We start from the raw sequence: 55,827 nt of genomic DNA, 5'->3' as shown, positions 1-55,827 counted from the left end.
GGAAGCCCTCCGCGTCGACCTGCAGGCCCTGCTCGGCCGCGATCTCCAGGGTCAGGTCGATCGGGAAGCCGTACGTGTCGTGCAGCTGGAACGCCTTGTCGCCGGAGATCGACGCCTGCCCAGCCGACTTGGTCTCCGCGATCGCGGTGTCCAGGATCGTGGTGCCGGCGCGCAACGTAGCGAGGAAGGCGTCCTCCTCGGCGTACGCGTACTGGGAGATCCGGCCGAACTCCTCGGCCAGCTCCGGGTACGACGGGGCCATGCAGTCCCGGGCCACCGGCAGCAGCTCGGGCAGCGCCCGGTCCTGGTAGCCGAGGAGGCGGACCGCCCGGATCGCCCGGCGCATGATCCGGCGCAGCACGTAGCCGCGGCCCTCGTTCGACGGGGTCACCCCGTCGCCGATCAGCATCAGCGCGGTGCGCACGTGGTCGGCGATCACCCGCAGCCGCACGTCGTCCGGGTGCGACTGGTTGGCCGCGTGGCCGGAGTGCGCGCCGTAACGCTTGCCGGTCAGCTCGGCGGCCTTGTCCAGGATCGGCCGGACCTCGTCGATCTCGTAGAGGTTGTCGACGCCCTGGAGGAGGGAGGCCATCCGCTCCAGGCCCATGCCGGTGTCGATGTTCTTCGCCGGCAGTTCGCCGAGGATCGGGAAGTCCTCCTTGCCGACGCCCGGGCCCCGCTCGAACTGCATGAAGACGAGGTTCCAGAACTCCAGGTAGCGGTCCTCGTCGACCTCCGGGCCGCCCTCCCGGCCGTACTCCGGGCCGCGGTCGTAGTAGAGCTCGGAGCACGGGCCGCACGGGCCGGGGATGCCCATCGACCAGAAGTTGTCCGCCTTGCCGCGCCGCACGATCCGCGCGTCCGGCACGCCGGTGCGCCGCCAGATGTCGTACGCCTCGTCGTCGTCGAGGTAGACCGTGGCCCAGATCCGCTCCGGGTCCAGCCCGAAACCGCCCGCCTCGACCGGCTTGGTGGCCAGGTCCCAGGCGAGCGGGATCGCCCCCTCCTTGAAGTAGTCGCCGAAGGAGAAGTTGCCGTTCATCTGGAAGAACGTGCCGTGCCGGCTGGTCTTGCCGACCTCGTCGATGTCCGGCGTACGGATGCACTTCTGCACGCTGGTGGCGCGCGGGTACGGCGGGGTCTGCTGCCCGAGGAAGTAGGGCACGAACTGCACCATGCCCGCGTTGATGAACAGCAGGTTCGGGTCGCTGATGGCGGGCAGCGGAGCGGACGGCACCACGGCGTGACCGTTCGCCTCGAAGTGGGCGAGGTACCGCCGCTTGATCTCCGCCGTCTTCATCGCTGGTGCTCCTCCGGGAAAATCTCTCGATCGCCGATGCGCGGGTCCTCCCGCAGCTCGGCGAACTGGTCGTCGTACGCCTCGCCGCGGGCGAAGGCTTCGTGGATCTCCTGCTCGCGCTCGGCCATGCCGGCCCGGACGTCGTCCACGAAACTCCGGACCGACTCGACGAGGCCGCCGGCGGACTCGGACAGCCCGCTGGCGATGCCCGCCGGCGTGTACGCCTGCGCGGTGCGGGTGGCCTTGCGTACCACCAGCACGCCCACGGCCAGCCCGATGCCGAGCCAGAACAACCGCCTCATGGTCACATCCTCCCGCTCGGCCGGATCACCGGTTGGTGCGCTTCTCGGCGCGGCGCCGCTGCTTGATGATGTCGCGGGCCTCGCGCTCGTCCTCCGCGTGCCGGCGGGCGGCGGCGGCCTTGCGCACGCCGTAGCCGAACGCGGCCACCTTGACCAGCGGGTTCGCGGCGGCGGCGGAGACCACGGCGGCGAGGTTGGCCACGTTGGCGGTCACGTTCTGCGCGTGTGTGGTCATGGTGTCCACCTTGGCGAGCTGGAGGTTGACCCCGTCGAGGGAGGTCTGCACCTGCTCCAGGGCGGTGTTGACGTTCTTCACCGTGGTGTTGACGTCCCCGAGCAGGGGGGTGGTGCGGTCGTTCAGCTCGGTGATCATGCGGGTCGTCGCGTCCACGGTGTGCCGCAGCCGCAGGATCGGCACCGCCAGCACGAGCACCAGCATCAGGAACGCGCCGGCCGCGATCAGCGCAGCGATCTCTCCACCACTCACGCCCATGTCCTCCTCAAGCAGTGTCCCGGGGCCCGACGCCCCGGAACGCGCGACCGTCCTACCCACTTCGCCCCATGCCGACCCGTCGGGGTCAACGGGCGCACGCGGGCCCGCCAGCCCCAGACCCTACCGTCCGTGACGGAACGCGGCTCACGACGGTGAGGGTGTCAGCTCGCCGAGAGGATCGTCGGTGAGGGTCGGGTACGGATCCTCACCGGTGAGTGACGGATCAGTGCTCGGCTGTGGTCCGGTCCGCTCGTCGTCGATCGCGTTGCGGACCTTCACCGACACCAACGACCCGGTGCACTCTCCCGCTGCGGGCGAGGGCGCGGGAGACGGCGCGGGTTCGCCGTCGACCGGAGGCGGCACGCAGGTGGGGTCGCGTACCCAGAGGTCCAGGGTGAGCTCGTCCCGACGCCAGCAGGTGTAGCTGCCGTTGACCTTCTGCTCCGGGCAGCGACCGACCTTCCAGCGCCGCCAGCCGTCGCCGGCCAGGGCCCGCTCGTAGACCTGGGCGGTCTCCTTCCAGGCCTTGTCCGACTCGACGGTCCGCTCCCGCAACCGGCAGTCCTGCAGGCACCACCGGCTGCCGCTGACGTTGTCCACGGTCTTCGTCGCCGCCCAGGACGGCACGTCGAGCTGGTCGAGGGTGTCGAAGACCGGGTCGTGGCTGAGCGTGCGCAGCCCGAAGTAGAGCGGGACGGCGCCCAGCAGCACCAGGCTGACCAGGGCCAGGATGCCCATCCGCAGCCGCCGCCGCTCGCGCATCTGCCGGCGCAGCTCGGACCGGGCGCCGCGCAGGCCGCCGACCGTATCGGTTTCCTCCGCCGGCCCGGCTTCGGCCCGGCGCAACGCCGGCCCGTCGGCCGTGCCGGGTCGCGGCCCGGCCGGCTCCCCGGGCGGTACGACCGCGGCCGCCCGGGCCACCGCCGGCCCGCCGGCTCCCGCCGGGGGTACGGCGGCGGGGCCGCCCGGACCCGGTCGGGTCACCTCCGGCCCGGGCGGGGTGGCCCGCCCGGCCGGTCGCTCGTCCGGCCCGCCGGGACGGGCCACCGCGGCGGCCGCCCTCGCCACCGCCGGTCCACCGGCACGCGGCCCGGGCTCGCCACCCGGCTGCGGAGCGCGCCCGTCGTCGCCCGGGGTACGCGGCGGGACGGCGCCCTCCGGAGCCGGCCGGGCCGCGCCGCGGGCCGGTCCGCCGGCACGCGGGTCGGCACCGGCCGGCCCGGCGCCACGGGGGTCGCCGCCCGGTCCGCCGCCGCGTGAGCCGGCGCCGCGGCGGTCGGTGCCGCGCGGGTCACCGGGCGCCGGGGCACCGCCGCGCGGGCCGCTGTCGGCCGGGGCCGGCCCACCGGGGCGTGCGGCGCCGCGGGCGGGACCGGACCGGTCGGCCTGCACCGGCGGCACGGCGGCCGCGGCCGCACGCCCGGTCGGTGCCCGGTCAGGTCCGCCGGGCACGGTCGGCCGGCCGGCGGTCGGCTCCCCCACCGGGGAGCCGGTGGGCCGGGCGACCGCCGGCATGGCGGGATCGGTGTGCGAGGTGCGTCCGGCCTGGCGGAGCCAGTCGGCCGGCCGTACCGGACGCTGCGGGCGGGATTCGTCGGCGTCCTCCCGGGCCCGGCGCGGGCCCGGCGCGGTCCCGGCGGACCGGCCTGCGTCCGGCGCCGCCGCCGGCCGGTCGGCGGACGGTCCCGGCTCCTCGGCCGTGCGCCGGCCGGCGCGGGTCGGCGCGTCGCCCGGCGCCGCCCCGCGGCCCGCCGGCGGCACGGCGTCGTCGGCGGCTCTCCGCCGGCCGGCGCGCGTCGTGGCCTCGTCGGCTGCCGCGCGACCGGGCGACGCCACGCCGTCGGGCGCCGCCCGACGGACGGGCGGCACGGCGTCGTCAGCGGCGGCCCGGCGACCGGGCGGCACGACCTCGTCGACAGCCGCCCGACGACCGGGCGGCACAACCTCGTCGGCGGCGGCGCCCCGGCGACCGGTGGAGGTAGGTGCCGCACCGGAGGCGGCCCGGCGACCGGTCGGCGCCTCCGGCGCGACGCGGCGCCCGGCGGACGGGGCGTCGACGCCGGACGCGCCGGCCGGGACGCCCGGCACGGACGGAGCGTTGCCGCTGCGCGGCACGATCACCGGCTGCTCGGCTTCGTCGGCACGGCGGCGACCACCCGCCCGCCCGCCGACCGGAGCGTCGGGCCGGCCGTCGCCGGGCTCGGCGGCCCGCCGGCCGGCACCGGAGACGGGACGGATCCCGGGCTCCGTACCGTCCGGAAGGGACCGCCGGCCGGCACCGGAGACCGGCTGCACGCCGGTGTCGACGCCACCGGGAACGCCGCGGCGACCCCCACCCGATACCGGCCGGACCGCCGGGTCGACGCCGCCCTGGTTCGGACCGGAGGCCGGTCCACCGGACTCGTGTCGACCGCGCGGGGTGGGCGGGACGGGGCCGCGCGGCCCTTCCGGTGGCACGTTCGGGCCGGACGGCCGGCCGGCGGCGGGGGCCTGACCGGGCCGGGCCCGGCCCGGGCCACCCCGGGCGGGCTCTGGCGCCGGCCCGGCGGACGGCACCGGACCGCCACGGGGACCGGGAGGCGGCGTCACCCGGCCGGGCTGGCCGGCGGGGCCGCCCGGTCGGCCGGGGACCGGCGGAGCCGGTGGCACCTGACCGGTCGGCGCGTCCGCGCCACGGCGGGGTGGCTCGGCGACCTGCCGGGGGCCGGGCGAGCCCGGCCAGGGCCCGTCGACCGGCCGCCGCCGGCCGGTGGCCGGGTCGGGGCCGTCGGGGCGGACCGGGGGCGTGGCCGGGCCGTCGAGCGGGCCACGGCGCGGCGGACCGTCCGGACCGGGACGGCCGGTGGGCGGCGGCGCCGCTGCGGGGCGGGGCCCGCGCGGCGGCTCGGGAGCGCCGGGACGGGGCCCGGGACCGGCGGGCGGCGGTCCGCCCCGTACGGGCGGCACCGCACCGGGCGCGTCACCGCCCGGGCCGAGTTCGCCCCGCTGCTGCTTCGCCGTCCGCAGGTCGTCGATCCAGCCGAACTCCTCGCCGGCGGTCGCCTCGTCCGGCTCGGCGTCGGCCTTGCCCCGGCCCCAGCGTCGGCCCTTGGCACGAGGGTCGCGCCGCTCCTCGGGGCCTTCCTCGGGACGCTCCGGACCACGCGCCATCACTGCTGACCCTCCCCGACGGCGTCGCTGCCGCCCTCGTTCGCCCCGTCGACCTGCTCCGGACCCGCCGGACGACCGCCGTTCACGGCGGCCGGCACGCCGGCCTCCGCGCGCGCCACCGGCGCCGGCAGGCCGCGCACGATCCGGCGCAGCAGCGGCAGTCGGCCCGCCACCGCCCGCTCCGCACCGTGGCCGGTGGGCCGGTAGTAGTCGGTCCCCACGAGATCGTCCGGAGCGTACTGCTGGGTGACCACTCCGCGGTGGTCGTCGTGCGGGTACCGGTAACCGGCACCGTGGCCCAGGCCCCGGGCGCCGGCGTAGTGGGCGTCCCGCAGCCCACGTGGCACCGGGCCACCCCGGCCGGCGCGTACGTCGGCGATGGCCGCGCCGATCGCGGTGGTGGCCGAGTTGGACTTCGGGGCGGTGGCCAGGTGGATCACCGCCTGGGCCAGGTTGAGCTGCGCCTCGGGCAGGCCCACGTACTCGACGGCGTGCGCGGCGGCGGTGGCGACGGTCAGCGCGGTGGGATCGGCCATGCCGACGTCCTCGCTGGCGAAGATGACCATGCGCCGGGCGATGAACCGGGCGTCCTCGCCGGCCACCAGCATCCGGGCCAGCCAGTGCAGCGCCGCGTCCACGTCCGAGCCGCGCATGCTCTTGATGAACGCGCTGGTCACGTCGTAGTGAGCGTCGCCGTCGCGGTCGTACCGGACGGCGGCGACGTCGACCGCCTGCTCGGCGGTGGCCAGGTCGATCCGGCCGGCGCCCAGCGCGGTGGCGGTCGCGGCCGCCGCCTCCAGGGCGGTCAGCGCCTTGCGGACGTCGCCGCCGGCGAGGCGGACCAGATGGTCCTCCGCCCCGGGCTCCAGGGCGAGCGCGCCGCCCAACCCGCGCTCGTCGCCGATCGCGCGGCGCAGCAGGCCGCGTACGGCGTCGTCGTCCAGCGGCTGGAGGGTGAGCAGCACGCAGCGGGACAGCAGCGGCGAGATGACCGAGAAGTACGGATTCTCGGTGGTCGCCGCGAGCAGCGTGACCGTCCGGTCCTCGACCGCGGCGAGCAGCGAGTCCTGCTGGGTCTTGCTGAACCGGTGCACCTCGTCGATGAAGAGCACGGTCTGCGCGCCGCCGGCCCGGCGCTGCCGCCGGGCGGTGTCGATCACCGCCCGGACGTCCTTCACTCCGGCGGTCAGCGCGGACATGGCGACGAAGCGGCGGTCGGTGGCCCGGGCGACGAGGTGGGCGATGGTGGTCTTGCCGCTGCCGGGCGGCCCCCAGAGGATCACCGACATCGGCGCGGCGCCCTCGACCAGCTGGCGCAGCGGGGCGCCCGGGGCGAGCAGGTGATCCTGCCCGACCAGCTCGTCGATGCTGGCCGGCCGCATCCGGACGGGCAGCGGCGAGTCGGCCCCGACGGCGGTGAACGCGTCGACGCCGGAACCCGCGGGGGCGCTGGGCGCTCCGGCGGGTTCGCCGAGGGTGAAGAGGGCGTCGGACTCCATCACGAGAACAGTACCGGGCGCGGCCGACGACGCTGGAATCGCGCCGTGGGCCGCGCCCGGTGATCCGTTCCGGTCAGCCGCGCCCCGGCCGCCGACCCCGGTACCAGCGGCCCCCGCCACCACCGCGCGGGCCGGCACCGACCCCGGCCAGGTAGAGGGAGAGCAGCAGGAAGCCGATGAGCATGAGGGTGTGCGTGTTGAAGAGATCGGGCGCGCCGAGGTTGGTGTTCAGGAAGTCGAGCAGCAGCGCGAAGCCGAACACGATGGCCGCGAGAATGGCGAGCATCTTCGTTCCTCCGGTGGGGGGTCCCAGTAGGTCGGCGACGGATGTACCCAATCGGTCTGCTCGTCAATCTCCACCCTGGACCCCGGCCACCTGGCGCTACCGGTCGGTGGCGAGAATCGCGTACCGCACCGAGTCCCACCAGCGCCCGCGGACCAGGAGATGGTCCCGGCTGACGCCCTCCGGTCGCATCCCGACCTTCTCCAGCACCCGCCGGGAGGCGACGTGGTCGGGCCGGGTGGTGGCCTCCACCCGGTGCAGCCCCACCTGCTCGAACGCCAGCCGCAGCAGCAGGCCGGCGACCTCGGTGCCGAAGCCCCGGCCCCAGTGGTCGGCGCCGAGCACGTAGCCGATCTCCCCGCGTCCGTGTTGCGCGCTCTCCACGGTCAGCGTGCCCATCCCGATCAGCCGGTCCCCCGCCACGGCGGCCAGCCGGTACGCCGGCCGCGGCTCGCCGCCGGCCTCCTGCCGCCAGGCCGCGACGGCGTCCCGCACCTCGTCCGGCGAGGGCGGGTGCTCGTCCAGCACACGCTCGAAGACGCGTGGGTCGGCCAGCAGCGCGTGCAGCGGCGCGACCTCGGCGTCGTCCAGTTCCCGCAGGACGCAGTGGGGGCCGGCGAGACGCACCGGCCGGACGGAGCGGACGGAGGTCACGGATTCTCCTCTCGTAGGCTGGCGGCATGATCACTGCCGACCAGGTGCTGGTGGGTCGGGACACCCTGCTCGCCGCCGCCGGCCATCACCCGTACGCCCGGCACGCGCTCTGGCGGGACCAGGAGGCGCGGGGGTGGCGGCGCGACGGCGCGGTGGGCTGGCTGCTCCCGCCGGCGCAGGGGCCCGCCGGTGGGGCGCTCGGGCCGGCCGGGCCGGCGCTGGAGGTCTTCGCCGGCCTCGTCGCGGACGGGACGCTGCACGCCGGCCAGTGGCTGCACCTGCCCCGGATCTCGGCGGACGAGGTGGCCGAGCGGTTCACCGTTGCCCGGCTCGACGAGTGGGACTTCCTCTGGACCACGACGGCCCCGCCGGAGCAGTCCGGGGAGGAGCGGGTGGTCCGCCTCACCGAGGCCGACCACCCGGCGCTCGACGCGCTCATCGAGAGCTCCTTCCCCACCACGACCTCCCGCCCGGGCGATTCGCGCATCGTCGACTGGTACGGCATCCGGGACGGGGACCGCCTGGTCGCCTGCGGGGCCGACCGCAGCCGGGGCGACATCGGCTTCCTCGCCGGCCTCACCGTGGCGGCCGACCGGCGGGGCCGGGGCCTGGGCGCGGCGCTGACCGCCGGGATGACCCAGGCCCTGCTCGGCCGGTACGACCATGTGGCGCTCGGCGTCTACACCGACAACGTCAGCGCCATCCGGCTCTACCGCCGCCTCGGCTACACCGGCACCGAGCCCCGCAGCTCCGTCCACCTCGGCTGACCGCCCCGCCACCGCCCGCCAGCCGGGCCGACGCCCGTATCCCGGGTGTGAGTCGTTCGCGTCATCAAGTTCGTGCGTCCGGCCAGCCTTGTCCACCCCGGCGTCCGGCTGGCCGGCTGGCATCCATCAGGCGGACCGGGTGGCGGCACCGGCCGGGTCCGATGTCGGGACGGCCACCGGCGCGGGGCCGGCGAGGCTGCCGTCGGGACCGGTCGCCGCGACCGGACTCGCCCCGGACGGCACCGCTTCGGCCGCCGCCGGCGCACTCTCCCCGGGCGTGGCCGGCCCACCGGCGCCGGCCGCGGCGGCCCGGCTCGCCCGCCAGGCGGGCAGGTAGAGCGGGGCGCCCAGGGCGAGCACCACCGCGCCGACCAGCATGGCGAGGCTGACGCTGGTCCGGTCCGCCAGCGCGGTCAGCACGACCCCGCCGAGCGCCCCGGCCGGCTGGGCCATCATCGAGTTCATCGAGAGCACGCTGGTCCGGTACGGCCCGTCGACCTGGCGGTGCAGCAGCCCCATGTGCAGCGGGTTCGACGCGCCGTGCACGGTGTAGCAGGCCAGGTAGGCGACGAGCACCCCGACCGGGCCGGCGAGCAGGCCCATGCCGACGACCGTCACGCCCTGCAGGATCCGCATCAGCGCGGCGGCGGGCGCGGCCCCGAGCCGGCGCAGCAGGAACGGGGTGAGCGCGGCGCCGGCGGCATTGGCCAGCCAGGCCGCCGAGCCGGCCGGCCCGAGCAGAGCCGCGGCGCGGTCGGCGTTGCCGACCACTTCGGAGAGCCGGATCGGCAGCAGCGATTCGAAGGTGACCATGCCGAAGCCCCAGAACAGCTCGACCGCGACCAGCGCCAGCAGCACCCGGGAGCGGCGGAGCAGGCCGACCGCCTGACCCACCATCCGTGGCGCCTCGACCACCGAGGCGCGCAACGCGGGCAGGCCCTTGGCCGACCGGTGTTCGACCAGCATCACCAGCAGGGCCCCGATCGAGACCGCCTGGAGGGCGATGGCGACCAGCACCGGCAGGGTCAGCGCACTCACCGGGCCGACCGGGCCCAGCGCGACCAGCCCGCCGCTGAGCAGCGCGCCGGCGCCGATGGCGAGGCCGATGACGGTGCCGGCCCAGCCCAGGCCGCGTTCGTACTCGGCCTTGGGGTCGGCGGCCAGGGTGGCGTCGACGTACCAGGACTCCAGCGGGCCGCTGTCCAGCGCCCGGTAGACCCCCTGCAACGCCCAGGAGAGAAAAAAGAGCCAGAAGGTGTCGGCCAGCGCGAAGATGGCCAGCGAGGCCAGGCAGATCATCCAGGCGGCGACGAGGACCGGCTTGCGGCCGAGCGCGTCCGCGAAGCCGCCGGTAGGCAGCTCCAGCGCGAGGACGATCAGGCCCTGCGCGGTGCCGACCAGGCCGATCTGGGTGAGCGTCAGGCCGCGCTCCTGCATCAGCAGGATCATCACCGGGATCATCAGGCCGGCGGGGAGCCAGCGCAGGGCGTAGAGGGTGAGGTAGCGGAACCGGACCTGGCGTACGGACAGGGCGCTCACCGGAACTCCTTCGACAGCGGGTAGGCGGCGAGCCAGAGCTGCACCTGCTCGGCGCCGGGCTCGGCCGGGTCGGCCTCGTTGCGGTAGCGCTCGAGGAGCTGCCACAGCTCGGCCTTGAGCGCCTCCAGCCGGGCCGGCGGGATGCTCATGAAGATGTCGCCCATGCCGAAGGCGTCCCGCCAGGCCGGCGGCCACTCGTGTTGTACGGCGAACCACTGCTCGGCATGCTCGGCGAGGTGGCGCACCTGGTCGCTCTGGATCCACTCGATGGCGGCGCGGGCGTCCGGGTCGTCGTCGAAGTCGCTGGGCTCCCAGTTGGTGACGTCGTGCGCGGACCGCCAGAACCGCTGCCGGCCGGTGCCCCGATCCGGGTCCTCGGCGACCAGGCCGACCTCGGCGAGCTGGCGCAGGTGGTAACTGGTCGCCCCGGTGTTGGTGCCGAGCAGTTCGGCGAGGCGGGTGGCGGTCGACGACCCCTTGACCCGCAGCGCGCCGAGCAGGCGCATCCGCAGCGGGTGTGCCAGCACCCGCACCTGCCGGTGGTCGAGCCGGACGGCCCGTGGCGCGGGATGCACCCCTTCGTTCTCCATGCCTTGCACAATATCTGTGCACACTTTCTATGCACAAGAGTTGTGCATAGAAAGTGTGCATGATCCGACAGGTGGGCCGACGAGCGTCAGGCGAGAAGTTCGGTGACCCCGCGCAGCCGGGTGCGGAGCAGGCCGGCGGCACGGGAGGAGTCGAGGCGCACCTCGGCGGGGCGGTGCAGGCCGGCCGCCGCGCTGGTGGTGGTCTTCAGGCTGCCCGGGTCGAGGCCGTGACGCCGCGCCACGAGAAGTCCCATCTCCGCGCGGCTCACCCCGTCCGGTCCGGCCACGTTGAGCAGGCCGGCGTAGTCGGAGGGGACCAGTTCCAGCACGGCGGCGGCCAGGTCCGTCACGTCCACCGGGCACCGCACCTCGTCGGTGAAGAGGGACGCCCGGCCGGCCAGCGCGTCCCGGCAGAGCTGGATCTGCTTGCTCCCCTCCCCCACGATCAGCGAGGTGCGCACCAGCACCGCCGCCGGGTCGACCGCCCGCACCGCGGTCTCAGCCGCCGCCTTCGCCGCCCCGTACGGGAAGATCGGGCTGGGCACGTCGTCGTCGAGGTACGGCTCCGGGCGCCCGGCGTGCAGGGCGTCGCTGGACAGGTGCACCAGCCGCGCCCCCACCTCGGCGGACGCGTACGCGACGTGAGCCGCCCCGTCCGCGGTGACCGTCCAGTCGTCGTACCGGTAGGGGGTGCTGATGACGGCGTCGGGGCGTACCTCGGTCAGCAGCGCGCGCACGGCGGCGCGGTCGGTGACGTCGAGCCGGCGGGCCGCGACGCCCGGGACCGCGACGGCGGCCGAGTGGTACGTGCCGACCACCGGGTACCCGGCGGCGACCGCCTGCCGGCACACCTCGGCGCCGAGGAAGCCGCTGGCGCCCACCACGAGCAGTGTCATCTCGTACCTCCAGTCATGGAGAAGGCCCGCGTCATTCTTGACGCGGGCCTTCCATAAACCGATCAGGTCGGGTCGGCCACCGGGGCGGCCGGGCCGGCGGTGCCGGCGTGCGGGCCGGTCGGCGCCTTCGGCTTCGCGTCGATGCCGGCCTCGGCGCGCTGCTGCGCGGTGATCGGCGTCGGCGCGCCGGTCAGCGGGTCGAAACCGCCCCGGGTCTTCGGGAAGGCGATGACCTCGCGGATCGAGTCCGCGCCGGCGAGCAGCATGCAGACCCGGTCCCAGCCGAACGCGATGCCGCCGTGCGGCGGGGCGCCGTACTTGAACGCCTCCAGCAGGAAGCCGAACTTGTCCTGCGCCTCCTCGGCGGTGATGCCGAGCAGGTCGAAGACCCGCTGTTGCACGTCGCCGCGGTGGATACGGATCGAGCCGCCACCGATCTCGTTGCCGTTGCAGACGATGTCGTACGCGTAGGCCAGGGCCCGGTCCGGGGCCTCCTCGAACCGGTCCACCCACTCGGCGTTGGGCGAGGTGAATGGGTGGTGCACGGCGGTCCAGCCGCCCTCGTCCGTCTTCTCGAACATCGGCGCGTCGACCACCCAGCAGAACGCCCAGGCGCTCTCGTCGACCAGGTTGGCCCGCTTGGCGATCTCGATCCGGGCCGCGCCGAGCAGCTCCTGCGCCTCCCGGGTCTCGGCGCTGGCGGCGAAGAAGATGGCGTCGCCCGGCTTGGCGCCGACCGCGTCGGCCAGCCCGGCCAGGTGCGTCGCGGAGAGGTTCTTGGCCACCGGGCCGCGCGCCTCGCCGGTCTCCGCGTCGAGCACCACGTACGCCAGGCCGCGCGCGCCGCGCGCCTTGGCCCAGTCCTGCCAGCCGTCCAGCTCCTTGCGGGTCTGGCTCGCGCCGCCCGGCATGACCACCGCGCCCACGTAGCCGCCCGCGTCGATCGCGCCGGCGAAGACCCGGAACTCGGTGCCGCGCAGGTAGTCGGTCAGCTCGGTCAGCTCGACGCCGTAGCGCAGGTCCGGCTTGTCCGAGCCGTACCGGGACATCGCGTCGTGCCAGGTGATCCGCGGGATCGGCCGGGGGATCTCGTAGCCGGCCAGGTCGGACCAGAGCGCCGACACGATCGCCTCACCGAGATCGATCACGTCGTCCTCGGTGACGAACGACATCTCGATGTCGAGCTGGGTGAACTCCGGCTGCCGGTCGGCGCGGAAGTCCTCGTCCCGGTAGCAGCGGGCGATCTGGTAGTACCGCTCCATGCCGCCGACCATGAGCAGCTGCTTGAACAGCTGCGGCGACTGCGGCAGCGCGTACCAGCTGCCCGGCTGGAGCCGGACCGGGACCAGGAAGTCCCGGGCGCCCTCCGGGGTGGAGCGGGTCAGCGTCGGGGTCTCGATCTCCAGGAAGTCCCGCTCGTGCAGCACCGTGCGGGCGAGCTGGCTGGCCCGCGAGCGCAGCCGCATCGCCTTCGCCGGGCCGCTGCGGCGCAGGTCCAGGTAGCGGTACTTGAGCCGGATGTCGTCGCCGGCCTCGATCTGGTCGTCGACCGGCAGCGGCAACGGAGCCGCCTCGGAGAGCACCTCCAGCGCGCTGGCGGTCACCTCGACCTCGCCGGTCGGCAGGTCCGGGTTCTCGTTGCCCTCCGGGCGGCGGGTCACCTCGCCGGTGACCTTCACGCAGAACTCGTTGCGCAGCGCGTGCGCGTCCTCCTCGCGGAAGACGACCTGCACCACGCCGGAGGCGTCGCGCAGGTCGACGAAGATGACACCACCGTGGTCGCGCCGGCGGGCCACCCACCCGGCGAGCGTCACCGTCGAGCCGGCGTCCGCCGCGCGCAGGCTTCCGGCATTGTGGGTACGGATCACGGCTTGCGTCTCCTCATCGCTGAACGGGCTGCCCCCGCATTCTGTCAGCTTGGCGGAGCGCGCCCCGCGCCACCCGGCAACCCGGTCACCCGGGCGACCGACCCGGCTCAGGCGTCGGGGATGTCCCAGCCGGTCACCTGGATAGTGGCCGCGCCGTCGTTGGCCACGCCGACCACCTCGATCAGCGCCATCCGCCACGGCCTGCCGTGCGCCTTGGCGTCGGCGTAGTCGGTGGTGACGCAGATCGCCTTGCCCTTGATGACCGGAACCAGCTGATTCTCACCGATCAACGCGGTACGGATCTTGTCGGCGCACTCCTGCGGCTTCATGCCCGCGGTGGCCGCGTCGGTGCCCTTGACCCCGTCCGCCAGGCGCAGCGTCGAGGGGTCGTTGCCGCAGCCCACGGTGAACCGGATGTCCGCCCCGGCCTCGTCGTTCTGCGTCCGGGGCTCGTCCAGGTCGGCGTACTGGGAGTAGTCGCAGGCCGCCTTGAGGACCAGCGTCTGCTTCTCGTACCGGGGCCGGTAGACCGTCCGCTCGTTGAGTGCGGGCGCCTCCCCGGGCGACTGGGGCGTGTCGTCGGGGACGGTGCTCTCCGTCTCGGTGGGTGCGCTGGTGGTCGGCTGCCCGCCACCCGGCCCACCGGTCGTCGGCGTGCCGGCCGCCGCGGGCCGCAGCGCGATCTCCTTCGCGTCCTTCGCCTGGTCGATGGCCCGCCAGGCGAAGATCGCCGAACCGAACGCCAGCAGCAGGGCGAGCCCGGCGACGCCCAGGGCGAGCAGGGTCAGCCCCTGCCCGGCCGGACGGGCGGACGCGGCGGGCCGACCGGGGACGCCACCCGCGGGCGGGGGCGTGGCGGGCCGGCCGGGGGCGCCGGGCGGAGCCGCGCCACCGGCGGCGGGCGGGTTCGGTCCCGGAAAGGTCGGCTGGGCGTCGTTCGGCCCGCGGGGCTCGCTCATGGGCGGTTCTCCTGAACAGGTGACGGTCGGACGAACTGCGGTTATCGCAGGATCAAGGAACGTGCGCTGTCGCCAAGCGGACAGCAGGGGTACGCGGAGTCGCTTGTGGACCGACGTGATGATAGAAACACGGACGCAATCGCGTCGACCACAGACAACCGGGGAGAGACGTGGCGACCGTCGACAAGGAGCAGTCCGTCGAGGCCGGTCGGGCCGAGGGTCGTGACGGCCCGAACTGGGTCGTGTGGATCACCACGGTCACCGCGGTGCTCAGCGTCCTCCTCGGCGGGGGTGCCCTGCTGCGGGACTACTTCGGCTGGGAGAAGACCGACTCGGACGCCGGCCCGACCCCGGCCGGCGTGACCGGCGCGCCGAGCCCGGGTGGCGCGACCGCACCGACGACCGGGACGTCCACCGCCGCTCCCCCGACCTCCGGGCCGGCCACCGTGCACGTGGACAGCCTGAAGCCGAAGGCCGGCGAGGCCAACAAGGCCCCACTGCCCCGGGCGCTCGAGGGTCAGGCCGGTCTGGACCGGGCGATCGCCGTCCGCTGCCCGGAGAACGTGGCTCAGGACAAGCAGCGCGAGGTGACCTACGAGCTGCGGCGCCGCTACCAGGACCTCACCCTCGGGGTGCGGGCGTACTCGCCGGACGACCCGCAGGACACGGTACGGGTCACCGTGTACGTCGCCGTCAAGCAACCGGACGACAGCGTGGACCGGCTGGAGCGCGGGTTCGCGGACGCCCACCAGGGCGCGCCGGCCAACCTCTCCGCCGACGTCTCCGGTGCCGACGACCTCATCCTGTCCGTGGAGTGCCAGTCGCCGACCTCCATCGCGGTGCTCACCGACGCCCGGATCACGCCGGCCTGACCCCCGACCGGCCGGACGGCGGTTACCGTGGCCGGATGCGAGCCGTACCGGTCTGGGCCGTGGTCACGGCGGCGGCCGCGCCCGTCCTGCTGGTGACCGGCTGGACCGTGGCGGGCGCCCGGCAACCGGCCGGGTACGACCCGGTCCGGGACACCCTCAGCGAGCTGGCCGGCCCGGCCGCCACCGACCCGTGGATCATGACCGGCTGCCTGGTCCTGCTCGGCTGCTGCTACCTCGCCACCGCCGCCGTGCTGCACGCCGCCGGGCTGCCGGCCCGGTTCCTGCTCGGCGTGGGCGGGGCGGCCACCGTAGCGCTGATCGCCTTCCCCCGGCCGCAGGTCGGTGGCTCGATGGCGCACGGCACCGTGGCGACGGTCGCCGTGCTCGCGTTGGTGTTGTGGCCGGCCGGGGCGGCCCTGCGGCTGCCTCCGGCGGCGGTCCGGGCGGAGCCGCCGTGGGCGTTCCGGCGGCCGGTGGCGCTGACCGCGACGGCGCTGCTGCTGGCGCTCTTCGGCTGGTTCGTGGTGGAGGTGACCGGCGGGTCCCGGACCGGGCTGGCGGAGCGGGTGACGGCGGTGGCGGTCGCCCTCTGGCCCCTGCTCGCGGTGCTCTCCGCCCGCCGGGCGCACCAGCAGTGGTTCGCCGCCGACGCAGCTCCGCCCCGCCCACCCGACCGGCCGGCACAGCCGGGCGGCCCGCCGGTCACTCCCGGCCGGCCGGCGGCCGGCGGTTGACCCGCACTCGCGGCACCCCGCCGACACGCGGAGCGGGCCGCCGGTCGCCCGGCGGCCCGCTCGCGGGGTCGATCAGTAGACGCTGACGCCGTAGACGCTCAGCGGCTCGGTCACCGGCTGGAAGTAGGTGGTGCCGCCGGTGGTGCAGTTGCCGCTGCCGCCGGAGGTGAGGCCCAGGGCGGTGCTGCCGGCGAAGAGCGAGCCACCGCTGTCGCCACCCTCGGCGCAGACGTTGGTCTTGATCAGGCCGTAGACGCTGCCCTCGGCGTAGTTCACGGTCGCGTTGGTGGCCGAGACGCTGCCGCTGCGCAGGCCGGTGGTGCTGCCGGACCGCTTGACGGCCTGGCCGACGTACGCGTTGCCGGCCGTGGTGATGTCCTGGTAGGTGCCGTTGTAGAGGTAGACGTTGCCCGGCTGCGAGGCGATGCTGTAGCGCACGATGCCGTAGTCGTTGCCCGGGAAGCTGGTGCCGGCCCGGGTGCCGAGCAGCGAGGTCTGGCTGGAGTTCGAGTACCAGTACGAGCCCAGGTTGGTGCAGTGCCCGGCGGTGAGGAAGTAGTAGACGCCGGAGCCGCTGCGCACGTTGAAGCCGAGCGAGCAGCGGTAGCCGCTGCTGTAGATGGCCTGGCCGCCGGAGATCCGGGTGGTCAGCGTGCCGGCCTCGGCCTCGATCCGGACGGCGCCGCCGGTGCGGGCGGCGGCGGCCTCGACCCGCGCCAGCTTGGCGCCGGTGACCGTGCTGTCGACGGAGATCACCACCTGGTTGGTGGCCGGGTCGGTCCACCAGGCGGTGCCGGCGATCTTGGCGGACCGCTCCAGCTCGGCGGTGGCGGCGCGGAGCTGGTCGGCGCCGCGGGTGACGATCTTCGCGGTCGCGCCGGCGGCGCGCACCTGGCGGGCGGCCGCGGCGTCGGTCACCGCGACGATCATCTTGCCGCTGGCGTCGGCGTACGTGCCGGCGGCGCGGTCACCGAGCTGGGCGGCGAGGGCGGCGGCGGCGTCGGGGGATGCGGGCGAGGCAGGGGCCGCCTGGGCGGGTGCGCCGAGGAGCGAGCCGGTGACCAGGGTGCCGGCCACAGCGATGGCAGCAGCGCGGCGCAGCGAGGACCTCGTGGGTCGCATGTAACAACCTCCGGATGGGGGTGACGGGCGCCGTCACAGGGACGCGCCCGGGGACAACCCGGCCGACCTGGGGAAACCGGCCGAGTGACCAAAGTATTCACATATTTAAGATCGTAAGCAAGACGTCCGTTTGCCCGAATTCGCCCCGCCGCCCCCGGTAACCGCGGCGCAACATTGTGGACACAGAGCAGCGTCTATACGATCTGGCCACCGCAGTCACGCCGGCACCCGTGATCCGGAGGCCACCATGACCCTCACCCGCCGCGCGCTGGCGGCCCTCGCCAGCGCCACCGCCCTCGTCCTGCTCGCCGCCAGCCCCGCCGTCGCCGCCGCCACCCCACCCCCCAACTCGATGGCCAGCATGGGTGACTCGATCACCCGCGGTTTCAACGCCTGCGGCTGGTATTCCGACTGCACCTCGCGCTCGTTCAGCACCGGCGACTACTCCAGTGTGAACAGCCACTACCTGCGGATCCGCGCGGTCAACCCGAACATTCAGGGCCGCAACTACAACGACGCCAGGACCGGGGCCAAGTCCGCCGACATGTACGGCCAGGCGGGCAGCGCGGTCAGCCAGGGCGTCGAGTACGTCACCATGCTGATCGGCGCCAACGACGCCTGCACCAGCTCCGAGTCCACCATGACCCCGGTGACCACCTTCCGGGCGAACGTCGACAGCGCGCTCAACCGGATCAAGGCCGGCCTGCCCAACGCCCGGGTGGCCGTGATCAGCATCCCGGACATCTACCGCCTCTGGTACGTGGGCAAGGACAGCGGCAGCGCCCGCTCGGCCTGGTCGCTCTTCGGCATCTGCCAGTCCATGCTGGCGAACCCGACGTCCACCAGCCAGACCGACGTGGACCGGCGGGCCCGGGTCCGGCAGCGGGTGATCGACTTCAACACCCAGCTCGCCCAGGCCTGCACCGCGTACGGCGCGAACTGCGACTTCGACGACAACGCCGTGTTCAACTACCCGTTCGTGCTGAGCCAGGTCTCCACCTGGGACTACTTCCACCCCAACACCAGCGGACAGGCGGTGCTCGCCAGCGTCTCGTACGCCAACGGCTTCGGCTGGTAGCCCCTCCCCCGCCCGGCGCGCGGACCCTCGGGCGGTCCGCGCGCCGGACCGCGCCCTCAGACCCGGCGCCGGGCGCCCGGCCCCGGCCGGGGCAGCACGTCACGCGGGTCGGTCACCTCGTGCCCCTGCGCGCAGCGCAGCGCGACCCGGACCTCGGCGCCGCAGTCACGGTGGCTGACGGCGAGGGGTGCGCCGTCCGGGTCGGCCAGGTAGCGGTCGCCCCAGCCGAGCACCGCCACCAGCACCGGCCACAGGTCGAGCCCCTTGTCGGTCAGTCGGTACTCGTGCCGCACCCGGCTGCCCGGCTCCCGGTAGGGCTCCCGCCGCAGCACCCCCTGCTCGACCAGCATGGCGAGCCGGTTGGTGAGCACCTGGCGCGGGATGCCGGTGCGCACCCGCATGTCGTCGAAGCGGCGTATGCCGTTGAAGACCTCCCGGAGCACGACCAGGGTCCACCGCTCGCCGAGGATCTCCATGGCGCGGGCGATGGTGCAGTTCTCCACCGACCAGTCCAGTGCCGCAGGTCTCATGCCAACCAGGCTAGGTCTGATTGACAGACTCAGCAACGCGCTGCGAGGCTGAGTCCATGACGCAGACGCAGGACCGCAGCCGCACGTTCTCCTGGAGCGACCCGGTCGCCGGGGCCGCGCACGTCGGCCGCCGCAGCGGGCTGGAGCTGCTGCGCGCGATGATCGCCGGCGAGCTGGCCGCGCCGCCGGTGATGCACCTGATCGACATGGCCCGGATGGAGGCGGACGAGGGTCGCGTCGCCGTCGAGCTGGTGCCGCAGGAGTTCCACTACAACCCGCTCGGCACCGTGCACGGCGGGATCATCTCCACGCTGCTGGACACCGCCGCCGGCTGCGCGGTGCACACCACCCTGCCGGTCGGCGTCGGCTACACCTCGCTGGACCTGAACGTGAAGTTCCTCCGCCCGGTCACCGTGGCCAGCGGCACCCTGCGCTGCGAGGGCACGGTCCTCCAGCGCGGCCGCCGCACCGCCCTCGCCGAGGCCCGCCTGACGGACACCAGGGCCCGCCTCATCGCCCACGCCACCTCCACCTGCCTCCTCTTCCCCCTGGACCAGCCCGCCTGATCCCCCTCACCCCCGCGGACGGGGGCGAGGGGCGGGTCAGCGGGCGGCGGCGAGGCGGGCGGCGCGGGCGGCGCGCTTCTCCTCGAAGCGCGCGGCCTGGGTTTCCAGGGTGTCCAGGTGGGCGGCGATCTGGTCGCGGGCGGCCTCGCCGTCGGCGTCCAGGCCGGTCGCGTCGAAGATGTTCCACTGGCGCAGCACGGGTACGACCACCTCGTCACGGTGCTGGCGCAGGTCGTAGATGCCGGCCAGGGCGATCGCCACGGACTTGCGGGCGAAGCCCTCGATGCCGACCCCGGGCATCTGGAACTCGGCCAGCACGTCGGCCACCGCGCGCATCGCCTGGCTCGGGGCCAGCTCGAAGGCCGCGCCGAGCAGGTTGCGGTAGAAGACCATGTGCAGGTTCTCGTCGGCCGCCACCCGGGCCAGCAGCGCCTCGCAGACCGGGTCGCCGGCGGCCCGACCGGTGTTGCGGTGCGAGATCCGGGTGGCCAGCTCCTGGAACGAGACGTACGCCAGCGAGTGCAGCACCTCGTCGTCGTGGGCGTTGACGTACCCGTTCGACATGTGCACCATCCGGGCCCGCTCCAGCGCCACCGGGTCCACCGCCCGGGTCACCGTCAGGTAGTCGCGGATGGCGGTGCCGTGCCGCCCCTCCTCGGCCGTCCACCGGTGCACCCAGGTCCCCCACGTCCCGTCCCGGCCGAAGAGGGTGGCGATCTCGTGGTGGTACGAGGGCAGGTTGTCCTCGGTCAGCAGGTTGACGATCAGCGCGGTCCGGGCCACGTCGGGCAGCCGGCTGTCCGCCTCCGACCAGGCTTCGCCGCCGAGCGGGCCGTCGAAGGTGCGCCCCTCGCTCCACGGCACGTACTCGTGCGGGAACCACTCCTTGGCGACCGACAGGTGCCGGTCGAGGTTCTTCCCGACGACGGGTTCGAGCTCGTGGAGCAGGGCGGTCTGGCTGAGCACGGTCACGACGATCTCCCTACGGCAGCGTAAGTTACGCCACCGTAAGTCGAATCGTCCTCAGGCGCCAGTCTGAGCCGGCCCGACCAGCGGCTTCAGGTCCGCCCGGGGCGGGGTCCACTCGCCTGCCGCGGCCGCCACCTGCTCGCCGGAGCGGATGTCCTTCACCTCGTCGCCCTCGGCGCCGGGGAACCAGACGTACGGGATGCCGCGCCGCTCGGCGTACCGGATCTGCTTGCCGAACTTGGCCGCGCTCGGCGACACCTCGGTGGGGATGCCCCGGGAGCGCAGCGCCTCGGCGACCTTGTTGCTGGCCGCCCGCTCCTCCTCGGTGGTCACCGCGACCAGCACGCAGGTCGGCACGTCCCGGGAGACCGCGAGCGCGCCCGAGCCGAAGAGCAGGCCGAGCAGCCGGGTCACCCCGATCGAGATGCCCACGCCCGGGAAGCGGACGTTGCCGGAGCTGGCCAGGTTGTCGTAGCGGCCGCCGGAGCAGATCGAGCCGAACCGCTCGTACCCGATCAGTTGCGTCTCGTAGACGGTGCCGGTGTAGTAGTCCAGGCCGCGGGCGATGCGCAGGTCGGCGACGCAGAGGCCGGGCGAGTGCGCGGCGGCGGTCTCCACCACCGCGACCAGCTCGGCGATGCCCTCGTCCAGCAGCGGGTCGCTCACCCCGAGGGCGCGCACCGCGTCGGCGAACGAGGCGTCCGGCGCGGAGATCTCGGCCAGCGCCAGGCACGCCTTGGCCTGTGCCTCGCTCGCCCCGGCGGTCTCCGCGAGCAGCTCGGCCACCTTCGCCGGGCCGATCTTGTCGAGCTTGTCGACCGCGCGCAGCGCCGCCTCCGGGTCGGTGAGCCCGATGCCCCGGTAGAAGCCCTCGCAGATCTTCCGGTTGTTGACCTGGATCCGCACCGGCGGGATCGGCAGCGAGCGCAGCGCGTCGCCGATGACCAGCGGCATCTCGGCCTCGTAGTGGGCCGGCAGGGTGTCCCGGTCGACGATGTCGATGTCGGCCTGGAGGAACTCCCGGTAGCGACCCTCCTGCGGGCGCTCCCCCCGCCACACCTTCTGGATCTGGTAGCGGCGGAACGGGAACTGCAGCTTGCCGGCGTTCTCCAGCACGTACCGGGCGAACGGCACGGTCAGGTCGAAGTGCAGGCCGAGCGCGTCGTCGCCGGCCGGACCGTCGGTGTCGGCCTGGAGGCGGCGCAGCACGTAGACCTCCTTGGAGGTCTCCCCCTTGCGCAACAACTGGTCGAGCGGCTCGACCGAGCGGGTTTCGAGGGGCGCGAAGCCGTACAGCTCGAAGGTATTGCGAATGCGATCGAGCACGAACTGCTCGATCATCCGCTGCGACGGGTTCCACTCGGGAAAGCCAGAAATGGGAGTGGGCTTGCTCATGATGCTCCTTCAGAGCCCGCGCTGCCGGCGCGGGAAGGTCGAAAGCGGCGCTACAGGCCGCGGGTGGGCGCAGCCGGGCGCGCGCCGCCGGTCCCCGCCACCTCGAGGAGGTACGGGTTGGTCGCGCGCTCGCGGCCGACGGTGGTCGCGGGGCCGTGGCCGGGCAGGACGACGGTGTCGTCGGCCAGCGGGAGGACCTTCTCCCGCAGGCTGGACAGCATCCGGGGCATGCTGCCGCCCGGCAGGTCGGTGCGGCCGATCGAGCCGGCGAAGAGCACGTCACCGGAGAGGCAGATCTGCTCGGCCTCCCAGGGCGAGCCGGCGCCGGGCATCCGGAACAGCACCGACCCGCCGGTATGGCCGGGGGCATGGTCGACGGTGATCTCCAGGCCGGCGAGGCTCAGCGTGGCACCGTCGGTCAGCTCGGCCACGTCGTCCGGCTCGGTGTACGGCAGCCGCCCGCCGAAGAGCTGGGTGAGGTCCATGGAGAGCGCCTTGCCGGGGTCGGCCAGCAGCTCGCGGTCCTCCGGGTGGACGTACGCGGGGATGCCGCGCGCGCCGCAGACCGGGGCCACGGAGAAGGTGTGGTCGAGGTGGCCGTGGGTGAGCAGCACGGCGGCCGGGTGCAGGCGGTGCTCGGCGAGCACGGCGTCGAGCCGGTCGAGGACCCCGATTCCGGGGTCGACCACCACGCACTGCTCCCCCGGCGCGGTCGCCACCACGTAGCAGTTGGTGCCGAAGGCGTCCGCGGGAAAGCCGGCCACGAGCACGTCCGCTCCCCTTCCGTTGCAGTCGTCGTCCCGTTCAGCAGCCTAGTCGCACCGGCCACCGCTTTCCGCCGGCCCACTGGTCGCGGCAGCCCCGCCAGCCACAGTGACAACGCCCGATACATCGAGGCCGGACCTCGGACACCACTTTCCCAGCCGGTAGCCGTACACTCTGGCGGGCGTGTGGCGTGGCGCACCTGCCCACGACCGGGCGGACGGCGCCCGGGCGTCGGCGAGGACCAGGGTAGAGGAAGGGGAGCACGGGTGGCTTCCAGCAGGGACCGGCAGCGCAAACTGGCGCGGGCCAAGCTCGACCGGCAGCTCGCCCGGCGGGCGGCGGCCGCCAAGCGACGCCGGCAGATCCAGGCCGGTGTCGGCGCCGCGGTGGTGCTCGCGCTGATCGTCGTCGGTTCGGCCTGGGCGCTCGGCGCGTTCGACTCGAAGCCGGAGAAGAAGGCCGCCGAGGACGTCTGCCTCTGGACTCCGCAGGACGCCAGCGCCAACACCAACCTCAAGGACGTCGGCACCCCGGCCACCACCGGCCTGCCGACCTCGGGCAGCCGGGCGATGACGGTCACCACCAACCAGGGCGCCCCGATCACCGCCGAGCTGGACGTCGCCTCGGCGCCGTGCGCGGCGGCCAGCATCTCGTACCTGGCCGGCAAGTCGTTCTACGACAACACCAAGTGCCACGAGATCACCACCGAGGGCGCGCTGCGCTGCGGCGACCCGAGCGGCAGCGGCATCGGCGGGCCGACGTACTCGTTCTACGACGAGAACGTCCCCACCGCGGCGCCGAGCCCGTCCGCCTCGCCGGCCCCGGGCCAGGCCCCGGCGTACCCGAAGGGCACGATCGCGATGATCGCGAACCCGCCCGGCGCCAACAGCAGCCAGTTCCTGATCTTCTTCAAGGACTTCAACCCCGCCCAGCCGAAGTACCCGGTGATCGGCAAGGTCACCGGCGGGCTGGACGTGCTGGCGAAAATCGGTGCCCTCCCGACCGTGGACAATGGGAGCGGAGCCAAGGTCAAGCCGAAGACGGACGTGGTGATCCAGAGCCTCACCGTCGGCGAGGTGAACGCGGCCCCGGCCGCCACCAGCGCGCCGGCGGCCAGCCCGAGCGCCGGCTGACCCGGCCCGTCCGCCCCCTGAACAGCAGCGGCAGCGCCGCACCCGAGAACACCGGAGGAGTGACCGTGACGTCCACGAGAGAGCGGCAGCGCGCGGCGGCGCGGGCCCGACTCGAGCGGGAGATGGCCGAGCGCGCCACCAAGGCCCGCAAGCGCCGGCAGACCCAGGCCATCGTCGGGGCCGCGGCCGTGCTGGTGCTCGTGGTGGCCGGCACGGTCTGGCTGGTCACCTCGCTCGGCGGTGACGACAAGAAGGCGGACACCGCCAACACGGCCGGCTACTCCCAGTGCACCTACACCGAGGTGCCGAAGGAGGCCCGGTCCAAGCAGATCAAGGACGTCGGCGTGCCCCCGAACCAGCAGGACAACAAGGGCACCCAGACCATGACGATCGACACCAACCTGGGTCCGATCACCGCCTCGGTCAACCGGGGCGAGGTGCCCTGCACCGCGGGCAGCTTCACCTACCTGGCCAGCAAGGGCTTCTTCGACAACACCAAGTGCCACCGGCTGGTCACCGAGGGCATCAAGGTGCTCCAGTGCGGTGACCCGAGCGCGACCGGCAAGGGCTGGCGGGAGACCGACGGCACCGGCGGGCCGAGCTACAACATGTCCGAGGAGAACCTGCCGACCGACAAGCGGCCGCCGTACCCGGACGGCGTCATCGCGATGGCCAACTCCGGCCAGCAGGGCAGCACCGGCAGCCAGTTCTTCATCGTCTACGGCGACTCGCAGCTCGACCCGAACTACACCGTGGTGGGCACCGTCACCGGCGGCATGGACCTGGTGAAGCAGGTCGCGGCAGCCGGTGACGACGGCGCCTTCGCCAAGCAGGCCGGTGGCGGTCACCCGAAGAAGGAGATCGTCATCAACAAGCTGTCGATGAGCGCCATCCAGGGCGGCTGACCCACCCCGCAGCACGCGGAAAAGCGCCCGCCGGCTGAGCCGGCGGGCGCTTTTCCGTGCGTTGGAGGGTTGTCAGGCGCCCGAGGTGACCCGGTACGCGTCGAAGACCCCGTCGACCTTGCGGACCGCGGCCAGCAGGTGCCCCAGGTGCTTCGGGTCGGCCATCTCGAAGCTGAACCGGCTCACCGCCACCCGGTCGCGGGTGGTGGTGACGGTCGCGGAGAGGATGTTGACCCGCTCGTCGGAGAGCACCCGGGTGACATCGGCCAGCAGCTTGTGCCGGTCGAGCGCCTCCACCTGGATGGCGACCAGGAAGGTGGAGGCGGAGGTGAGCTTCCAGCTCACCTCGACCACCCGCTCGCTCTGCGCCCGCAGGTCCTCGGCGTTGGCGCAGTCGTCCCGGTGCACGCTCACCCCGCCGGAGCGGGTGACGAAGCCGAAGACGGCGTCCGGCGGCACCGGCGTGCAGCACCGGGCCAGCTTGATCCAGACGTCGCTGACCCCGCGCACGACCACGCCCGGGTCGCTGCTGTTCTGCCGGCTGCGCGGCGGCCGGGTGGCGACGGCGGTCTCGGCGATGTCCTCCGCCGCGCCCTCCTCGCCGCCGTACGCGGCCATCAGCTTCTGCACCACCGACTGCGCCGAGACCTGACTGTCGCCGACCGCCGCGTAGAGCGAGGCCACGTCGGCCAGGTGCAGGTCCCGGGCGATCGCCATCAGCGCGTCCGAGGTGAGCATCCGCTGCAACGGCATGCCCTGCTTGCGCATCGCCTTGACGATCGAGTCCTTGCCGGCCTCGATCGCCTCCTCGCGCCGCTCCTTGTTGAAGTACTGGCGGATCTTGGTGCGGGCGCGCGGGCTCTTGACGAACCCCAGCCAGTCCTGCGTCGGGCCGGCCGTCTCGGACTTCGAGGTGAAGATCTCGATCACGTCGCCGTTGGAGAGCGTCGACTCCAGCGGCACCAGCTTGCCGTTGACCCGCGCCCCGATGCACTTGTGCCCGACCTCGGTGTGCACCGCGTACGCGAAGTCCACCGGCGTCGACCCGGTCGGCAGCGGGATGACGTCACCCTTCGGGGTGAAGACGTACACCTCCTGGCTGGACAGGTCGAACCGGAGCGCGTCGAGGAACTCGCTCGGGTCGGCCGCCTCGCGCTGCCAGTCGAGCAGCTGGCGCAGCCAGGTCATCTCGTCGATGTGCGCCGGCGGGCCGACGACCGGGGTGCCCTTGTGCTCCTTGTACTTCCAGTGCGCGGCGATGCCGAACTCGGCGGTGCGGTGCATCGCGTAGGTGCGGATCTGCATCTCCACCGGCTTGCCGGTGGGCCCGATGACCGTCGTGTGCAACGACTGGTACATGTTGAACTTGGGCATGGCGATGTAGTCCTTGAACCGGCCCGGCACCGGCTGCCAGTTGGCGTGGATGACGCCCAGCGCCGCGTAGCAGTCCCGCACCGTGTCGACCAGGATCCGCACCCCGACCAGGTCGTAGATGTCGTTGAAGTCGCGCCCCCGCACGATCATCTTCTGGTAGATCGAGTAGAGGTGCTTCGGCCGCCCGGTGGTCTCCGCCTTGATCTTGGCGGCCTTCAGGTCGGTCGACACCTTCTGGGTCACCTGGCGCAGCAGCGCCTCCCGCTGCGGCTGGTGCTCCCCGATCAGGCGGTTGATCTCCTCGTACCGCTTCGGGAACAGGGTGCCGAAGGCGAGGTCCTCCAGCTCCCACTTGATGGTGTTCATACCGAGGCGGTGGGCGAGCGGAGCCAGGATCTCCAGCGTCTCCTTGGCCTTCTGCTCCTGCTTGGGGCGGGGCAGGAAGGTCAGCGTACGCATGTTGTGCAGCCGGTCGGCCAGCTTGATCACCAGGACCCGCGGGTCCTTGGCCATGGCCACGACCATCTTGCGGATCGTCTCCGCCTTGGCGGCGTCGCCGAGCTTGACCTTGTCGAGCTTGGTCACGCCGTCGACCAGCAGGGCCACCTCGCCGCCGAAGTCGGCCCGCATCTGGTCGAGGGTGTACTCGGTGTCCTCGATCGTGTCGTGCAGCAGCGCGGCGACCAGGGTGGTGGTGTCCATCCCGAGGTTGGCGAGGATGGTCGCCACGGCGAGCGGGTGGGTGATGTACGGGTCACCGGACTTGCGGTACTGACCCGAGTGCCAGCGCGCGGCGGTGTCGAAGGCGCGCTGGAGCAGCCGGGCGTCGGCCTTGGGGTGGTTCTCCCGGTGGGTGGCGATCAGCGGCTCGAGGACCTCGCTCACCTGCGAGGTCTGCCACGGCGCGTTGAACCGGGCCAGCCGGGCCCGCACCCGCCGGCCGGTAGGCGCGTTGGAGAGGGCGAACCCGCCGCTGGGCGAGGGGTCGCCCGCGGCCTCGGCCGGGAACGGCACCACGACCGCGCCGCCGTCCGCTTGCGGGTCGGGCCCGCCGCCGGAGGCGCCGGTCACCCGGGCCGGCGGGTTGCCGCTCCGCTCGGTCACCGAGCCGTCCGCGTCGCCTGTCGGGTGCACCGTGCCCTCCACCGGAGGGACGACATCGTGGGACACCGGCCTCCTCACCGCTCGCCGGGGATGCGCCGGCCGTCCGGCCGACGTCCTGTTCAACCGGCCGAGGGGCCGGCGTTGTTCCGCGTCGACCGCCCCGGGCCGACGTGGTCCGCTCCGGCCACCGGGGACCTCGCGGTCCCGGCGGCCCCGCACCGGCCGTGCGGCCGGCCGTCGCGCCGCCGGACGGTCACCCGTCCGGTCAGCAAAGGGCAATGCTACCCGCACGCACGGTACGTCGCCGCTCCGCCGGACGGACCGCGCCGGGTCGGCCCGACGGGCCGAGATGTCAAACGGTCAGCAGGGCATGGACCGGACGGGGGGCGAGCCGCTCACGCCCCTTGAGGAAGCCCAGCTCCAGCAGCACGGTGAAGCCGGCCACCGTGCCGCCGGCCCGCTCGACCAGGTCGAGGGTGGCCTCGGCGGTGCCGCCGGTGGCCAGCACGTCATCCACCACGAGGACCCGGTGGCCGGCGGTGAACGCGTCCTGGTGCACCTCCAGGGTCGCCTCGCCGTACTCCAACGCGTAGGAGGCGGAGTGGGTGGCCCGGGGCAGCTTGCCCGCCTTCCGGATCGGCACCACGCCGACTCCGGTGGCGTACGCGATGGCCGCGGCCAGCACGAAGCCCCGCGCCTCGATGCCGGCCACCGCGTCGAACGAGGCACGCCCGTGGTAGGCGATGATCCCGTCGATCACCTCGCGGAAGACGTCGCCGTCGGCGAAGAGCGGCATCAGGTCCTTGAACATGACCCCGGGCTTGGGGAAGTCCGGCACGTCCAGCACCCGGCTGGCAACCAGCTGGGCGACCTCGGGGCCGCTGTCCCCCCGTACCCCGGTGGTGTGGGTCTCCGTCACGGTGCGTCCCATGTCCCTTCGAACGACGACGGCGTCCGCCATGCTGCTCGCACAGCATGGCGGACGCCGTCCGGTCGATTTCTACCGGGTCTCCCCCGGCCCGGTCAGCGGCGCTTCGCACCGCCCGGCCGGTTGCCCCCGCCGCCGCTGGGGCGACCACCCCGGGCGCCGGTGGGACGCTTGCCGGCCGGCCGCGCGCCCACCTTCGGCGCGACGCCGGCGAGGGCCGCCGCCTCCGGGTCGATGGTCTCGTCGGCGGTCGGGGCGGCCTTCGGCGCGCCCTTCGGGGCGATCTCGCCGCGGGCGATGGCGCCGCGCCGGCCCAGCACCCGCTTGTTGTGGGCGCTGATCCGCGGGTCCCGGTTCTTCAGCAGCACCAGCAGCGGGGTGGCCAGCAGGATCGAGGTCAGGAACGCGACGGCCATACCGACGAACAGCACCAGACCGAGGTCCTTCAGCGTGCCGGCGCCGAGCAGGCCCGCCCCGATGAACAGCAGACCACCGACCGGCAGCAGGGCGACCACGGAGGTGTTCAGCGACCGCATGAGGCTCTGGTTGAGCGCCAGGTTGGCGGCCTCTCCGTAGGTCATGTTGTTGTTCGCGGTGATGCCCCGGGTGTTCTCCTGGACCTTGTCGAAGACCACCACCACGTCGTAGAGCGCGAAGCCCAGGATGGTGAGGAAGCCGATGATCGTCGACGGGGTGACCTCGAAGCCGACCAGCGAGTAGATGCCGGCGGTGAGGACCAGGTTGGTGAGCAGCGAGGCGATCGAGGCGACCGCCATCCGCCACTCGAAGCGCAGCACCAGGTAGATCGCCACCACCGCGATGAAGATCAGCAGACCGAGCAGCGCCCGCGAGGTGACCTGGCTGCCCCAGGCCTCGGAGACCTGGCTGCCGCTGATCTGGTCCGGCTGGATGCCGAACTCCTGGGCCATCTTGGTCTTGACCGCGTTGGCCTGGTCCGCGCTGAGCTGCGTGGTACGCAGCTCGTAGTACTGACCGCTGGTGCTGCCGACCTTCTGCGCGGTGACCACCTGGGCGCCGCCGCCGTCGGAGCTCAGCGCGGCGTTGACCTTGTCCTCGGCCTGCGCCATCGTGCCGACGCTGGCCGGCACCTGGAACGAGTTGCCGCCGGCGAACTCGATGCCGAGGCTGAAGCCCCGGATCGCGAAGCTGAGCACGGCGATCAGCACCAGCACACCGGCGACGCTGAACCACAGCTTGCGCTTGCCGACGATGTTGAGATCGGCCTCGCCCCGGTAGAGCCGGGCGGCCAGACCAGTCTTAGCCATCTCAGGCCTCCTTGACGCGCGGGTTGCGGGCGGTGGCCTGCTCGGCCGACCGGGCCGGCAGGGCCCGGCCGAGACCGCTGACCCGCGGGGACAGGAACGCCCGGGTCCGGGCGAACATCGTCATGATCGGGTGACGGAAGAGGAAGACGACGAGCAGGTCCAGGACGGTCGCCAGACCGAGCGCGAAGGCGAAGCCCTTCACCGCGCCGACCGAGACGATGTAGAGCACCACGGCGGACATCAGGGTGATCGCGTTCGCCGAGATGATCGTCCGGCGGGCCCGGACCCACGCCCGCGGCACCGCGCTGCGCGGGCTCCGCCCCTCGCGGATCTCGTCCTTGAGCCGCTCGAAGTAGATGACGAACGAGTCCGCCGCCACACCGAGCGAGACGATCATGCCGGCGATGCCGGCGAGGGTGAGGGTGAAGCCGATCGACCGGCCGAGCACCACCAGCGCGCCGAAGACCAGCAGGCCGGACAGCACCAGGCTGAGGAAGATGACCGAGCCGAGCAGCCGGTAGTAGAAGAACGAGTAGATGATGACCAGCAGCATGCCGATGCCGGCCGCGAGCAGGCCCGCCTGGAGGTGGCTGGAGCCCAGCGTCGCGGTGACGTTCTGCTGCTCCTGCGGCACGAAGGTGACCGGCAGCGCGCCGTAGCGGAGCTGGCTGGCCAGCGCGTTCGCGCTCTTGTTGTTGAAGCTGCCGGTGATCTGCGAGTCACCGGTCAGGACGCCCTGGATCTCCGGGGAGGAGACGATCTCGTTGTCCAGGACCACCGCGACGCGGCACTTGCCGTCCTGGCCGAGCGCGGTCTGGTCGCAGGCCTGACCCTCGTTGTTGAACGCCTCGCGGGTCAGCTCGGTCCACCTCTCCTGGCCCTTGCCGGTGAACTTCAGGCTGACCACCCACTGGCTGGTCTGGTCGAGCACAGCGTTGGCGTTGCTGACGTCGGTGCCGAGCACCTTCGCCACGTCGAGCAGGTACTTGGCGCCGGACTCGCAGGCCACCGCCCGCTGCTTCTCGTCCTTGATCGACGCCGCCGGCCGCTTGTCGAGCTGGGCGCAGCTGATCGTCGGCACGTTGAACTGCATGTCGACCGGCAGCGCCGAGATCTCCTGCGGGGAGAGGGTGCTGAACGGCTTGAGCTTCTCGGCCAGCGACGGGTCCATGGTGAGGTCGGCCGGGGCCTGCAGCCCGGAGGCGGCCGCCCAGGCGGCCGGGCCGACCTTCTGCTCGACGGCCTTGCGCTGCTGCTCGACGCTCTGCGGCACCGGCTCGGCGCTGGCGCTCGGGGCCGGCGCTGCGCTGGCCGAGGCCGACGGCGTCGGCGCGGCGGCGCTGGCGCTCGGCGTGGGCGCCATGCCGCCCTGGCCGCCCGCGCTCGGCGACGCGGTCGCCTTCGCGCCGGTGCTGGCCTTCGGCGAGGCGCTGCCGGACGGCTTCGGCGTCGCGCTGCCGGACGGGGCCGGGGTGGCGCTGGCGCTCGGGCTCGGGGCCGGGGCGGCGACCGCGCCGCTGCCGTCGGTGGCCTTGAGGACCTTGCGGAAGCGCAGCTCGGCGGCGCTGCCGACGTTGGTCAGGTCCCGGTTCTCACCGGGCAGGGAGATGACGATGTTGCGGTTGCCCTCGGTGACCACCTCGGCCTCGGCCACGCCGTACGCGTTGACCCGACTCTCGATGATCTGGCGCGCCTCCTCGAGGTTGGCGGCCGTCGGAGGCTTGCCGTCCAGGCTGTTGGTGGCCTCGAGCGTCAGCCGGGTGCCGCCGATCAGGTCCAGGCCGAGCCGGGGCTCCAGCCGGTCCTTCCAGCCACCGCTGGCGCCGCCCGAGAAGAACACCAAGAGATAGAGGACGACGAAGATGAGCCCGAGCACGGCGAGCTGCCGTCCGGGGCGCATCTGTCCCTGAGGTGGTGCCACGGCTGTCTTGTCTCCCTGTACGGTCGCGCCGCTGGGCAGCGGCGACGAAGTCGGGCCGGGGGTGTCCGCCCGACTGCTCTGGCGGGTCGACGTCACCGGCCGACACGCCTCCCGGCCCACGACGCGGCGGCGTCGGGCGGGAGGTACGCGTGTCGGCGTCGGACGCCGACCCAACTATCCACTTGTATCGGTGAATCCGCTGCCCCGTCCGGGGCCGGCGGTCACTCCTTGACCGGCTCGGCTTCCTCGGTGATCGTCTCGGCCTCCGGGGCCTCGGCCCGGTTGACCACCCGGGCGATGGCCGGGCGGGCGTACCGGGTCTGCACGCCCGGGGCCACCTCGAGCAGGACGGTCTCGTCCTCGATGTCGGTGACCGTGCCGTAGAGCCCGCCGATGGTGACCACCTCGTCGCCCGGGGCGATCGCGGACTGCATCTGCTCGGCCTCGCGGCGACGCTTCTGCTGGGGGCGGATCATCATGAAGTACATGACGCCGAAGAGCAGAGCGATCATGAGGATCGGCGTCAGACCGCCCGCTCCCCCGCCACTCGCTGCTGCGTAAAGCACGGTTGTCGACCTTCCCATTGGCCCCCGACCGACCCCGAGGGGCACCGGAGCGGAGGCGGATTCTCACGTCCTGTACAGACCGCGGCGAAGTCTAGTCCCTGCTCCTGGGAAGACCGAATGCGGCACAGATCACGTTCGGATCACGGCTGATCGGTCTGCACCGAGAACAGATCGGGCGCTGGAGGGGCATCCGTGCCAAATGTACCATTCGGCGGCGTACGCCCCAGGTGGTGCCAGGCGGCCTCGGTGGCGACCCGACCCCGGGGCGTACGGGCGAGCAGGCCGGCGCGCACCAGGAAGGGCTCGCAGACCTCCTCCACCGTGTCCGGCTGCTCCCCCACCGCCACGGCGAGGGTGGAGAGCCCGACCGGTCCGCCCCGGAACGAGTCGACCAGCGCGGTGAGCACCGCCCGGTCCAGCCGGTCCAGCCCGAGCGCGTCGACGTCGTACACGGTGAGGGCGGCCCGGGCGGTCTCCAGGGTGACCACCCCGTCGGCCCGGACCTCGGCGAAGTCCCGCACCCGGCGCAGCAGGCGGTTGGCGATGCGCGGCGTGCCCCGGGACCGGCCGGCGATCTCCACCGCGCCCTCCTCGGTGATCGGCACCCCGAGGATCCGGGCGGACCGCTTCAGCAGCGCCTCCAGGTCGGCCGGGGCGTAGAAGTCGAGGTGGGCGACGAAGCCGAACCGGTCCCGCATCGGGCCGGTGAGCAGCCCGGACCGGGTGGTCGCGCCGACCAGGGTGAACGGCTCGACGTCGAGCGGGATGGCGGTGGCGCCCGGCCCCTTGCCGACCACCACGTCGACCCGGAAGTCCTCCATCGCGCTGTAGAGCAGCTCCTCGGCCGGCTTGGCGATCCGGTGGATCTCGTCGATGAACAGGACGTCGCCCTCGGTGAGGCTGGTCAGGATGGCGGCCAGGTCGCCGGAGCGCTCGATCGCCGGGCCGCTGGTCACCCGGATCCCCGAGCCCAGCTCGGCCGCCACGATGTTGGCCAGGGTGGTCTTACCCAAGCCAGGCGGCCCCGAGAGAAGAATGTGGTCGGGCGGGGAGCCGCGCCGCAGCGCGCCCTGGAGCAGCAGGTCGAGCTGGTCGCGGACCCGGTGCTGGGCGATGAACTCCTCCAGGCGCTTCGGCCGGACGCTGGCCTCCGCGTCCCGTTCCGCGTCGCTGACGTACGCCGAGACGAGGTTGTCGCCCGTCATCGGGTCCGGCCCAGGAGGCGGATGGCCTGCTTGAGCAGGACCGGCACGGGCGGGACCTCGCCGTCGACGGTCTCCGCGACCGCGGCCACCGCCTGCTCGGCCTGGCCGGCCGTCCAGCCCAGCCCGACCAGGGCCTGCCGGACCTGCTCGGGCCAGGCGCCGGCGGTGACCCCGGCGGCGCCGTCCGCGCCGACCGGCACCGGACCGATCCGGTCGCGCAGTTCGAGGACGAGGCGCTCGGCGCCCTTCTTGCCGATGCCGGGCACCCGGGTCAGCGCGGCGGTGTCGGCGTTGGCGATGGCCTTGCGGACCGCGTCGGGGGTGTGCACGGCGAGCACCGCCTGGGCCAGCCGGGGGCCCACCCCGCTGGCGGTCTGGAGCAGCTCGAACAGCTGCTTGGCGTCGTCGTCGGCGAAGCCGTAGAGGGTGAGCGAGTCCTCCCGGACCACCAGGCTGGTGGCCAGCCGGGCGGGCTGGCCGATCCGCAGCTCGGCGAGGGTGCCGGGGGCGCACTGCACCGCCAGGCCGATGCCGCCCACTTCCACCACCGCGTGGTCCGGACCGGTCGCGGTCACCGTGCCGCGCACGCTGGCGATCATCGCGCTCCTCCTCGTCGTGCCCGCTCGGCCGCGATGGCCAGCTTGGACCGGGTGCCGCCGCGCCACACGTGACAGATGGCCAGCGCCAGGGCGTCGGCGGCGTCGGCGGGCCGGGGCGGCTCGGGCAGCCGCAGCAGCCGGGTGACCATGGTCGTCATCTGCGCCTTGTCGGCCTGACCGGAACCGGTCACCGCCGCCTTGACCTCGCTCGGCGTGTACGTCTGCACGGGCAGGCCGGCGCGCGCCCCGGCGAGCACGGCGATCCCGCTGGCCTGGGCGGTGCCCATCACGGTGCGGACGTTGTGCTGGGTGAACACCCGCTCCACGGCGACCGCGTCCGGTCGGTGCTCGGCGACCAGGTCGGTGAGTGAGCGGTCCAGGTGCAGCAGGCGCAGCGGCAGCTCGTCGGCCGGGTCGGTGTAGACGACGTAGTAGGCGACCAGCGTGCAGGGCCGCCCGGGCACGCCCTCGACCACGCCGACCCCGCACCGGGTCAGCCCCGGGTCGACGCCCAGCACCCGCACGCCGCCTCCTCCCCCAGCCGCCAGCAGTACGTGTGTTCGACACCCTACTGGTCACCGGTGGCGCTTGCCCGACCGGACACGCCGGGGCACGAGGGAGGGGCCACGCGCCACACACTGAAGCGGTCGAGTATGTGTCGTCGCCCCATGTGCCGCGGGCCACACAGCTCGTAGCTTTGTGCGCCATGACGGCAGAACCCGTGGCGGTCCCCCACGTCGTACGCGTCGACCTCTCCGGTCGTAGCGCACTGGTGACCGGTGGTGGCAGCGGTATCGGACGGGCCTGTGCCCTGCGCCTGGCGGCCGCCGGCGCGGCGGTCCTGGTGGTCGACCGGAACGTGGAGGCGGCCAAGGCGGTGGCCGCCGAGACGGGGGGTCGGGCCGAGGGGATCGACCTGGCCGACCCGGCCGCGGTGGACCGGCTCGACGTCGACGTGGACATCATCGTCAACAACGCCGGCCTGCAGCACGTCGCGCCCGTCCAGGACTTCCCGCCGGACCGCTTCGAGTACATCCAGCGGGTGATGGTGGAGGCGCCGTTCCTGTTCATCCGCCGCGCGCTGCCGCACATGTACGCCAACGGCTGGGGCCGGATCGTCAACATCTCCTCGGTGCACGGGCTGCGCGCCTCGCCGTACAAGGCGGCGTACGTCTCGGCGAAGCACGCCCTGGAGGGCCTGTCGAAGGTGGTCGCGCTGGAGGGCGCCGCGCACGGGGTGACGGCCAACTGCATCAACCCGGCGTACGTGCGCACCGCGCTGGTGGAGAGCCAGATCGCCGACCAGGCGGCCACCCACGGCATCGGCGAGGACGAGGTGGTCGAGAAGATCATGCTGGCCCGGGCGGCCATCAAGCGGCTGATCGAGCCGGAGGAGGTGGCGGAGCTGGTGGCGTACCTCTGCTCGTCGCCGGCCGCGTTCATCACCGGCGCCTCGATCGCCCTCGACGGGGGCTGGACGGCCAACTAGTGGCCGCGCGCACAATGTCGGTCATGTCGTCCCCGGTCGAGTTCCTGGAGCTGCTGGCCCGCGAGGCCGCCGCGGTCGAGTTCGAGGGCCCGCTGGTGGCCGCCCGGGCCGCCGGCCTGCCCGCCGAGCGGCTGGCCGAGCTGGAGCAGGCGAAGGTGGTGGCGCTGCGGGTCCGCGCGCTGCTGGAGCGCCGGCGCCGCCGGGAGACCGAGCTGTCCGGCCTGTACGACACGGCCAGTGACCTGGCCGGGCTGCGCGACCTGGACGACGTGCTGCGGGCGATCGTGCACCGGGCCCGCATCCTGCTCGGCACCGACGTGGCGTACATGACGCTGAACGACGACGAGCGCGGCGACACGTACATGCGGGTCACCGACGGTTCGATCTCGGCCCGGTTCCAGCGGCTGCGGCTGGAGATGGGCGACGGCCTCGGCGGCCTGGTGGCGCAGACCGGCACCCCGTACGTCACCGCCAACTACCAGGAAGACGAGCGGTTCCGGCACACCGGGGAGATCGACGGCGGGGTCGGCGAGGAGGGCCTGGTGGCCATCCTCGGCGTGCCGCTGCGGCTCGGCTCCAGCGTGATCGGCGTGCTGTACGCGGCCAACCGCTCGGCGCGGCCGTTCGCGCGGGAGGAGGTGTCGCTGCTGGTCTCGCTCGCCGCGCACGCGGCGGTGGCGATCGACACCGCCCGATTGCTGGCGGAGACCCGCTCGGCGCTGGCCGAGCTGTCCGGGGCGAACAGCACGATCCGGGCGCACAGCAGCTCGGTGGAGCGGGCCGCGGCCGCCCATGACCGGATGACGGCCCTGGTGGTGCGCGGCGGCGGGATGGAGGACGTGGCCGCGGCGGTCACCGACGTGCTCGGTGGCGCGCTGCTGGCGCTGGACGCCGAGGGGCGGCGGCTGGCCCGGGTGGGCGAGATCGAGGAGCCGGACCGGGCGGACATCGTGGAGGCGGTCGCCGCGTCCCGTACCGAGGGGCGCAGCGTCCGCCGGGGTCCGCTCTGGTACGCCGCGGTGGTGGCCGGCGCGGAGAACCTGGGCGCGCTGGTGCTGCGCCCGGACGGCGAGCTGGTCGACGCCGACCAGCGGATCCTGGAGCGGGCGGCGCTGGTCACCGCGTTGCTGCTGCTGTTCCGGCGGACCGTGGCCGAGGCGGAGGGCCGGGTCCGGGGCGAGCTGCTGGACGACCTGATCGCCCGGCCGCTGCGGGACACCGACGCGTTGCGCAGCCGGGCCCGGCGGCTCGGGGTGGACCTGGACGCGCCGCACGTGCTGGTGGCGGTCGGCGACGACGCGTTCGCCGCGACCGGCTCGGCCCGGCAGCGGGTGCTCTCCTGGGCCACCACGTACGCCTCGACCCGGGGCGGCCTGGCGGCGGCGCGGGACGGTCGGGTGGTGCTGATGCTGCCCGGCGGCGACGCGGGCGGGGCGGCCCGGGCGGTGGCCCGGGACCTGTCCCGGGTGACCGGCCGGCCGGTGACCGCCGGGGCGAGCGGGCCGTCGACCGGCCCGGGGTCGCTGGCGGTCACGTTCGCCGAGGCGGAGCGCTGCCTCACCGCGCTGGGTGCGCTAGGCCGCGCCGGGCAGGGGGCGAGCACCGACGAGCTGGGCTTCGTGGGGCTGCTGCTGGGCGCGGTCGGCGACTCGGGCGACCGGGACGTGGCCCGGTTCCTCGGCGCGACGGTCGGGCCGGTGGTGGACTACGACGCCCGGCGGGGCACCGCGCTGGTGAAGACGCTGGAGGCGTACTTCGGGGTGGGCGGCAGCCTGGCCCGGGCGGCGGAGCTGCTGCACGTGCACGTGAACACGGTGACCCAGCGGTTGGAACGGGTGGGGCAGCTGCTCGGCGCGGACTGGCAGAAGCCGGAGCGCGCCCTGGAGGTCCAACTCGCCCTGCGCCTGCACCGCCTCCGCACCCCGCCCGGCTGACGCCGCATCGTCGACCTGGCGGCGTCCGGGCGGGTCCGCGGATGGGGCGGTCAGCGGGCGCGGAGGCCGTCCAGGACGGCGTCGACGATCCGCTCGGGCAGGATCCGGTCGTCGAGTTCGGGCTGCCAGCGCAGCATCCGCTGCATCAGCATCGGCCCGCTCAGCAGCGCCATCGCCAGCTCGATGTCCAGGTCGGCACGGAGCTCCCCGGAGCGCATCCCGCGTTGCAGCACCTGCCGCATCAGCTTCCGGCGCGGCTCGACCATGTTCTGGTAGAGCTGGTAGTGCACCGGGCTGCGGTTCACCTCGGGCACCAGGCACGGCATGATCTTGGCGGCCCGCGGGTCGATGTTGTGCCCGATCGCGCCGACCAGCAGCACCAGGTCGTCCCGGATGGAGTGGCCGGCCGGCTGCGGCGGGGTGCCCTTGAGGGTGCGCAGCGCGTCGAGCAGCAGCGCGTCCTTGCCGGACCAGCGGCGGTAGATGGTGGCCTTGCCGACGCCGGCGCGAGCCGCGATCGCCTCGATGGAGAGCGCCTCGATGGTGCTGCCCTCGGCCAGCAGGTCGAGGGTGGCCTGCACGATCGCCTCGTCCGCGCGGACGCTCCGCGGTCGGCCGGGCGACCGCGGAGCGTCGGCGTGGGTACTCATGTCGGACATTGTCGCTGAACCTACGGGGTCCCGGCCAACTCCCGCTCGGAGGCGGGTCGGGCCTCGGTCACGATCAGCGGGCGACCCGGCATCCAGCGCAGCACGATGACGATGCCGAGGGCGGCCACCAGGCCGGAGATCCCCGCCGCCCAGTGCATCGCGGTGACGAACGAGTCGTTGGCCGCCGCGATGAGCCGCGGCGCCGCCGGGCCGAGCCGCTCGGCGACCGCGTACGCGCCGGAGATCGACTCCCGGGCCGCCTCGTGGGCCGGGGTGGGCAGGCCGGCCAGCGCCGGGGTCACCTCGTCGCGGTAGACGGCGGACAGGACCGAGCCGAGCACCGCCACGCCGAGCGCGCCGGCCACCTGGCGGACCGTGTTGCTGACCGCCGAGCCGACGCCGGCCTTCTCCCGGGGCAGCGCCGACATGATCGACTCGGTGGCCGGCGGCATGATGTTGGCCATCCCGGCGCCCTGCACGAAGCCCAGCGCCGAGAAGATCCAGATCGGGGTGTCCGCGTCGATGAGCACGAACGCGGCGAGCGCGGCGGCGGTGAGCAGCAACCCGACCGCGGCGACCGCCCGGCCGCCGTACCGGCGGACCATGGCGGCGCTGCGCGGCGCGAAGATCAGCTGGGCGGCCGCGAAGGGCAGGAAGAGCAGGCCGCTCTCCAGCGGGCTGTAGCCGCGCACCAGCTGGAGGTAGAACGCGCCGAAGAACATCACGCCCATCGCGGCGAAGAAGACCAGGCCGACCAGCGCCACCGGGGCGGCGAACCGGGGCACCCGGAACAGCCGGACGTCCAGCGACGGGTGGTCGCTGCGCAGCTCGTGGGCGACGAACCAGGCCAGCACGGCGATACCGCCGACGATCGCGGCCCAGACCTGGAGCCGGTCGAAGCCGTGCTCGCCGCCGTCGATGATGCCGTAGGTGAGGGCGACCAGGCCGACCACGGAGAGCAGCACGCCGAGCAGGTCCACCCGGCCGGGCTTCGGGTCACGGGACTCGGGCACCAGCGCGGCGACCAGGACCACGCCCAGCGCCACCACCGGCACGTTGATCAGGAAGACCGAACCCCACCAGTAGTGCTCCAGCAGGGCGCCGCCGAGCACCGGACCGATCGCCACGGCGAGGCCGACCGCGCCGGCCCAGATGCCGATCGCCTTGGCCCGCTCGCGGGGGTCGAAGACGTTGGAGATGATCGACAGGGTCACCGGCATGATGGCCGCGCCGCCGACGCCCATCAGCGCGCGGGTGGCGATGAGCTGGCCCGGGTCCTGGGCGTACGCGGACAGCAGCGAGGCCAGCCCGAACAGGGCCAGCCCGACCATCAGGAAGCGCTTGCGGCCGAGGCGGTCGCCGAGGACGCCGAAGGTGAACAGCAGCCCGGCGAAGACCAGCGTGTAGGAGTTGATCGCCCACTCCAACTCGCCCTGGGTGGCCCCGAGGCCGTGCACCGGGTCGGCGAGGGTACGCAGGGCGACGTTGAGGATCGTGTTGTCGAGGACGACCACGAGGAGGCTGATCACCAGCACCCCCAGGATCGCCCACCTCCTCGGGTGTCCGGTGTTCTCGTGCGGCTCCATGTCCGGTTCTCCCCCCGGATTGCCCGCGTCGAAATACGAAACGGGGCAGACTCGTAACGCTGCCGAGCCTAGGCGAGCGGGTTTCGATACGGAACCGGTTCGTATTGTTTGTGTGCCACGTCACCCCGCCGCTCAGCCGGGCGGGCCGGCAGCCAGGGCCAGCCGGAGCGCCAGGTCCCGCGCCGGCAGGAAGCGGCGGGCCTGGGAGAGCCGCCCCGCCCACCGGGCCCCCGCCGCGATCCGCTGGGTCGGCCGGCGCCGACGCCGGTCGTACGCGCGCAGCCCGGCCGGGACGTCGTCGGTGTCGCGCAGGCAGTCGGCCAGCGCCACCGCGTCGATCAGCGCCTGGCAGGCGCCCTGCCCGAGGTCCGGGGCCATGGCGTGGGCGGCGTCGCCGAGTAGGGCCACCCGGCCGGACACGTAGGACGGCAGCGGGGTGAGCTCGTGGATCTCGTGGCGCAGGATCCCGTCCTGGGTGAGCGCGTCCAGCAGCCGTGGGATCGGGTCGTGCCAGTCGCCGAAGCGGCGGCGCAGTTCGGCGACGTCGTCGGCGGGCGGCGGGTGTCCGGCGGGCAGCGCGACGGCGGCGTACCAGTTGGTCCGTCCGCTGCCCTCCGGGGTGACGCCGAACTTGCGGCCCCGCCCCCAGGTCTCCCCGCCGACCGGGACCTCGATGTCGGCCACCCCGCGCCAGGCCACCGTGCCCGCGTACCGCAGCGGGTAGCGGTCGCCGTGCAGGGCGCCCCGCACCACGCTGCCGATCCCGTCCGCCCCGACCACCAGGTCGTACGCCTCGACGAGCGCACCGGGGTCGGCGACCGGGGTGGCGAGGCGCAGCACCGGCGCGGGCAGCGCGCCCGCCAGGGCGGCGAGCAGCACCGGTCGGGTGACCAGGTGCACCGGCTCGCCGTACCGCCGCTCCAGCCGGCTCACGTCGATGGTGGCGATACGGCTGCCGTCCGGGCGCAGGATGGCTCCGCCGGGCTGCGGGCGCCCCCGCCGCCGCACCTCCTCCCCCACCCCGAGCGCGTCCAGCGCGCGCAGCGCCGCGGGCCAGATGCCCAGCCCGGTGCCGCGCTCCGGCAGCGCCGCGGCGCGCTCCAGCGCGGTCACCTCCCAGCCTGCGGCGCGCAGCCCGATCGCCGCCGCCAGCCCGCCGATCCCGCCACCGACCACCGCCGCACGCTTCCCCATGCCGGCACCGTACTACAGATGTAGTGATCAGCACTACACCTGTAGTGTGACGGGCGTGACGGATCGGCGACAGCTCCTGCTCGACGCGGCCATCCGGGTGCTCGGCACCCGGGGACTGCGGCAGCTCACCCACCGGGCGGTGGACGCCGAGGCCGGCCTCCCGGAGGGTTCCGCGTCCAACGCGTACCGGACCCGGGAGGCCCTCGTGGCCGGCGTGTTCGGCCGGCTGGTCGAGGTGGAGACGGCGGCGTGGGACCGGCTCGCCGGGCAGCTGCCGCCCGGGGACCCGGCCGCGTTCGCGACGGTGCTCGGGCGACTGATCCGGCAGCTCACCACCGAGGGACGGGTGCTCACCCTGGCCCGGTACGCGCTCTTCGCCGAGGCGGCCGTCCAGCCGGCGCTGCGCGCCGAGGTCACCGCCGGCCGGGACCGGCTGGCCGTACGCGGCCTGCCGCTGCTCGCCGCGCTCGGCTCGACCGACCCGGCGGCCCACTTCCCGATGCTGCTGGCCCTGGTCGACGGCCTGCTCAGCAACCAGCTGGCCGGACCCGCGGACGACTTCGACCCGGAGTCGGCGATCGCCGCCCTGCTCCGCGGCATGCTGCCTGGTTGACCCGGCGGCGCGCGCCGGGCCCCTTGCGGCGCCGCAGACGTGGGCCGGGCCTCTTCCGCACCGCCGCACCGGCCCCGGGCGGACCGGCGGGCACAGACGTACCCCCGGATGGCGGATCGCCACCCGGGGGTACGTCGCGACGCGGTTCCGGCGCGGTCAGCGGCCGCGCTGGCCGCGGCGGGCCATCCACCGCTGGGCCAGGGCCGCCACGCTGCCCCAGACGCCCTTGCGGAAGAGCACCACGGCGAGCACGAAGATGGTGCCGGTGACCAGGCTGACCTGCTCGAAGCCGGAGAAGGACAGCCAGTCCTCCAGGCGGACGAGCAGCGCCGCGCCGATCACCCCGCCCCACAGGGTGCCGATCCCGCCGAGCACCACGACGACGACCGCCTTGCCGGACGTCGTCCAGTGCAGGGCGTCCAGCGAGACGAACTGGTGCCCCATCACGAACAACCCGCCGCCCAGCCCGGCGAGGAACGCCGAGAGGACGAACGCGGTCAACTTGTACCGGTGCACCGGGTAGCCGAGGGCGCGTGCCCGGGCCGGGTTGTCCCGGATGCCGACCAGCACCCGGCCGAAGGGCGAGTTCACGATCCGCCACGCGGCCCACAGGCCGAGCAGCGCGATCGGCAGCGCCGCGTAGTAGAAGTAGTACTCGTCGGACAGGTCCAGCCCGCCGAGCTCGCGCGGCACCGCCTGGAGGCCGTTCTCACCGCCGGTCACCGTGCCCCACTTGTTGGCGACGTAGTAGATCATCTGGGCGAAGGCCAGCGTCACCATGGCGAAGTAGATGCCGGTCCGCTTCACCGCGAGATAGCCGATCGGGACGGCGAGCACGGCCGCCGCCACCGCGCCGGTCAGCACCGCGAGCGGAAACGGCAGGCCGGCCTTGATCGCGGCGAGGCCCGCCACGTACGCCGACGTGCCCCAGAAGGCCGCGTGGCCGAAGGACATCAGGCCGGTGAAGCCGAGCAGCAGATCCACCGACACCGCGAAGAGCGCCCAGCACAGCATGTCCACGGCGACCGCCGGGTAGAGGCCGTTGGGCAGCCAGAGGGCGACCGCCAACCCGACCACCAGCAGCACGTACCGGACCCACCAGGGCGCCCGGGCCACGGCGACCAGCCCGGAGCGGGCCCGACCCGGCTTCGCCCCGGGCTCGCTGTCGACCACAGTGGTCATGCCGGTGCCTCCTCACGCCCGAACAGGCCGGCCGGACGCCACATCAGCACGGCGGCCATCACGATGAACACCACGGTCTGCGACAGGATCGGCCAGTCGGCGAGGTAGACCACGCCCCAGGCCTGGATCAGACCGATGCCGAACCCGGCGGCCACCGACCCGAAGATCGAGCCGAGGCCGCCGATCACCACCACCGCGAAGACGACGATGATCAGGTCGGAGCCCATCAGCGGGTTGACCGCGCGCATCGGCGCGGCGAGGACCCCGGCCAGTCCGGCGAGCGCGATGCCGAAGCCGAAGACCGGGGTCACCCACCGTCCCACGTTGATCCCGAACGCCCGGGTGAGCTCCGGACGTTCGGTCGCCGCCCGCACCACCATGCCCACCCGGCTGTGGGTGAGCAGCCACCACACCCCGACGCAGATCGCGACGGCGAAGACCAGCACGAAGACCCGGTAGGTCGGGAAGTCGAACAGCCCCAGGTCGACGGAACCGCCGAGTTCGGCCGGCGTGGAGTACGGGCTCGACTGCACGCCGTACCGGGACTTCACCAGGTCCTGCAGGATGAGCGTCAGGCCGAAGGTGAGCAGGAAGTTGTAGAGCGGGTCGAGCTGGGCCAGCCGGTGCACGAAGGCCCGCTCCAGCGCCATGCCCAGCACCCCCAGCACCACCGGCATGATCACCAGCGCCCACCAGAACGGCACCCCGAACTCGGACAGCAGGACGTACGCCCCCATCGCGCCGAGCATGTAGAAGGCGCCGTGGGCGAAGTTGACCACGCGGAGCATCCCGAAGATGACCGCCAGACCGAGGGCGAGCAGGGCGTAGAACGCCCCGTTCACCAACCCGTCGAACGTGTGCTGAAGGAAACCGGTCATGGCCTCGTCACATCTTGCACTCGGCCGACGGGGGCGCGAACGCCTCGGCCGCCGGGATGGTCTTCAGGACCTTGACGTAGTCCCAGGGCTCCTTGACCTCGGACTGCGGCTTGACCTGGGCCAGGTACGCGTCGTGGATGACCCGGTGGTCCTCGGCGCGGATCTTGCCGTTGCGCAGGAAGAGGTCGTTGATGTCCTTGCCCTCGAGGTTCTTCACCACGGTGTCCGAGTCGTCGGTGCCGGCCGCCTGCACCGCCTCCAGGTACTGCATCGCGGCGGAGTAGTTGGCGGCGTGGGCGAAGGTGGGGCGGGTGCCGGTCACCTTCTGGAACCGGTCGGCGAACTCGCGGTTCTGCTGGTCGAAGTTCCAGTACCAGGCGTCGGTGTAGGTGGTGCCGGCCAGCGCCGCCGGGGTCAGCGAGTGGATGTCGGTGAGGAACATCAGCCCGACCGCGAGACCGATGCCCTTGTCCCGCAGCTTGAACTCGTTGTACTGCTTGACCAGGTTGACCAGGTCACCGCCGGCCTGCATGGTGCCGAGGGTGTCCGGCTTCGGGTTCAGCGTGGGCGCCTTCAGCAGGAAGGTGGAGAAGTTGTCGTTCGGGAACGGCGTGGCGTCCTTCGCCACGATCTTGCCGCCGGCGCCCTCCACGGCCGCGGAGAACTTCTTCTCCATGTCCTGACCGAACGCGTAGTCCGGGTAGACGATGTACCAGTTCTTGGCGCCCTGCTGGGTCGCCGCGGTGCCGGTGCCGTGGGCCAGCATGTAGGTGTCGTACGCGTAGTGGAACGTGTACTTGTTGCACGACTTGCCGGTCAGGTCGGTGGTCGCGCCGGTGATGTTGAAGTAGAGCTTCTTCTTCGCCTTGGCGACGTCGGCGACCTTCAGGGCGGCCGACGAGGTGGGCACGTCGAAGATCGCGTCGACGCCCTTGCGGTCGTAGAGCTCGGCCGCCTTGGTGTTGGCGATGTCCGGCTTGTTCTGGTGGTCGGCGGACTCGACGGTGATGTTCTTGGTGATCGCCTTGTCGCCGTACTTGGCCTTGAAGTCGTCGATGGCCATCTGGACGGCCTTGACCGAGTTCGGGCCGGACGCGTCCGCGTACACCCCGGACTGGTCGTTCAGGACGCCCAGCACGATCTTGTCGTCGCTGACCTTCGAACTGCCCGACCCGCTCGGGCCACCGCCGCCGCACCCGGCGGCGAGCAGCACGACGGCGGACGCCGCCGCCAGACCTGCGGTTCTGCGCATGCCGATCCCTCCACATCCGCGCCGACGCGCGGCTCAATGTGCCGTTGTGACATTCAGATGCCGAGGTACGCCAGCAGCTCGCGTTCCCGCGAGCGCACCTCGGAGTTGTCCATCGCCTCCGCGATCCGTCCCTCGGCCAGCAGGTAGTGCCGGTCGGCGACGCCGGTGGCGAAGTGCAGGTTCTGCTCGACCAGCAGCACGGTCACGCCGTGCTGCTTGGCCCCCCGCAGCAGGTCGCCGACCTGCTGCACGAGCAGCGGCGACAGTCCCTCGGTGGGCTCGTCGCAGAGCAGCAGGCGGGCGCCCATCCGCAGCACCCGGGCCAGGGCAAGCATCTGCTGCTCGCCACCGGAGAGCATGGTGGCCGCCGAGTCGCGCCGAGTGTAGAGCGCCGGGAACGCCTCGTAGATCCGTTCCAGGGACCACGGGTCGGGGCCGACCCGGGGCGGCAGGGTGAGGTTCTCGGTGACGGTCAGCGTGGCGAACGCGCCGCGGTCGTCGGGGACCCAACCGAGCCCGGACCGCGCCCGCTTGTACGCCGGCAGCCGGGTGATGTCCCGGCCGTCGAGGCTGATCGTGCCCCGCTGGCCCGGGTGCAGCCCCATCACGCTGCGCAGCAGGGTGGACTTGCCGGCCCCGTTACGGCCGACCAGGGTCACCACCTCGCCGGCGGCCACCTCCAGGGTCACCTCCCGCAGCACCTGCGCCTCGCCGTACCAGGCGGAGAGGTTCTCAATGCGCAGCATCGGCGGCTCCCAGGTAGGCGGTGATGACCCGCTCGTCGGCGCGGACCTGCTCGTAGGGCCCCTCGACCAGCACCTTGCCGGCCTGCAGGACGGTGACGGTGTCGGCGAGCCGGCCGACGACGCTCATGTTGTGCTCGACCATCACCACGGTCCGCCCCTTGCGGACGGCGGCGATCAGGTCGACGGTGCGGTCGACGTCCTCCAGCCCCATCCCGGCGGTGGGCTCGTCGAGCAGCAGCACCTTGGGGTCGAGGGCGATGGCGATGGCCAGCTCCAGGGCCCGCTTGCGGCCGTACGCGAGGGCCTCGGCCGGCGCCTCGGCCAGCTCGGCGAGGTCGACCATGGCGAGCAGCTCGTCGGCCCGGTCCCGGTAGCGGCGCAGCAGCTTGGCCGAGCGCCAGAACCGCCAGCCCAGCCCGCTGGGCGACTGGAGGGCCAGCTGCACGTGCTCCCGGGCGGAGAGCTGCGGGAAGAGGCTGGTGATCTGGAAGGAGCGGGCCACACCCATCCGGGCGACCCGCTCCGGGGGCAGGCCGGTGACGTCCCGGCCGGCCAGCTCGATCCGGCCGCCGCTGGGCGCGAGGAAGCCGGTGAGCAGGTTGAACAGGGTGGTCTTGCCGGCGCCGTTGGGCCCCACCAGGGCGTGCACGGTCTCCGGCGCCACATCGAGGTCGACCCCGTCGACGGCCCGGAAGCCCCGGAAGTCCCGGGTCAGCCCACGGGCCGACAAGATCGCTTGCCCGGCCATCGCCTCACCCTCCGCAGGTCCGTCCGGCGACGACCAGGTCGGTGACCGGGGTCACAGGGTCGTCGCGTGCAGGAAACCTACGGCGCATCGAAGCGGTCGAGCCATGTCGGATGGCCACACATTCCACCGGCGCGGAACGGGCCCGCCCCCCATAGGGACGGGCCCGCGGGGCCCCGTCGAGCGCCCGCCACAGGGATCGGCGCGCGTCGACATGTGGTGCCGCCACCGTCACCGGGCGGCGGCGTACTCCGGCAGGGTGAGGCCGTCGGCGTGGCTGAAGAACAGCCGGGTGGCGAGCCCACGCAGCGGCCGGGAGGCCATCGCCCGCATGGACGCGTCCCGCATCCGGATCGCGGTCCGGCTCGCCGGCAGGAACCCGGAGATCCCGCCACCCGGCAGTTCCTGCCCCTTCGTCACGTGTGCCCGCAGCACCTCCTCGTAGCGGCGGTACGCGACCCGGTGGTCGCCCCGGGCGGCGGCCAGCTCCCCGGCCAGCAGGTACGCCCCGACGAGGGACAGGCTGGTGCCCTGCCCGGTCAGTGGGGACGGGCACCAGGCGGCGTCGCCGAGCAGCGCCACCCGGCCGGTGCTCCACGAGTCCATCCGCACCTGCCCGTACCGGTCGAAGTAGAAGTCCGGCGCGTCGCCCATCGCGGCCAGCAGCTCGGCCGCGCGCCAGCCGACGTCGGCGAAGCGCGCGGCGAGCAGCCGCTGCTGGGCCGCCCGGTCCCGGCGGTCCACGTCCAGCTCGGGCGAGGCGAAGCTAAAAAGGGCGCTGGACCGGCCGTGCCGGTTCGGCCGAGTGCCCACCACCCGGCCGCCGGGGGCGTTGTGCAGCAGGAACCAGCCGGTCTCGTCCGGGTACGGGGTGGTGAAGTACGCCAGGTACGCCCCGAGCGGCCGGACGTACGCCGACTCGGGGCCGAAGGCGAGGGCCCGGGTACGGGAGTGCGAGCCGTCCGCGCCGATCACCAGGTCGACGGTGCGCGGCGCGGCGCGGGTGAAGGTGAGCCGCACCCCCTCGTCGGTCTGGGTGAGCGTCTCGATCGAGTCGTCGAAGACGTACTCCACGTCGGCCCGGGTCTCCTCGTGGAGCAGCCGGGCCAGGTCGCCGCGCTCGATCTCGATGTCGGCCACGATGCCCTCGCCGGCGAAGGCGTCCACCGGCATCCGGGCGCGCACGTCGCCCCGCGCGTCGACGTACGCCATGCCCTGTTCGCGGACGCACTCGGCGCGGATCCGGTCGGTCAGCCCCATCCGCTCGACCACCTCGCGGGCGGTCCCGCGCACGTCGACCGCCTGGCCGCCGGGCCGCAGCCCCGGCGCGCGTTCCACGACGGTGACGGCGAAGCCGTACCGGCGCAGCCAGAAGGCCAGGGCAGGGCCGGCGATGCCGGCGCCGGAGATGAGCACGGTCCTGTCGTTCATCACAGCGCTCCCGAGTTCGTGCGTACACCGTCAACCCGGTCCGCGCCGGGTCCGCGTCGGACGCTAGGCGCACGGCGTTCCCCGCGCCCGCCGCGACCTAGTACGCTGCCTCGGCGAGGGCCGGGCGCGGCACCTCGTACTAGTACGCTTCGCCGGGAGGACCGCCATGACCGGCCCGGAGCCGCCGTACCGGCGGATCGCCGCGGAGATCCGCCGCCGCATCGACCTCGGGGAGCTGCGTCCCGGCGACCCGGTGCCCTCGGCCCGCCGGCTCACCCGCGAGCACGGGGTGGCCATCGCCACCGCGACCAAGGTCCTCGCCCTGCTCCGCGACGAGGGCCTCGTCCTGACCCGGCCCGGGGCGGGCACCGTGGTCGCCCCGACCCGGCGGCCATCCGGGCTCGGCGCGTCTGCCGCCGCGCCGCGACCCCGGACAGCCGCGGCGGCGCCCCGCCCGCTGCGCGGCCCGGACGGGAGCGACCCGGAGCTGAGCCGGGACCGGCTGGTCCGCCGGGCGATCGCCCTTGCCGACGCGGGCGGCCTCGGCGCGGTCTCCATGCGGCAGCTCGCCGCCGACCTGGGCACTGCCACCATGTCGCTCTACCGGCACGTGCGCGGCCGGGACGACCTGGTCCTCGCGATGGCCGACGCGGCGCTCGGGGACGCCCCGCTGCCCCCCGTCCCGCCGGCCGGCTGGCGGGCCCGGCTCGACCTGCTGGCCCGGGCGCAGTGGGCGGTCTACCGGCGGCACCGCTGGCTGCCGCACGTCATCTCGATGGCCCGCCCGCAGCCGCTGCCGAACGGCATGGCACACACCGAGTGGGCGCTGCGGGCCACCGCGGGGCTGGGCCTGGACCGGCACGTGCGCTGGCACGTGACGGTCACCCTGATGGCGTACGTGCGGGGCATCGCCACCAACCTGGAGCCGGGTGCGCAGGCGGTGCAGGACACCGGGCTCAGCGACGACCAGTGGGTGGACCGCCACCGGGACACCTTCCAGCGCATGTTCGCCGCCGGCGGCCTCGCCACGATGGCCGCGCTGACCGGCGAGGGCCAGATCGACCTCGACCTGGAGACCGTCTTCGACTTCGGCCTGCGCCGCCTCCTCGACGGCTACGCCACGCTGATCGAGGGCTGGGAGGCCGGGGTCAGTCCGGGGAGCTGAGCGGCGCCGGCCGGGCGACGGTCCGCTCGTGCTCGGCCGCCAGCCCGTGCAGCAGCGCGTCCAGGCCGAGGGCGAAGGCGCCCTCGTCGACGCTGCGCTGGTGGCCGGCGAGCCGGTGCGCCTGGCTCAGGTGCGGGTGCGCGGCGTACAGGGCCGGATCCTCGACGAAGCCCCGGGCGAACGAGCCGAGCGCGGAACCGGCGACGTAGTAGCGCAGGGCGGCGCCGATGTGGGTGGCCCGGGCCGGCGACCAGCCGGCCCGGACCAGGCCGCCGCCAGCCGCACCGGTCACTACCCCAGCCGTAAGCCGCCCGCCCGCCCACTCCCCCTCGAGGCCCTCGAAAGGGAGAGGAGACAGCCGGTCGCCCGCCGGGGGGGGGGGGGGGGGGGGAGGGGGGGGGGGGGGGGGCCGGGCCCCCCCCCCCCCCCCCCCGGACCAGGCCGCCGTAGACCGCGTCGGCCATCGCCAGGGCGGCCGGCCGCCGGCCCGGCCCCTGGGCCAGGTACGGAACGATGTTCGGGTGCGCGGCGAGGGCCGCCCGGTACGACCCGGCCCAGCGCCGTAGCGCCTCGCACCAGTCGTACCGCCCGAAGGCGCTGACGTCGACGGTGGCGGTGACGCTGTCCGCCACGGCGTCGAGGATGTCGTCCTTGGTGGCGAAGTGGTTGTAGAGCGACGGGCCCTGGACGCCGAGCGCGGCGGCCAGGCGCCGGGTGGAGAGCGCGGCGAGGCCGCCGGCGTCGATCAGGGCGAGCGCGGTGGTGACGATCCGCTCCCGGCTCAGCAGGGCCTGTCGGGGACGCGGCACCCTATCCCACTCTCGCCGGGTCGCCGTTCCCCTGCGCCCGCCGTGGGACACGTCCCGCCATGCCACCCTCCCCGCCCGACAGCACCTGCTCACGCACCCTAGCCAGCCGTGCGGCGGCGGGCCTCACCTCGACGGTGGAAGGAGCGGTCTGGACGGCTGAAAACTCACACCGCTAGTTTGAGCATGATCCACCGCAGCGCCGACGTCGAGAAGTCGTCGCGCGGTGGGTCGCGGCGGCGGGGTCCCGCCCGGTCCCGGGGTGGGAGCCCGCCGCTCCGCCCGTCAGCCGGCCAGCGCGTCCAGCGCCAGGTCGACGTCCGCCTCGGTGGTGTAGAGGTGGAACGAGGCGCGGACCCGGCCGGCCCGGACCGCCGCGCGCACCCCGGCCCGGGCCAGCTTCTCCTGCGCGCCGGGCACCTCCACCGTCACGATCGCGCTGTCGCCGGGCGGCCGGCCCAACCCGGTGAGGAACCGGTTGGCCAGCGCGACGTCGTGCGCGTGGACGGCGGGCAGCCCGATCTCGGCGAGCAGTTCCAGGGCCGGCGCCGCACCGACCCAGCTGAACCAGGCCGGAGAGATGTCGAAGCGCCGGGCGTCCTCGGCGAGCCGCAGCGGCGGTCCGTAGTAGGCGGCGTGGGGGTCGGCGCCCGCGTACCAGTTGGCGGCGTCGGGACGCATCCGGTCGCGCAGCCCGGGAGCCAGGTAGGCGAAGGCCACCCCGCGCGGCGCCATCAGCCACTTGTACGCCGACACCACCACCGCGTCCGCCCGGCCGGCGGCGAAGGGCAGCCAGCCGCAACCCTGAGTGGCGTCCACCGCCACGAGGGCGCCGTGCGCCCGGGCCGCCGCGACGATCTCGTCGTACGGAGCGACCGTGCCGTCGGAGGACTGCACCAGGCTGAACGCCACCAGGCCGGTGTCGGCGTCGATGGCGTCGACCAGGCCGGCCGGCGGCACCGTCCGCACCCGGACCCCGCGCTCCTCCTGCACCAGCCACGGGAAGAGGTTGGAGGTGAACTCGATCTCCGGCACCACCACGGTGGCGCCGGGCGGCAGCGCGGCGGCGACCGGGGCGAGCAGCTGCGACGCGGTGCTGGCGATCGCCACGTCGGCCGGGGCCACCCCGATCAGGCCGGCGAACGCCTTCCGCGCCCGGCCTACCGACTCGGTCCAGCCCTCCCAGGAGACCCGCCCCACCCGCCAGTCGGCGAGCACGTCCTGGAGCGCCGTCCAGGCCGGTTCGGGCGGCAGCCCGTAGGTGGCGGTGTTCAACCACCCGGGCTCCGGCTGCCACAGCTTCTGCGCCTGCTCAAGTTCCATCCCGCGACGCTAACCCCGCCGGACGCCCGCCCGGCACCGCCAATTCCCCACCCGTGGACCGCCGGGCGGGCTACGCCCCCCGGAGCAGATTCACGGAAAGAGTGGCCATTCCCGGCTGAATGGCCACTCTTTCCGTGAATCAGGGGGATCACGCGCCGCGTGCGGCCGCAGGCGGTCGGGTCAGGCGGTGGTGCCCGCCAGCGGGGCCGGCTTCGACTCCGCGTCGCCGGCGGGACGGTCCTCGTCCGGCTCCTCGTCCAGCATCGTGGCCTCGTCGAACGGGCGCGCCCCGGACAGCACCGCCTGGGCCTGGTCCCGGTCGAACTCGCCGGTCCAGGTGCCGACCAGGACGGTGGCCACCGCGTTGCCGGCGAAGTTGGTCAGCGCCCGGGCCTCGGACATGAACCGGTCGATGCCGACGATCAGCCCGACGCCGTCGACCAGGTCCGGACGGTGCGACTGGAGACCGCCCGCGAGGGTGGCCAGTCCGGCGCCGGTGACCCCGGCGGCGCCCTTCGAGGCGATGACCATGAAGGCCAGCAGGCCGATCTGCTCGCCGATCGCCATCGGCTTGCCCAGCGCGTCGGCGATGAAGAGCGAGGCCATGGTCAGGTAGATCGCGGTGCCGTCGAGGTTGAACGAGTAGCCGGTCGGCACGGTGATGCCGACGACCGGCTTGCCGACGCCGAAGTGCTCCATCTTGGCGATCAGGCGGGGCAGCGCCGACTCCGACGACGAGGTGGACAGGATCAGCAGGAACTCCCGGCCCAGGTAGCGCAGCAGCGAGAAGATCGAGATCCGGGCGAAGAACCAGAGCAGCGCGCCGAGCACCACCAGTACGAAGATCAGGCAGGTGGCGTAGAAGCCGAGCATGATCTGGGCCAGGCTGGTCAGCGCGTCCATGCCGGTCGCGCCGACCACGGCGGCCATCGCGCCGAAGGCGCCGATCGGGGCCACCCACATGATCATCGAAAGCACCTTGAAGACCAGGCGCTGCAGCACGCCGACGGCCCGCAGCACCGGCTCGCCCCGGGTGCCCATGGCCTGCACGGCGAAGCCGACCAGGAGGGCGACCAGCAGCGTCTGGAGCACCGAGCCCTCGGTCAGCGCGGAGAAGAGCGAGGTCGGGATGATGCCGAGCAGGAAGTCGACGGTGCCGCCGGTCTCGCCGCCGGCCGCCTTCTGGCCCGAGCCGGCCAGGTCGGGGCCGAGGTCCAGGCCCGAGCCGGGGTGGATGATGTTGCCGACCACAAGGCCGATGGCCAGCGCGACCGTCGACATGATGAGGAAGTAGCCGAGCGCGAGTCCGCCGACCTTGCCGACCCGGGCCGCCTGCCGCACGGAGCCGACACCGAGGACGATCGTGCAGAAGATGACCGGGCTGATCATCATCTTGATCAGGTTCACGAAGCCGGTGCCGAGCGGCTTCAGCTCCTTGCCGAACTCGGGCGCGACGAGGCCGACCAGGATGCCGGCCAGGACGGCCACGATGACCGCCAGATAGAGATAACGCGTCCGGTCCCGGCGGGCGGGCCGGGCAGCCGCGGGGGTGGGTGTGGTGGTGTCCATGCCGACAATGTGAAGCGCGTCTCAACCTGGGGCACGCTTGCGTTCATTCTGTTCACCGGCGCGAAGCACGGCCGAAACCGCACCGGCCGGGTGCGCCAGACTTGCGGGACGACCAGCGTCGGAAGGAGGAGCGGACGATGGCCCGACGGCAGTGGAGCATCGCGGGGCAGCTCTTCGCCCTCCAGGCCGTGGTGGTGACGCTGCTCGTGCTGGCCGGCGCGGCCGCCGCCGTCTGGCTGGCCCGCAGCGACTCCCAGCAGGCGGCGAAGGACAAGGTGCTCGGCGTGGCGCAGACCGTGGCGCACGCCCCCGAGGTCCGCACCGCCCTGGCCACCGCCGACCCCTCGGCCACCCTCCAGCCGTACGCGGAGTCGATCCGGAAGGCGACCGGAACGGACTTCGTGGTGGTGATGGCCCCGGATCGGACGCGCTACTCGCACCCCGACCGGAACCGGATCGGTCAGCCGTTCATCGGTGACATCGGCCCCGCGCTGGCCGGCGAGGCGTCGTTCACCACCACCAACACCGGCACGCTCGGCGAGTCGGTGCGCGCGGTCGTCCCGGTGTACGGCGACGGCCACCGGATCGTCGGCCTGGTCTCGGTGGGCATCACCACCAAGGCGATCAACCGGAAGCTGCTCGCCCAGGTGCCGGTGCTGCTCTACGCCGCCGTACCCGCCCTGGCCCTCGCCGCCACCGGGTCGTGGCTGCTCAGCCGCCGGCTGCGGCGGCAGACCCACGGCCTCGGCCCGACCCAGATGACCCGGATGTACGAGTACTACGACGCCGTCCTGCACTCCGTACGCGAGGGGCTGGTGGTGCTCACCCGGGACCGGCGGGTGGCGTTGGTCAACGACGAGGGCCGGCGCCTGCTCGGGCTCGCCGAGGACGCCACGGTGACCGACCGGCCGGTGACCGACGTCGACCTGCCCCCGGCGGTGGCCGAGCTGCTCGCCTCCGGCCGGGACACGCACGACGAGCCGGTCCTCGCCGGCGACCGGGTGCTGGTGGTCAACCAGCGGACCACCCGCTTCGAGGGGGCGGCGCTCGGCACCGTGCTGACCCTGCGCGACCAGACCGAGCTGCGCAACCTGGCCAGCGAACTGGACTCGGTACGCGCGCTCACCGAGGCGTTGCAGGCGCAGACCCACGAATCGGCCAACCGGCTGCACACCGTGCTCACCCTGGTGGAGCTGGGCCGCGCGGACGAGGCGGTCCGGCTCGCCACCCGGGACCTGGAAATCGCCCAGCAGCTCACCGACCGGGTGGTCGGGGCGGTGACCGAGCCGGCGCTGGCCGCGCTGCTGCTCGGCAAGTCGGCGCGGGCCGGCGAGCGTGGCGTGGACCTGGTGATCGACCCGGACTGCCGCCTCGACGACAGCCCGCTGCCCACCACCGACCTGCTCACCGTCGTCGGGAACCTGGTCGACAACGCCCTGGAGGCGGTCGCCGGCACCCCGCCGCCCCGCCGGGTCCGCGTCCTGGTCGGCACGGACGACGACCAGCTGCTGGTCCGGGTCGCCGACACCGGCCCCGGACTGGACCCGGAGCGGGTGGCGGACGCGTTCCGCCGCGGCTGGTCCACCAAGAGCGCCGGCCGGGGGCTGGGCCTGCCCCTGGTCGGGCAGGTGGTCCGCCGGCACGGCGGCAGTTCCGACGTCGGGCGCACCGACGACGGGGAGACCTTCTTCACCGTCCGGCTGCCGGTCCCGAGGGAGCCGCGATGAGCGAGATCCGGGTGCTGGTGGTGGAGGACGAGCCGCTGCTGGCCGAGGCGCACAAGGCGTACACCGAGCGGGTGCCGGGCTTCGTGGTGGTCGGAGTGGCGCACACCGCGCGGGAGGCGATGGCGGCACTGCGGCAGCGCGGCGGCGCGGACGTCGACCTGGTGCTGCTCGATTTCCGCCTGCCCGACCTGCCCGGGCTGGACGTCTGCCGGGCGCTGCGGGCCGCCGGCAGCAGCATCGACGTGCTGGCGGTGACCTCGGCGCGGGACCTGGCGGTGGTCCGCACCGCCGTCTCCCTCGGAGTCACCCACTACCTGCTCAAGCCGTTCACCTTCGCCGCGTTCCGCGACAAGCTGGAGCGGTACGCCGAGTACCGGCAGCAGGCGCTCGCCGAGGGCGAGGTGGCCGCCCAGCACGAGGTGGACCGGATGTTCGCCACGCTGCGCGGCGCGGCCCGGCACACCCTGCCGAAGGGCCTCGACGAGCAGACACTCAACACCGTGCTGGCCGCGCTGGGCGACGGCGGGCTCTCGGCGACCGAGGTCAGCCGGCGGACCGGGATCTCCCGGGTGACCGCCCGCCGCTATCTCGAATACCTGGTCTCGGCCGACCGTGCGGTCCGCGCGCCCCGCTACGGCACGCCCGGCCGCCCGGAGGTCGAGTACCGGCCGGTGTAGGCGCGCCGGCCCGAACCGGGTGGTGCGGTGCGGACGCGGCCGATAGCGTCAACCTCTCACCCGCTCCGGAGGCCGTCGATGTTTCTCGAGATCCGCACCTACCGGCTCAAGCCCGGCACCGTGGACGAGTTCGTCCGGGTGATGCGGGAGGAAGCCGCGCCGCTGCTCGGCCGCTTCGGTATCCGGGTGGTGGCCGCCGGGGCGTCCCTGGTCCGCGAGGACGGCCACGAGGAGGCGTACCTGATCCGCGGCTTCCCGTCGCTGGCGGCGCGGGACGAGCAGGAAGAGGCGTTCTACGGCAGCGACGCCTGGCGGAACGGCCCCCGCGACGCGATCCTGTCGTGCATCGAGAGCTACCACACCGTGGTGCTGGAAACCTCCGACGCCGCCGGGGACGTGCTGTGCGGCCACCGGCCCTGAGCCGCGGTTCAGGCCGGCGGGGACAGGTCGACCAGCGCCCGTCGGATCTCCTCCCGCACCCGGTCCAGCGGCCAGGACGCGATCGCGGGCAGCGGATGCCGCTCCCGCAGCCGGCGCACCGCTGCCAGGCCGACCAGGTAGCCGCAGCGCTTGGGCAGGTCCCCGGCGACCGGCGAGTCCCGCATGAGGAAGTAGGCGGCGTGGTGCGCGGCATCGGTGGCGTCCAGGTCGCCACCGATCCGGTCCAGGATCTCCGGCCACCGACCACGGCACTCGTCGAGCCAGGACCGGTAGCCGGGGCGGCCGAACCATAGGTAGTCCTCGTCGGGGCGTCCGGGATCGAGCTCCGCCGAGACCTGGGTGGCCAGCCCTTCCGTGAGCAGCGCGTTCGCGACCCCGTGGTCGGGCCAGTCGCGGATCCCGGCGAGGCGGTCGTGCACGACGTGCGCCGCCTCGTGGAGCACGAGCAGCCGGTCGTCACCGGGCGGGCCGAGTTCCTCCACGGCCAGGAAGAGGGCGTACCGGCCGTGGAGCGGATCCGCCCAGCCGTTGGCCCGGTGCAGGCCGACGAGCACCACGCACTCCACCGGGTCGGCCGGGTTCGACCAGCCCAACGCCGCGCAGACGGCGGTCACCCCGTCGGGCAGCAGGGCCCGGACCGCGTCGGCGCGGGCGGCGAGGTCGCCGGTCCGGTCGCGGAGCGCGAGCAGCGTTCCGGCGAGACCCTCGGCACCGGTCCACTCCCCGTCCCGGTCGAGCGACCGGAAGATGTCGTGGTGCCGGCCCAGGTAGCGGGACCGCCACCGGTCGGGCCAGGTCGCTGCGGGCGTCCCCGCGCACTCGTCGAGGCAGGCGAGGAAATCGGGCACGAGGTCGCGTACCCGCAGCAGCTCGGTCGACGGCATCCGCCCATGCTGCCCGGCCATCGCGGCTCCTCGCTGCCCCGTCCGCGCCCGACCATGGAAGTGGGGGGGGGGGGGGGGGGGGGGGGGGGAAAAAAACAGAGGGGGGGGGGGGGGGGGAGGGGATGCGGGGGGAGACGGAGGGGGGCGGGACAAGGGAGGAGTGTCTGTACCGCCCTAAGGAGA

At 73.6% G+C, this 55,827-nt stretch carries 50 protein-coding genes and 3 pseudogenes (1 of these 53 only partly in view); 14 read left to right on the top strand and 39 right to left on the bottom strand.

Annotation, left to right across the window (positions count from 1 at the left end):
* From alaS to ACZ6S5_RS15850, 7 genes are all read right to left on the bottom strand, one after another.
* On the bottom strand, positions 1–1,300 hold the beginning of the coding sequence (gene alaS / locus ACZ6S5_RS15880) for an alanine--tRNA ligase (RefSeq protein ID WP_466000928.1). Its footprint begins 1,379 nt before the window's first position; 1,300 of the gene's 2,679 nt are visible here — the first part of the coding sequence; its start codon is at positions 1,298–1,300; the stop codon falls past the left edge of the window.
* Entirely contained in the window at positions 1,297–1,602 is a 306-nt protein-coding gene (locus tag ACZ6S5_RS15875) for a DUF6167 family protein (protein WP_148426735.1), read from the bottom strand. The genes alaS and ACZ6S5_RS15875 overlap by 4 nt, the downstream gene beginning before the upstream one ends.
* Positions 1,603–1,627: 25 nt before the next feature.
* Entirely contained in the window at positions 1,628–2,095 is a 468-nt protein-coding gene (locus ACZ6S5_RS15870; protein ID WP_466000926.1) for a DUF948 domain-containing protein, read from the bottom strand.
* Positions 2,096–2,239: 144 nt separating this feature from the next.
* The gene (locus tag ACZ6S5_RS15865; RefSeq protein ID WP_466001065.1) at positions 2,240–2,857 is read right to left on the bottom strand and encodes a hypothetical protein; all 618 of its coding nucleotides are present in this window, start codon (positions 2,855–2,857) and stop codon (positions 2,240–2,242) included.
* Positions 2,858–5,244: 2,387 nt separating this feature from the next.
* Entirely contained in the window at positions 5,245–6,744 is a 1,500-nt protein-coding gene (locus tag ACZ6S5_RS15860) for a replication-associated recombination protein A (RefSeq protein ID WP_466000924.1), read from the bottom strand.
* A 73-nt stretch (positions 6,745–6,817) separates the two neighbouring features.
* Complete coding sequence (locus ACZ6S5_RS15855; RefSeq protein WP_466000922.1) at positions 6,818–7,030, bottom strand: hypothetical protein; 213 nt, start codon at positions 7,028–7,030, stop codon at positions 6,818–6,820.
* A gap of 96 nt (positions 7,031–7,126) precedes the next feature.
* The gene (locus tag ACZ6S5_RS15850; protein WP_466000920.1) at positions 7,127–7,681 is read right to left on the bottom strand and encodes a GNAT family N-acetyltransferase; all 555 of its coding nucleotides are present in this window, start codon (positions 7,679–7,681) and stop codon (positions 7,127–7,129) included.
* A gap of 26 nt (positions 7,682–7,707) precedes the next feature.
* Between ACZ6S5_RS15850 and ACZ6S5_RS15845 the strand changes: the two genes are divergently transcribed.
* The gene (locus ACZ6S5_RS15845; protein WP_466000918.1) at positions 7,708–8,448 is read left to right on the top strand and encodes a GNAT family N-acetyltransferase; all 741 of its coding nucleotides are present in this window, start codon (positions 7,708–7,710) and stop codon (positions 8,446–8,448) included.
* A 126-nt stretch (positions 8,449–8,574) separates the two neighbouring features.
* Here ACZ6S5_RS15845 and ACZ6S5_RS15840 read toward each other — a convergent pair whose 3' ends face one another.
* The 5 genes from ACZ6S5_RS15840 to ACZ6S5_RS15820 all read right to left on the bottom strand — a co-directional run bounded on the left by ACZ6S5_RS15840 (position 8,575) and on the right by ACZ6S5_RS15820 (position 14,300).
* Positions 8,575–9,987, bottom strand: coding sequence for an MFS transporter (locus ACZ6S5_RS15840; RefSeq protein ID WP_466000916.1), 1,413 nt, complete (start codon positions 9,985–9,987; stop codon positions 8,575–8,577).
* Entirely contained in the window at positions 9,984–10,577 is a 594-nt protein-coding gene (locus tag ACZ6S5_RS15835) for a helix-turn-helix domain-containing protein (RefSeq protein ID WP_466000914.1), read from the bottom strand. The genes ACZ6S5_RS15840 and ACZ6S5_RS15835 overlap by 4 nt, the downstream gene beginning before the upstream one ends.
* 86 nt (positions 10,578–10,663) lie before the next feature.
* Positions 10,664–11,473, bottom strand: a complete 810-nt coding sequence (locus tag ACZ6S5_RS15830) for an SDR family oxidoreductase (RefSeq protein WP_466000912.1) — start codon at positions 11,471–11,473, stop codon at positions 10,664–10,666.
* A 62-nt stretch (positions 11,474–11,535) separates the two neighbouring features.
* Positions 11,536–13,341 (bottom strand): aspartate--tRNA ligase, encoded by a 1,806-nt coding sequence (gene aspS / locus ACZ6S5_RS15825; RefSeq protein WP_466000910.1) that lies wholly within the window; start codon positions 13,339–13,341, stop codon positions 11,536–11,538.
* Between the two features lie 107 nt (positions 13,342–13,448).
* On the bottom strand, positions 13,449–14,300 hold the full coding sequence (locus tag ACZ6S5_RS15820; protein ID WP_466000908.1) for a hypothetical protein: 852 nt from the start codon (positions 14,298–14,300) through the stop codon (positions 13,449–13,451).
* Positions 14,301–14,470: 170 nt separating this feature from the next.
* Between ACZ6S5_RS15820 and ACZ6S5_RS15815 the strand changes: the two genes are divergently transcribed.
* Together ACZ6S5_RS15815 and ACZ6S5_RS15810 are read left to right on the top strand one after the other, a co-directional pair.
* On the top strand, positions 14,471–15,172 hold the full coding sequence (locus ACZ6S5_RS15815; RefSeq protein WP_466000906.1) for a hypothetical protein: 702 nt from the start codon (positions 14,471–14,473) through the stop codon (positions 15,170–15,172).
* A 35-nt stretch (positions 15,173–15,207) separates the two neighbouring features.
* Positions 15,208–15,906, top strand: a complete 699-nt coding sequence (locus ACZ6S5_RS15810; RefSeq protein WP_466000904.1) for a DUF998 domain-containing protein — start codon at positions 15,208–15,210, stop codon at positions 15,904–15,906.
* Between the two features lie 72 nt (positions 15,907–15,978).
* Here ACZ6S5_RS15810 and ACZ6S5_RS15805 read toward each other — a convergent pair whose 3' ends face one another.
* Positions 15,979–17,028 (bottom strand): S1 family peptidase, encoded by a 1,050-nt coding sequence (locus tag ACZ6S5_RS15805; RefSeq protein ID WP_466000902.1) that lies wholly within the window; start codon positions 17,026–17,028, stop codon positions 15,979–15,981.
* Positions 17,029–17,275: 247 nt separating this feature from the next.
* On the opposite strand from ACZ6S5_RS15805, the gene ACZ6S5_RS15800 reads away from it, so the two are divergent.
* Positions 17,276–18,106: an SGNH/GDSL hydrolase family protein gene (locus ACZ6S5_RS15800; protein ID WP_466000900.1), complete on the top strand. Its 831-nt coding sequence runs from the start codon at positions 17,276–17,278 to the stop codon at positions 18,104–18,106.
* Positions 18,107–18,162: 56 nt separating this feature from the next.
* On the opposite strand, the gene ACZ6S5_RS15795 is transcribed toward ACZ6S5_RS15800, so the two are convergent.
* Positions 18,163–18,636: a winged helix-turn-helix transcriptional regulator gene (locus tag ACZ6S5_RS15795; protein ID WP_466000898.1), complete on the bottom strand. Its 474-nt coding sequence runs from the start codon at positions 18,634–18,636 to the stop codon at positions 18,163–18,165.
* A gap of 56 nt (positions 18,637–18,692) precedes the next feature.
* Between ACZ6S5_RS15795 and ACZ6S5_RS15790 the strand changes: the two genes are divergently transcribed.
* Positions 18,693–19,202 carry a PaaI family thioesterase gene (locus tag ACZ6S5_RS15790; RefSeq protein ID WP_466000896.1) on the top strand — a complete coding sequence of 170 codons (510 nt, stop codon included), beginning with the start codon at positions 18,693–18,695 and terminating at the stop codon, positions 19,200–19,202.
* Positions 19,203–19,238: 36 nt separating this feature from the next.
* On the opposite strand, the gene ACZ6S5_RS15785 is transcribed toward ACZ6S5_RS15790, so the two are convergent.
* From ACZ6S5_RS15785 to ACZ6S5_RS15775, 3 genes are read right to left on the bottom strand one after another with little or no spacing between them, the layout of a single operon-like run.
* Positions 19,239–20,174 (bottom strand): acyl-ACP desaturase, encoded by a 936-nt coding sequence (locus ACZ6S5_RS15785; RefSeq protein WP_466000894.1) that lies wholly within the window; start codon positions 20,172–20,174, stop codon positions 19,239–19,241.
* A gap of 51 nt (positions 20,175–20,225) precedes the next feature.
* On the bottom strand, positions 20,226–21,566 hold the full coding sequence (hisS, locus tag ACZ6S5_RS15780; RefSeq protein ID WP_466000892.1) for a histidine--tRNA ligase: 1,341 nt from the start codon (positions 21,564–21,566) through the stop codon (positions 20,226–20,228).
* Between the two features lie 50 nt (positions 21,567–21,616).
* Positions 21,617–22,336: an MBL fold metallo-hydrolase gene (locus tag ACZ6S5_RS15775; protein WP_466000890.1), complete on the bottom strand. Its 720-nt coding sequence runs from the start codon at positions 22,334–22,336 to the stop codon at positions 21,617–21,619.
* 261 nt (positions 22,337–22,597) lie between these two features.
* Here ACZ6S5_RS15775 and ACZ6S5_RS15770 point away from each other — a divergent pair, with 261 nt between their 5' ends.
* On the top strand, positions 22,598–23,464 hold the full coding sequence (locus ACZ6S5_RS15770; protein WP_466000888.1) for a peptidylprolyl isomerase: 867 nt from the start codon (positions 22,598–22,600) through the stop codon (positions 23,462–23,464).
* 65 nt (positions 23,465–23,529) lie between these two features.
* Entirely contained in the window at positions 23,530–24,369 is an 840-nt protein-coding gene (locus ACZ6S5_RS15765; RefSeq protein ID WP_466000886.1) for a peptidylprolyl isomerase, read from the top strand.
* 72 nt (positions 24,370–24,441) lie between these two features.
* Here ACZ6S5_RS15765 and ACZ6S5_RS15760 read toward each other — a convergent pair.
* The 8 genes and pseudogenes from ACZ6S5_RS15760 to ruvC form a co-directional block, all read right to left on the bottom strand.
* Positions 24,442–26,721: pseudogene (locus tag ACZ6S5_RS15760) on the bottom strand (RelA/SpoT family protein); the annotation flags it as partial.
* Between the two features lie 478 nt (positions 26,722–27,199).
* The gene (locus tag ACZ6S5_RS15755; protein ID WP_466000884.1) at positions 27,200–27,766 is read right to left on the bottom strand and encodes an adenine phosphoribosyltransferase; all 567 of its coding nucleotides are present in this window, start codon (positions 27,764–27,766) and stop codon (positions 27,200–27,202) included.
* 104 nt (positions 27,767–27,870) lie between these two features.
* Complete coding sequence (secF, locus tag ACZ6S5_RS15750; RefSeq protein WP_466000882.1) at positions 27,871–29,061, bottom strand: protein translocase subunit SecF; 1,191 nt, start codon at positions 29,059–29,061, stop codon at positions 27,871–27,873.
* A gap of 1 nt (position 29,062) precedes the next feature.
* Positions 29,063–30,982, bottom strand: a complete 1,920-nt coding sequence (gene secD, locus ACZ6S5_RS15745; RefSeq protein WP_466000880.1) for a protein translocase subunit SecD — start codon at positions 30,980–30,982, stop codon at positions 29,063–29,065.
* A gap of 221 nt (positions 30,983–31,203) precedes the next feature.
* Positions 31,204–31,548 (bottom strand): preprotein translocase subunit YajC, encoded by a 345-nt coding sequence (gene yajC / locus ACZ6S5_RS15740; RefSeq protein ID WP_466000878.1) that lies wholly within the window; start codon positions 31,546–31,548, stop codon positions 31,204–31,206.
* A 140-nt stretch (positions 31,549–31,688) separates the two neighbouring features.
* Positions 31,689–32,753: a Holliday junction branch migration DNA helicase RuvB gene (ruvB, locus tag ACZ6S5_RS15735; protein WP_466000876.1), complete on the bottom strand. Its 1,065-nt coding sequence runs from the start codon at positions 32,751–32,753 to the stop codon at positions 31,689–31,691.
* Complete coding sequence (gene ruvA, locus ACZ6S5_RS15730; protein WP_466000874.1) at positions 32,750–33,352, bottom strand: Holliday junction branch migration protein RuvA; 603 nt, start codon at positions 33,350–33,352, stop codon at positions 32,750–32,752. The genes ruvB and ruvA overlap by 4 nt, the downstream gene beginning before the upstream one ends.
* Entirely contained in the window at positions 33,349–33,876 is a 528-nt protein-coding gene (gene ruvC, locus ACZ6S5_RS15725) for a crossover junction endodeoxyribonuclease RuvC (protein ID WP_466000872.1), read from the bottom strand. Before ruvC ends, ruvA begins: the two co-directional genes overlap by 4 nt.
* Positions 33,877–34,058: 182 nt before the next feature.
* Here ruvC and ACZ6S5_RS15720 point away from each other — a divergent pair, with 182 nt between their 5' ends.
* Complete coding sequence (locus ACZ6S5_RS15720; protein WP_466000870.1) at positions 34,059–34,841, top strand: 3-hydroxybutyrate dehydrogenase; 783 nt, start codon at positions 34,059–34,061, stop codon at positions 34,839–34,841.
* A 14-nt stretch (positions 34,842–34,855) separates the two neighbouring features.
* Positions 34,856–36,775: a helix-turn-helix domain-containing protein gene (locus tag ACZ6S5_RS15715; protein ID WP_466000868.1), complete on the top strand. Its 1,920-nt coding sequence runs from the start codon at positions 34,856–34,858 to the stop codon at positions 36,773–36,775.
* A 50-nt stretch (positions 36,776–36,825) separates the two neighbouring features.
* On the opposite strand, the gene ACZ6S5_RS15710 is transcribed toward ACZ6S5_RS15715, so the two are convergent.
* The 3 genes from ACZ6S5_RS15710 to ACZ6S5_RS15700 all read right to left on the bottom strand — a co-directional run bounded on the left by ACZ6S5_RS15710 (position 36,826) and on the right by ACZ6S5_RS15700 (position 40,205).
* A complete protein-coding gene (locus ACZ6S5_RS15710) occupies positions 36,826–37,434 on the bottom strand; it encodes a TetR/AcrR family transcriptional regulator (protein ID WP_466000866.1) in 609 nt (202 codons plus the stop codon).
* Between the two features lie 11 nt (positions 37,435–37,445).
* Positions 37,446–39,011, bottom strand: a complete 1,566-nt coding sequence (locus ACZ6S5_RS15705; RefSeq protein ID WP_466000864.1) for an MFS transporter — start codon at positions 39,009–39,011, stop codon at positions 37,446–37,448.
* A 132-nt stretch (positions 39,012–39,143) separates the two neighbouring features.
* Positions 39,144–40,205: an FAD-dependent monooxygenase gene (locus ACZ6S5_RS15700; protein ID WP_466000862.1), complete on the bottom strand. Its 1,062-nt coding sequence runs from the start codon at positions 40,203–40,205 to the stop codon at positions 39,144–39,146.
* A 55-nt stretch (positions 40,206–40,260) separates the two neighbouring features.
* On the opposite strand from ACZ6S5_RS15700, the gene ACZ6S5_RS15695 reads away from it, so the two are divergent.
* Positions 40,261–40,818 (top strand): TetR/AcrR family transcriptional regulator, encoded by a 558-nt coding sequence (locus ACZ6S5_RS15695; protein ID WP_466000860.1) that lies wholly within the window; start codon positions 40,261–40,263, stop codon positions 40,816–40,818.
* A 156-nt stretch (positions 40,819–40,974) separates the two neighbouring features.
* Here ACZ6S5_RS15695 and ACZ6S5_RS15690 read toward each other — a convergent pair whose 3' ends face one another.
* The 6 genes from ACZ6S5_RS15690 to ACZ6S5_RS15665 all read right to left on the bottom strand — a co-directional run bounded on the left by ACZ6S5_RS15690 (position 40,975) and on the right by ACZ6S5_RS15665 (position 47,052).
* Positions 40,975–42,000, bottom strand: coding sequence for a branched-chain amino acid ABC transporter permease (locus ACZ6S5_RS15690; protein WP_466000858.1), 1,026 nt, complete (start codon positions 41,998–42,000; stop codon positions 40,975–40,977).
* Complete coding sequence (locus tag ACZ6S5_RS15685) at positions 41,997–42,878, bottom strand: branched-chain amino acid ABC transporter permease (protein WP_466000856.1); 882 nt, start codon at positions 42,876–42,878, stop codon at positions 41,997–41,999. The genes ACZ6S5_RS15690 and ACZ6S5_RS15685 overlap by 4 nt, the downstream gene beginning before the upstream one ends.
* 7 nt (positions 42,879–42,885) lie before the next feature.
* Entirely contained in the window at positions 42,886–44,130 is a 1,245-nt protein-coding gene (locus tag ACZ6S5_RS15680; protein ID WP_466000854.1) for an ABC transporter substrate-binding protein, read from the bottom strand.
* 53 nt (positions 44,131–44,183) lie between these two features.
* On the bottom strand, positions 44,184–44,876 hold the full coding sequence (locus ACZ6S5_RS15675) for an ABC transporter ATP-binding protein (RefSeq protein ID WP_466000852.1): 693 nt from the start codon (positions 44,874–44,876) through the stop codon (positions 44,184–44,186).
* The gene (locus ACZ6S5_RS15670) at positions 44,863–45,624 is read right to left on the bottom strand and encodes an ABC transporter ATP-binding protein (protein ID WP_466000850.1); all 762 of its coding nucleotides are present in this window, start codon (positions 45,622–45,624) and stop codon (positions 44,863–44,865) included. Before ACZ6S5_RS15670 ends, ACZ6S5_RS15675 begins: the two co-directional genes overlap by 14 nt.
* 228 nt (positions 45,625–45,852) lie before the next feature.
* Positions 45,853–47,052, bottom strand: coding sequence for an FAD-dependent monooxygenase (locus ACZ6S5_RS15665; protein ID WP_466000848.1), 1,200 nt, complete (start codon positions 47,050–47,052; stop codon positions 45,853–45,855).
* 166 nt (positions 47,053–47,218) lie between these two features.
* Here ACZ6S5_RS15665 and ACZ6S5_RS15660 point away from each other — a divergent pair, with 166 nt between their 5' ends.
* On the top strand, positions 47,219–48,217 hold the full coding sequence (locus ACZ6S5_RS15660; RefSeq protein ID WP_466000846.1) for a TetR/AcrR family transcriptional regulator C-terminal domain-containing protein: 999 nt from the start codon (positions 47,219–47,221) through the stop codon (positions 48,215–48,217).
* On the opposite strand, the pseudogene ACZ6S5_RS15655 reads toward ACZ6S5_RS15660, so the two are convergent.
* The 4 genes and pseudogenes from ACZ6S5_RS15655 to ACZ6S5_RS15640 form a co-directional block, all read right to left on the bottom strand.
* Positions 48,201–48,485 (bottom strand): annotated as a pseudogene (locus ACZ6S5_RS15655) (TetR/AcrR family transcriptional regulator); the annotation flags it as partial. The gene ACZ6S5_RS15660 and the pseudogene ACZ6S5_RS15655 overlap by 17 nt on opposite strands.
* A 421-nt stretch (positions 48,486–48,906) precedes the next feature.
* Positions 48,907–49,026, bottom strand: a pseudogene (locus tag ACZ6S5_RS15650) (TetR/AcrR family transcriptional regulator); the annotation flags it as partial.
* A gap of 282 nt (positions 49,027–49,308) precedes the next feature.
* Positions 49,309–50,346: an aminotransferase class V-fold PLP-dependent enzyme gene (locus ACZ6S5_RS15645; RefSeq protein WP_466000844.1), complete on the bottom strand. Its 1,038-nt coding sequence runs from the start codon at positions 50,344–50,346 to the stop codon at positions 49,309–49,311.
* A gap of 180 nt (positions 50,347–50,526) precedes the next feature.
* Positions 50,527–51,915 carry a cation:dicarboxylate symporter family transporter gene (locus ACZ6S5_RS15640; RefSeq protein WP_466000842.1) on the bottom strand — a complete coding sequence of 463 codons (1,389 nt, stop codon included), beginning with the start codon at positions 51,913–51,915 and terminating at the stop codon, positions 50,527–50,529.
* Positions 51,916–52,052: 137 nt separating this feature from the next.
* On the opposite strand from ACZ6S5_RS15640, the gene ACZ6S5_RS15635 reads away from it, so the two are divergent.
* From ACZ6S5_RS15635 to ACZ6S5_RS15625, 3 genes are all read left to right on the top strand, one after another.
* Positions 52,053–53,642 carry an ATP-binding protein gene (locus tag ACZ6S5_RS15635; RefSeq protein ID WP_466000840.1) on the top strand — a complete coding sequence of 530 codons (1,590 nt, stop codon included), beginning with the start codon at positions 52,053–52,055 and terminating at the stop codon, positions 53,640–53,642.
* On the top strand, positions 53,639–54,319 hold the full coding sequence (locus ACZ6S5_RS15630; RefSeq protein WP_466000838.1) for a response regulator: 681 nt from the start codon (positions 53,639–53,641) through the stop codon (positions 54,317–54,319). The genes ACZ6S5_RS15635 and ACZ6S5_RS15630 overlap by 4 nt, the downstream gene beginning before the upstream one ends.
* 78 nt (positions 54,320–54,397) lie before the next feature.
* A complete protein-coding gene (locus ACZ6S5_RS15625) occupies positions 54,398–54,739 on the top strand; it encodes an NIPSNAP family protein (protein ID WP_466000837.1) in 342 nt (113 codons plus the stop codon).
* Between the two features lie 8 nt (positions 54,740–54,747).
* On the opposite strand, the gene ACZ6S5_RS15620 is transcribed toward ACZ6S5_RS15625, so the two are convergent.
* Positions 54,748–55,665, bottom strand: coding sequence for a hypothetical protein (locus tag ACZ6S5_RS15620; RefSeq protein ID WP_466000835.1), 918 nt, complete (start codon positions 55,663–55,665; stop codon positions 54,748–54,750).
* Between the last annotated feature and the right edge of the window lie 162 nt (positions 55,666–55,827).

This window comes from Micromonospora sp. NPDC051924 (assembly GCF_055586005.1).
Note: the sequence above shows the minus strand (reverse complement) of the source record. Positions and strands in the feature narration are given on the sequence as shown.

Excerpts from the sequence above, each read along its gene's own strand:
- ACZ6S5_RS15875 (WP_148426735.1), bottom strand. The coding sequence starts at position 1,602 with ATGAGGCGGTTGTTCTGGCTCGGCATCGGGCTGGCCGTGGGCGTGCTG.
- ACZ6S5_RS15870 (WP_466000926.1), bottom strand. The coding sequence starts at position 2,095 with ATGGGCGTGAGTGGTGGAGAGATCGCTGCGCTGATCGCGGCCGGCGCG.
- ACZ6S5_RS15865 (WP_466001065.1), bottom strand. The coding sequence starts at position 2,857 with ATGCGCGAGCGGCGGCGGCTGCGGATGGGCATCCTGGCCCTGGTCAGC.
- ACZ6S5_RS15860 (WP_466000924.1), bottom strand. The coding sequence starts at position 6,744 with ATGGAGTCCGACGCCCTCTTCACCCTCGGCGAACCCGCCGGAGCGCCC.
- ACZ6S5_RS15855 (WP_466000922.1), bottom strand. The coding sequence starts at position 7,030 with ATGCTCGCCATTCTCGCGGCCATCGTGTTCGGCTTCGCGCTGCTGCTC.
- ACZ6S5_RS15845 (WP_466000918.1), top strand. The coding sequence starts at position 7,708 with ATGATCACTGCCGACCAGGTGCTGGTGGGTCGGGACACCCTGCTCGCC.
- ACZ6S5_RS15835 (WP_466000914.1), bottom strand. The coding sequence starts at position 10,577 with ATGGAGAACGAAGGGGTGCATCCCGCGCCACGGGCCGTCCGGCTCGAC.
- ACZ6S5_RS15830 (WP_466000912.1), bottom strand. The coding sequence starts at position 11,473 with ATGACACTGCTCGTGGTGGGCGCCAGCGGCTTCCTCGGCGCCGAGGTG.
- ACZ6S5_RS15820 (WP_466000908.1), bottom strand. The coding sequence starts at position 14,300 with ATGAGCGAGCCCCGCGGGCCGAACGACGCCCAGCCGACCTTTCCGGGA.
- ACZ6S5_RS15810 (WP_466000904.1), top strand. The coding sequence starts at position 15,208 with ATGCGAGCCGTACCGGTCTGGGCCGTGGTCACGGCGGCGGCCGCGCCC.
- ACZ6S5_RS15805 (WP_466000902.1), bottom strand. The coding sequence starts at position 17,028 with ATGCGACCCACGAGGTCCTCGCTGCGCCGCGCTGCTGCCATCGCTGTG.
- ACZ6S5_RS15800 (WP_466000900.1), top strand. The coding sequence starts at position 17,276 with ATGACCCTCACCCGCCGCGCGCTGGCGGCCCTCGCCAGCGCCACCGCC.
- ACZ6S5_RS15795 (WP_466000898.1), bottom strand. The coding sequence starts at position 18,636 with ATGAGACCTGCGGCACTGGACTGGTCGGTGGAGAACTGCACCATCGCC.
- ACZ6S5_RS15790 (WP_466000896.1), top strand. The coding sequence starts at position 18,693 with ATGACGCAGACGCAGGACCGCAGCCGCACGTTCTCCTGGAGCGACCCG.
- hisS (WP_466000892.1), bottom strand. The coding sequence starts at position 21,566 with ATGAGCAAGCCCACTCCCATTTCTGGCTTTCCCGAGTGGAACCCGTCG.
- secF (WP_466000882.1), bottom strand. The coding sequence starts at position 29,061 with ATGGCTAAGACTGGTCTGGCCGCCCGGCTCTACCGGGGCGAGGCCGAT.
- ruvB (WP_466000876.1), bottom strand. The coding sequence starts at position 32,753 with ATGACGGGCGACAACCTCGTCTCGGCGTACGTCAGCGACGCGGAACGG.
- ruvA (WP_466000874.1), bottom strand. The coding sequence starts at position 33,352 with ATGATCGCCAGCGTGCGCGGCACGGTGACCGCGACCGGTCCGGACCAC.
- ACZ6S5_RS15720 (WP_466000870.1), top strand. The coding sequence starts at position 34,059 with ATGACGGCAGAACCCGTGGCGGTCCCCCACGTCGTACGCGTCGACCTC.
- ACZ6S5_RS15715 (WP_466000868.1), top strand. The coding sequence starts at position 34,856 with ATGTCGGTCATGTCGTCCCCGGTCGAGTTCCTGGAGCTGCTGGCCCGC.
- ACZ6S5_RS15710 (WP_466000866.1), bottom strand. The coding sequence starts at position 37,434 with ATGTCCGACATGAGTACCCACGCCGACGCTCCGCGGTCGCCCGGCCGA.
- ACZ6S5_RS15705 (WP_466000864.1), bottom strand. The coding sequence starts at position 39,011 with ATGGAGCCGCACGAGAACACCGGACACCCGAGGAGGTGGGCGATCCTG.
- ACZ6S5_RS15700 (WP_466000862.1), bottom strand. The coding sequence starts at position 40,205 with ATGGGGAAGCGTGCGGCGGTGGTCGGTGGCGGGATCGGCGGGCTGGCG.
- ACZ6S5_RS15690 (WP_466000858.1), bottom strand. The coding sequence starts at position 42,000 with ATGACCACTGTGGTCGACAGCGAGCCCGGGGCGAAGCCGGGTCGGGCC.
- ACZ6S5_RS15685 (WP_466000856.1), bottom strand. The coding sequence starts at position 42,878 with ATGACCGGTTTCCTTCAGCACACGTTCGACGGGTTGGTGAACGGGGCG.
- ACZ6S5_RS15680 (WP_466000854.1), bottom strand. The coding sequence starts at position 44,130 with ATGCGCAGAACCGCAGGTCTGGCGGCGGCGTCCGCCGTCGTGCTGCTC.
- ACZ6S5_RS15675 (WP_466000852.1), bottom strand. The coding sequence starts at position 44,876 with ATGCTGCGCATTGAGAACCTCTCCGCCTGGTACGGCGAGGCGCAGGTG.
- ACZ6S5_RS15670 (WP_466000850.1), bottom strand. The coding sequence starts at position 45,624 with ATGGCCGGGCAAGCGATCTTGTCGGCCCGTGGGCTGACCCGGGACTTC.
- ACZ6S5_RS15665 (WP_466000848.1), bottom strand. The coding sequence starts at position 47,052 with ATGAACGACAGGACCGTGCTCATCTCCGGCGCCGGCATCGCCGGCCCT.
- ACZ6S5_RS15660 (WP_466000846.1), top strand. The coding sequence starts at position 47,219 with ATGACCGGCCCGGAGCCGCCGTACCGGCGGATCGCCGCGGAGATCCGC.
- ACZ6S5_RS15645 (WP_466000844.1), bottom strand. The coding sequence starts at position 50,346 with ATGGAACTTGAGCAGGCGCAGAAGCTGTGGCAGCCGGAGCCCGGGTGG.
- ACZ6S5_RS15640 (WP_466000842.1), bottom strand. The coding sequence starts at position 51,915 with ATGGACACCACCACACCCACCCCCGCGGCTGCCCGGCCCGCCCGCCGG.
- ACZ6S5_RS15635 (WP_466000840.1), top strand. The coding sequence starts at position 52,053 with ATGGCCCGACGGCAGTGGAGCATCGCGGGGCAGCTCTTCGCCCTCCAG.
- ACZ6S5_RS15630 (WP_466000838.1), top strand. The coding sequence starts at position 53,639 with ATGAGCGAGATCCGGGTGCTGGTGGTGGAGGACGAGCCGCTGCTGGCC.
- ACZ6S5_RS15625 (WP_466000837.1), top strand. The coding sequence starts at position 54,398 with ATGTTTCTCGAGATCCGCACCTACCGGCTCAAGCCCGGCACCGTGGAC.
- ACZ6S5_RS15620 (WP_466000835.1), bottom strand. The coding sequence starts at position 55,665 with ATGGCCGGGCAGCATGGGCGGATGCCGTCGACCGAGCTGCTGCGGGTA.